Here is a 57,671-nt window from a genome sequence, read left to right as displayed (position 1 = left end):
TTCGTCACGTAATCATCAGCACCTAATTCCAGCCCTAATACCTTATCGATTTCAGAATCTTTTGCAGTCACCATAATGATCGGCATGTCGTAGGTTTTCCGTACTTCACGCGCGACTTCTAAGCCATCCATTTTTGGTAACATCAAATCTAGCAAGATCAAATCAGGTTCCACCTCAGTGACTTTTTCTAAGGCTTCTTCCCCGTCATATGCAGTATAAACATCATAGCCTTCCTTGGCTAAATTGAATTTGACGATATCCGAAATCGGCTTTTCGTCATCGACAACTAAAATCTTTTTCATTAAAGAGCCACCTCTTTTTTATTATTGTCATACTCTCCCATTATAACGTATTTTCCAAGATGTTTCATCTTTGTAAAAAAAGCCTTACAGAAAACATACACTTCTCACTTGAATCCTCATTTTGTTTATCCTTTATTTGTTTTTGGTGACAAAAAATAAACGAATCAAAAAATAGCATTTTTTTCGATTCGTTTTACTGATTGATAGGGCTATTTTATTTTTTATAGAAAACGACGGTATTCATCAGTTATCTACAACTTGTACCGCAATTAATTCTTTGACATCTTCAGGATTGCCAGTCGGGATCGAAACAATCGTTGCTTGATCAAGGATTTCTTGTTCCTGCTTTTTCACTGCTGCTTGATCTCTTGGATCACCTTGAAAATGACTCGGAACAGGATAACAAGTGATCGTACCGTTATGATTGCTTGAATAAACAACTAAACTTTGATAACCATATTCTCCTGAAAGAGTGACCGTTTCAGTTGGAAAAGTCAAACTCGTGCTATCATAAGGATTGACTGCTGCTCCAGCAGCTGAATGTGACACATGAAGTTTAAAATTCCCACTGGCTAAATCGGTTTTGTAATGTGTACCCATAACTGCTAACCAGACACGGGCATATTCAATTTGGTCGTTTGTATAGCCACTTAGCGGATCGGGAGTGACCATTGTTTCGGTGGTGCTGCTGATTGTCGTTGATGCGCTCGTTGTTTCATTTTGCGTAGTATTCGTATTTTTCGCGACAGACTGGGAGTTAGTCGTAGTAGATTGGGTTTGTGATGATGCTTGTTTGGCTGAACTTGAAGAGTTAGTCATTGTTTGAGTTTCACTGGATGAAGCAGCCTTTGATTCTTCTGCTTTATTTCCTTTTGTGCCACAACCAACAAGAAGAAAAGCTGAAATAACCATTACAAATCCTACTTTTTTCATTTATACCACCTCTTTTTATTAATAGTTCGTATTATAACATTTTACGCTGCCAAATACATCGCTACTTAAGCTATATAATATTTATCTTTTTTTGTTTAAGTTGTAAAATGTTGATTTTTATCTTTCCTATCGCTCAGAGTCATTCTTAGCTAAACGATCAAAAACGATCAAAAAGAGACTAAGGCAAAACTTGCCTCAGTCTCTTCTAGTATCTCTAAAAACGAATAAACGGTGAGACAAAAGCAGCATCTTCGGAAATAAGCCGAAATTTACCAAAAATTTGAGAATCAATTTTCGGAAATTCCTTCTTATTTCTTGATGCTAAACACTTTTGTCTCAACCTCTTCTAGTATCTAGAAAAACAAATAAATGGTGAAACCAACATCTTCGAAAAATAAGCCGAAATTAACCAAAAATTTGGGAAGCGCCAATTAGGTACCAATTAACAGCAACACTAGTATTTATACTTCTTTTCAATTTTCGAAAATCCCTTCTTATTTCTCGATGCTAAACACTTTTATTTCAACCTCTTCTTTGCTATTTTAAGCTGTTTGACTTTGTTGAATAGCTATTTTTCTGATTACTTTTCTAATACTTGAACCCCGACGCCTAACAAACCAGGACCTGTATGAACAACAAGTGCAGGGGATATTTGACCAAAATAGATTTGTTGCGCTTGTGGAAATTCTTCTTTCAATCTAGCCATCATCTCAGTTGCTTCTTCTTTGGCGTCTCCATGCGCAACGGCTAAGTTAAAGACTTTAGCTGTTCCAACTCGTTCTTTCACATAGGAAACAGTTCGATCTAGACTTTTTTTACGACCTCTTGCTTTGCCCACTGTATAGTAAATGCCTTCATCATTACAAGAAATGATTGGATTTAATTTTAAAGCCGTTCCTAATATAGAAGCAACTAACCCAATCCTTCCCCCTTTTTGTAAATATTCAAGGGTTGCCACGTTAAAGAATACTTTGGTCTGTTTGACTAATTCATTGAGTCTTTCAATCAATAATGACCATTCCATTCCTTCTTCTAACCATTTAGCTGCTTGAATTGCTGAAAAGCCTGCTCCGATCCCAATGTTCTTAGTATCTAGTACATACGCTTCCAATTCTTCTTGTTGTTGGGCAATCAACCGAACGATGTTATACGTACCACTTAATCCACTTGAGATTGTTACTGCTAAGATTTTTTCATAGCCGTCCTGTTTGATCTGTTCAAAAATTTTGGTAATTGTTTCGCCATCAGGTAAAGATGTTCCTGGAATCTCTTGAGGTAATCTTTGATAGATTTCCTCCGGAGTAATATCAACTTTATCAGTATATACTCGATCTTTATAAATAATCTTTAATGGAATCACATACATTTGATATTTTTCAATTAGCTCTTGTGGAACGTCTGTCCCAGAGTCTACTAAAATCGCCACTTTATTTTTCATTTTTTTTCTCCTCAATTAAATACTCAGTTTCTAGACTAATCGTTTTTTCTGCCAACAATTTCATCGCAAATGACAAGGTCGCCGATCGAACTGCGATATATTCTACGGGTATCTCTTGCTCCAATATCTGTGGATAGACTTCTCCTTGAGCCAATTGGCTAACCATTTTGATGGCTTTTTCTTGTTCGTGACAAAATAGATTGTAGGCTTCACGGATACCAACCGTTTTCCCTTGAAAGAGGATTCCTTCTTTAATTTCGGGAATTGTCAGGACTTGCTTCAATGATGTAATTGCAATTAAAAATGCAACATGCTCTTTGTTGTATCGTTTTTTGATGGGCGCTGGAACTAGCCCTAATTTCACATAATTATTTACCATTGAAGAGGTCAACAATGGATGTTTCTCACCTCGGATAACAGGAGAAAGATAGCGATCAACTAACGTTCTGACCTGATCCATATAAAGTTCTAAATCAGGAAGTTCATCCCACTGAGGTAAATGATAATTTTCCAGTTCTTTTCCCCATTCAATTAATTGTTGTCGCATTTTTTCCATTACTTGTTCTCCTTTGTTGTTTTCACAAACATCTTATTAGAGTTATTAAAAACATCCAATCTAGTTTTTTTAACTAGGTAATTCAATTATAATAAATTTCTCGAGAAAATAAAACAATTTTACTTGCGAATACCTAAAATAAAACAATCTTTCCCTCCTTAAATAGATACCTTGGTTCTTTGTTTGCTATTTTTTCTTACTTTTCTGATTCCTTAAGCCCTACGGATAGTAACTTGCTTACTTCTAAGCTTATTTGAAACCTTCAGTCCATTCGGCATGGTACACTGAATAAGAGTGAATGGAGGGAAATAAAGATGATTCCAACAGATAAATTTTTTCAAGGAGAAAACAAAACCCACCCTTTTTTTGAAGGATGGTATTTTAAACATCAAATCGGAAATAACGTTTATGCTTTCATTCCTGGCTATTCGATTGCGGAAAATGGCGAAAAGTCTCCCTTTATACAAGTAATCAGTCATGAACATTCCGAGATTTTTTATTTTGATAGTGCGCAACTCTTTATCGAAAAAGAACATTTTTTCATAAAAATTGGTGAAAATATCTTTAGTGAAAAGGGTATTTCTCTTTCGTTAACCAATGACAATCTGTCGATTCATGGAACGATTGATTATGGCGATTTTACACCTATCCATCGGACCTACTATGCCCCTAGTATCATGGGCCCTTTTTCTTATTTCGCTTTTATGGAATGTTACCATGGGATATTAAGCATGAAACATTCACTACAGGGAGAATTAGTCTGGAATGATCAACCCATTGATTTTGATCAGGGGATTGGTTATGTAGAAAAAGATTGGGGCTCTTCTTTTCCTGCAACTTATGTATGGGCCCAGTGTAATCAATTTGAGACGTCCGATGCACGTTTTTTCTTTTCTGCAGCAGAAATTCCATTTCTTGGTGGACGTTTTTTGGGAATCATCGCAGTGTTGCAGATCCAGAGCGAAGAATATCGCTTTGCTACTTACTACGGAGCTAAAATTTTATCGATCGTCCAAGAAAAAGACTATTTAGTTATCACGATCAAACAACAACAGCTTAAATTAACACTGGCAGTCCTGCAAAAAGACGGACATCCATTAATGGCGCCTCACAAAGGATTGATGAATCGAGTGATTCGTGAAAAAGCCAGTACAGAAATCTATGTAACGTTACAAAAAAATAATGAAACGCTTTTGGAACAAAAAGGGATCGCAGCAGGATTTGAGGAAGTGGATCATTTGCATGGTTTTACCTACTAAAATAGGAGACCCGCCATTAAAAATGGCGGGAAGGAGTAAAAATGAAAAAGTGTTAGGGTTAGTTCTTTTGCAAGAACTTTTGTTGGTTGGTATGGTTATATCATACTGAGCATTTGTGAATAAACTATGAATGAATTTCTATAAAGACGTAAAGTTTTTTATGATTTTTTTTAAGCTAGTCTTGCATTTTAAAATCTACAGTGCTACTATTATTAAGTAATATTCATTAAATATTTCATAAATTTATTGGGCCGTTAGCTCAGTTGGTAGAGCAGCTGACTCTTAATCAGCGGGTCGCGGGTTCGAGCCCCTCACGGCCCATTGGGTGCCAAACCCACGTCATCAGTACATTCTTGGCTACTTCGGTAGTTTCGAAAAGAGTGTACGTGATGACATTTTTTGTTTTTCGGATATATTTTTTTGATTGATCACTTAGTATTGTCCGGGGGAAAACTACGAATGAATGAACTCCGCCAAACCGTCAATTAATTAACCCACATTGCTTCCTCTAACAGATCTCTTCATCGCAACTAAATGATAGCGTTTACTTTATTAATAAAGCATTTATCGTTACAATCTAATTAAAGTTTCAATGAAACAAAGTAAGTCTAGCCCTTTGACGTATTACCAAAGAAGTTCGTACACCTTGGGATCCTATTTAGTTGATGAGACAGCCTTTTGCCAACCATTAACTAACTATTGGATCGTTTTATCAACTAGTGATTGGAGGAAAAAATTATGTGTGGACGTTATTTTTTTGATTTAGCATCCGATGAGCTGAAAAAATATTATGAACAAGTAAAGCCACAGGCAGAAAGTCGGCAAATCCACATTGGAAAAAATGAAATTTTTCCATCGAACCATGTAGTAACATTAGGTCTTAATCAAGAATCCGTTGTTGTGCCAGGTATCACTCGTTGGGGCTTTACCGGTTTTAAAAAAGGACAGCTAATGATCAATGCTCGAGCAGAAACTGTGGAAGAAAAAAAGACATTCTCTCACCCTTTCAAAGAGACTCGTTGTGTTTTTCCAATGTCGGGTTTTTATGAATGGGATTCTGACAAACACAAAGTAATGTTCACTGACAGTCAAACGTCCGTCCTTTATGTCGGTGGTTTTTATCGAATCCATAAAAATGAAGCTGGATTTGAAACCGAATCAATCATTTTGACCACTCAACCAAGTCAATCAGTGCTTCCCGTTCATGATCGCATGCCCTTAATCCTAGCAAAAGAACAGATTAAAGACTGGCTTAATGATTTAGATTTTGCAAGGAGTCAACTGACAGCGAAGATGCCTGAGTTAAGTCGACGAAATGTAGACGAAAACCATATATAACCAAAAACATACATGTACTGAAAAATACAATGAGCAAAATGCTTCTCAGATACTTCGGTTTGTTTTGAAGTGTTGAAGCATCATAACATTATTCAAATATTTACAAAAAATTGAACGAACACCTCAATACTAGCTGTCTTGCACAAAAACTTCTAATATATTGGTACAAAAAATGAAGCGTTCCAAAAATAGTAAAGACTATTTTCAGAACGCTTCATTATGATTTACTAGAGTTTGATCCAACTTTTCGTGATCAGTTACCTAAACATTATTCTTTCCAGCTATCGACTGTTTTTTGATTTTCTTTGATCCAGTCTTGTGCTGCTTGTTGTGGATCTTTTCCGTTATTGATTTCTAACATGACTTTTTCCATATCTTTTTCTGACCAGTGGAAATTATCTAAGACCTTATATGCTTCTGGTTGGTCTTCTTTTAATCCTTTGCGGACGATCGTATGGATTTCTTCAGCACTTCCCATAGCTTTTTTAGGATCTTCAAGATACTTCAAGTCATATTTAGCAAACATCCAATGTGGGGTCCAACCAGTAATAACGATTGGTTCTTTCTTTTTGATGGCTTGACCTAATGCCACTGTCATCGCACCTGAAGAAGAAGTTTCTACGGTCCAATCTTTTAAATTGTCATACTGCTTGATTGTATTTTCAGCAGCGTTTACGACTCCTGCACCAGGTTCAATACCTGTAATTTTCTTACCTGCTTGATTGGTTAATTCTTCAATCGAGTTGACATCCATATAGCTTGGAACAGCTAAGCCAACTTTAGCACCAGTTAAATTAGCACCTAGATCATTTATTTGGTCTTTGTACTGTGCATATTGAGAACCATGGGTTTTTGGTAACCACGCAGATACCATCCCATCTGATTCTCCCTTAGAAACAGATTCCCACATGATGGAATTATCTAATGGTGTGATCGACACATCATAGCCCATTCCTTTAAGTACTTCAGCAACTACATTCGTTGAAGCTACTTCAGTATCCCATTCTACATATGAAAGATTGATTTTTTTTGTTTCTTTGTTATTAGCTAAACTACCTAAGCCAATGGCACCTAAAATCACAACCACTACAGCTCCAATAATGATTCCTTGGCGTTTTTTACTTTTTTGTTTGTTCGCACCTGTCGCTTTTTTATTATTTGGTTGATTCAAATGTTGCGTAAAACGGTCAATGATGATCGCCAAGATAACTAAAGCTACCCCGTTAACAAATCCATTTCCGACTTGCGCACGTTGTAATGCTGACAAGACGCCACGACCTAATCCTGGCGCTCCGATCATTGAAGCAATCACGACCATTGAAAGTGACAACATGGTGGTTTGGTTGATCCCCGCCATGATCGTACTTTTAGCCAATGGTAATTCTAACTTGAACAGTTTTTGCCAACTGGTACTACCAAATGAATCAGATGCTTCCACCAATTCTTTTGGTACTTGGCGAATACCTAGATTTGTGAAACGAACAGTTGGTGGTAACGCAAAAATAACCGAAGCGAATACCCCTGGAACCATCCCGATCCCAAAGAATGCGACTGCTGGGATCAAGTAAACAAATCCTGGCATAGTTTGCATAAAGTCAAGGATCGGTTTGATGATACTTTGCGCTTTGCTGCTTTTTGCCATTAAGATTCCTAATGGTACACCAATAATGATGGAGATCATACTAGACAATAAGACAAGTGTCACAGTATTCATCAAATCAGACCATAACCCTTGATTGTAAATAAACCATAGACCGATCAACGTAAACAAGGTCAGTCCTGGACGTTTCTTAGAGATAAAGAATGCAACGACTGTTAATAAAAGGATGAACACTGGCGCTGGAATAACTAATAATAAATTAGTGATCCCAGACATCACTGCTTGCCCGATCGTTTGTAGAAAAGCAAATAGTCCTGCAAACGTAGTCGTAAACCATTCTGTCAATTTCTCAACCCAATCTGCTACGGGTAATTGATAGTTTAATAAATTATTCATGTTCATTCACCTCACCTGATTCTGCTAATGCTTCAATCACACTTCCTCGAATGACAACCCCTTTAAGTTTACCGTTGTCAACTACTGCTAGTGGCGTAGGTGAATCATAAATAATATTGAAGATATCACTGACAATCATGTCTTTCCCAATGACAGTGACATTTTCATCTAAGAAATCAATCAACGGCCGTTTTTGGCGTCTGGCTTCTAGCGCTTGATCAGCTGTAATGATTCCTTTTAAGTTTCGTTTTCTATCGACTGCCATCAACATACTTACTTCTTCGTTGCGCATTCGAGTCAATGCAACATTCGGACCATCTGATTCAATATTGGTAGTCAACGCTGGAACCATGATATTTTGAGCTGTTAAGACTTTGGAGCGGTCCACTTCCTCCACAAATTCTCGAACATAATCGTTAGCAGGATTTGTTAAGATTTCTTCTCCTGTGCCGATTTGCATGATTTCACCATCTTTCATCAATGCAATACGGTCACCGATTCGCAACGCTTCGTTTAGATCATGGGTGATGAAAATGATTGTTTTTTGGACATTTGATTGTAATTCGAGTAGTTCATCCTGCATTTCACGGCGAATCAACGGATCAAGAGCAGAAAAAGCTTCATCCATCAATAAAATCTCTGGATCGTTGGCTAATGCTCGAGCTAGCCCCACACGTTGTTGCATCCCACCAGATAATTGATTTGGATATTGATCTTTAAATGAAAGCAAACTTGAGTTTTCAAGTGCTTGTTCTGCTTTTTGTTGGCGTTCTTCTTTCGGAACTCCTCGAACTTCTAAACCATATTCCGTATTTTCTAAGATCGTACGATGTGGAAATAACCCAAAGTTTTGGAAAACCATATTGATCTTGTGACGACGAACTTCACGAAGTTCTTCTTTACTCAATTTTGAGATGTCTTCTCCATCGATATAGATGTTTCCTGCTGTTGGTTCGATCAAACGATTCAATAATCGAATCAAGGTTGATTTCCCACTACCGGAAAGACCCATGATAACGAATATTTCGCCTTCTTGAACATCAAAGCTAGCATCGTACACACCGACCGTTGCGCCGGTTTTTTTCAATATATCTGTCTTCGGTTGATGATTCTTCATCATTTCTAAAGCTACTTGTGTCTTTTTACCAAATATTTTTGTTAAATTTTTTACTTCTACCTTTACCAAACAAATTTCTCCTTTTTTATGTTTATGTAAATTCATTTTACTTTCTGAAAAAAGTGACCACACTATACTAACATCGTGTAGTCACTTTGTCAAAAAGGAGACTTTTTTGTTTGCTTCCAAAATAAAAAAAACTTGAATAAAGCCCTAGCGGTTAGGCTTATTCAAGATTAAAATTTGATGATAAAAAATAATTAAAGGACTAGTTTTCTGGATAGAAGAAATTAGTCATTCTTTGTAAGGTAAATTCGTTTCCAATGAAATGTACAGTGTCACCCGCTGTGAATTTGGCATACGGTCCAGGTGAAACGAGCAACTCTTCTTTATGGGAAATCGCAATCACTGTCGCTCCTGTTGCTTGCCAAATATTCAACTCGCTGATGGAGCGGTCAAGATGGGTCGCTTCTTTCGTCAACGTTAATTCAAATGGCAATAAAGGATTCATCTTATGTATCCGTTTCGTTTGACTGACTAATTGATCTAATAATTGTGAAAAATGATCCAATTCTTCTTGTTGCTTTTCTACACTTGCCATAATTTCGGCTTTTGTTTCTTGGATCGATTGAACATCTTGGTATTGCAATAAAAAATCTTTGGCTTTCTCTTTTGAGGCAACGAATGCCCCACTGCCATGGCGAACCTCCATGATCCCTAGATCAACTAGCACATTGATTGCTTTTCTTGTAGTTTCAGGAGAAGCATTATATGTACTTGCTAAAGTGGATCTCGCATGGATCTTCTCCCCCACCTGATAACGGTTTTCCACGATTCGTTCAGCCAGATCAACTGCGATTTGTTGGTATCTTGGACGAACAATTTTTTTCTTTCCTGCCATTTATTCTCCTCTTCCTTCTCTTTTTCAGTTACATCTTACTATGGGAAATCAAAATAAGCAAAAAATCTTAAAAAGGTTTTAAGTCTTTTCCTTGGAGAAAAATCAAAAGAAGCAGGATCAACCACAAAAAAAACAACGAACGATGAACTGTTTTTCGATCATCACTCGTTGTTTTTATCATCTCACATCCGTTAGATTTTCTTTACTGGGCAAGCACTTTTACAGTCATCACACGTTTTTCCTGATTTGATACGTGAAAACACGATATAACCAGCACTGCCAAAGATCAATACACTTAATAAAAAAGTCGCCATTTAATTTCCACCTTCTAATGATAACGTCAAAATTTCTTGTTTCTTCTGCTGTTTTTTCAATAAAGCGTAACCTAATCCAATCAGAACCATACCTGCTAAATAAGTCGAAAATACGATAGAGCCGCCTTCTAATAAATGAGCGAACTGATAAATCATGAAGCTTACCAAGTAAGCAAACCCACATTGATAGCCAACTGCGATCAGTGTCCATTTCCTTGAATTCATTTCACGATGGATCGCACCGATTGCTGCAAAACAGGGAGCACAAAGCAGATTGAAGGACAATAAGGAATAAGCAGCAGCGGAAGTATACGTCCCTTGCAATGCTTGCCAAATCTCTCGACCATTTTCCGCTACTTCTTTGTGCCCAAACAAAATACCAAAAGTCCCAATGACATTTTCTTTGGCCACTAATCCAGTGATCGTAGCTACTGTTCCTTGCCAATTCCCCCATCCTAGTGGTTGGAAAAGAGGAGCCACAATCCGTCCAACACTTGCTAGAATACTTTGATCTTCTGTAACAGGTTGACCAAAAAAGTTATACGAAGAAGTAAACCAAATCAAAATACTTGAAACAAAGATGATCGTTCCTGCTTTTTTGACGAATGATTTACTGCGGTCATAGGTTTGGCGTAAAATCGTTGTTCCTTGTGGAAAATGATACGCTGGTAGTTCCATAATAAATGGTGCGGTATCGCCAGCAAATAACTTCGTCTTCTTCAACATGATCCCTGATAAAACGATGGAAGACATACCTAGAAAATAAGCAGAGGGTGCTACCCAAGAAGTATGGGGGAAAAACGCTCCTGCTATCAAAGCAATGATTGGTAATTTAGCAGAACATGGCATAAACGTCGTGACCATGATCGTCAAGCGCCGATCTTGCTCATTTTCAATGGTTCGGCTAGCCATCACCCCTGGAACGCCACAACCTGTAGCAATCAACATAGGAATAAACGATTTCCCTGACAAACCAAATTTCCGAAATAAACGATCCATCACAAAAGCGATCCGTGACATGTAGCCACAATCTTCCAAGAAACTTAAACACAAGAACAAGACGATCAGCTGAGGTAGAAAGCCCAACACTGCGCCTACCCCTGCTATGATTCCATTGAGAATCAATTGTTGCATCCACTGTGCCACTTGCCAGTTGACCAGTACCTGTTCGACGTGTTGTGGCAACCAGCTGCCAAATAACGTGTCATTGATCCAATCAGTTCCCATTGTTCCGATTGTTTGAATCGCTAAATAATAGATCAGCCACATGACAAAAGCAAAAATTGGTAAAGCGAACCAGCGATTAGTAACGATTCGATCGATTTTATCACTGATGGACAAGCGAAATGAATCCGTAGACACGACACAAAGTGCAGTAAGTTGCGTTAGCCATTCATATCGTTCATTAATAACTATCGTTTCGCTATCTTCATCAAATAGTCTCTCTGTCAGACGAATCAGCTGCTCAATTTCTTTTTCTTGTTTTGTCGTTATTGTTTGTTTTTCCCATAACTGTGGATCACGCTCAAAATATTTGATGGCAGACCAGCGTTGAAAAGGCTGATCTTTTCCTAATATCTCTTCGATTTCATGGATTGCAGCTTCTAGTCGATCGTCATAATTAGTTAGTAAGGATACCTTCTGTTCTTTTGGCTGCTTGGAGGCATCAATGATTTTCTTCGTGAGTTTATCCAACCCTTCTTTTTTCAATACACTGATAGGAACCACAGGTATGCCTAAACCATAACTTAATTTTTCGACATTGATTTTTTTGCCATTTTTTTTAATGATATCCATCATATTCAGTCCGATAATGATGGGGATGCCTAGATCTAATAATTGTGCAGTCAGATAAAGATTTCTTTCTAAATTTGTGGCATCGACAATATTGATGATCAGATCAGGACATTCGTTGGTCAGATAATCTCTCGCAATTACTTCTTCAGGTGTATAAGGTGACAGGGAATAGATTCCAGGTAAATCTTGAATCTTGATTATCGGATTCTTCTTCATTTTTCCTTCTTTTTTTTCCACCGTTACCCCTGGCCAATTCCCTACGTATTGTTTAGCACCAGTTAAGGCATTGAATAAACTACTCTTTCCACTATTAGGGTTACCGACTAAAGCTACCTTCATTTTTTACACCTCTTTTTGCACAAGGATCAACATTGCTTCTTCTTTACGAAGCGTTAACTCATACCCTCGCAAGGTAATTTCTAGCGGATCTCCTAGTGGTGCTAATTTTCTTACGGTCAAAGGAACATTTTTCGTTACACCCATATCCATCAAACGCCGTTTAACAGCGCCTTTTCCATGTATTCCTACAACGATTCCTCGTTCTCCAACAGTCAGTTGATCTAATGAAGTCCAGTTATCCTTAGAAAGTTCGTTCTTTTTCACTAAAATTTGTTTAAACAACTCTCGATCGATCGCGATCCGATTATTTTTTAGCAGGACGATTCCATTACTTCCTGATCGATTGATAACAACGAGTTTACTTCCAACGATTATACCGAGATTTTGCAAATGTTTTTTGACTGCTTCACTCGTTTGCAATTTTTCAATTTGGTAAACAAGATTTAGCTTCGCTTCTTCTAAAGGGACAGTGGCATCTAAAGATAAAGTAGCATTCAAATTCATAAATCGATTTTCATCTCCTTCTTGTGAAAAACATCATGATAGTTCTTTCTATTTATTTTCCCTATTATTTACTTCATTTATCAACATACATTGAGAATCATTCTCAATAAGAATACTCTCGTTACTTCATAAAGTCAACGAACGTTGTGATTTTATGAGCGAACTTTCATTTAACCACTTAATAAGGAGATAAAAAAATCTTTTCGGGGATTTTTCCACAACCTTCACTGTACTAAAACAAGTATTTTTTCCCCTGTTACTTGTTTTCAGCTGTTTTTCAAAAACCACAAAACATAGTATTCCACAGTTTCCACAACACAAGATGTAGTGTTTGTTGTTTGACTTTTTTACTAATAGTTTTATACTATTCATTATAGATAAACAAGAGCTGTGGAGGAGGCAATACACATGAATGTCAAAATATTTTCTAAAAATAATTGTATGCAATGCAAGATGGTCAAACGCTTTTTAACTGACAACCAAATCGATTTTGAAGAAGTTAATATCGACGAACAACCAGATGCAATTGAATGGTTAAAAGCTCAAGGATTCCAAAGTGTTCCTGTCATTACGTCAGATGCACAAACGGTGATCGGGTTTCGACCAGATCAACTTCGCAAACTTGCTAGTTAGTCACCAGTCAATCGAAATGGAAAAGAACGTAGAATTGGATTTGATGGAATTGAGGCACTTGTTTTTGCCGTAAACTCCCCAAATCCTTTTTTACAGCACGAAACAATATTCACTATCAAAATATGGAATGAAGGTTGGGCGTACTTATGAGTCTTAAGCAGTTAAAAGATGTTAGTTACTTTAAATTAAACAATGAAATCAATCGACCAGTAAATGGTCAGATCCCGCTAAATAAAGATAAAGAAGCGCTAACCGCTTTTTTTGAAGAAAATGTCAAACCAAACACGATGACGTTTGCAACAGCAATGGATAAAATCAATTATTTGATTGAAAACGACTATTTAGAGTCAGAATTTATCCAACTGTACTCTGCTGAATTTATTGAATCACTTTATCAATTTTTAGCAGAACAACACTTTACCTTTAAATCATTTATGGCTGCCTACAAATTTTATTCACAATATGCGTTAAAAACGAATGACGGGACTGCTTATCTTGAATCTTATGAAGATCGAGTAGCTTTCAACGCACTTTATTTTGCTAATGGTGATGAACAATTGGCGCTGTCTTTAGCAGATGAAATGATCCACCAACGTTACCAACCTGCTACCCCTTCTTTCTTGAATGCCGGTCGGAAACGTCGTGGGGAACTCGTTTCTTGTTTCTTGACACAAGTAACTGATGATATGAACTCTATCGGTCGTTCGATCAACTCTGCTTTACAACTATCACGTATCGGTGGTGGTGTTGGGATCACTCTTTCAAACCTACGTGAAGCGGGGGCACCGATCAAAGGTTATGAAGGAGCAGCAAGTGGTGTTGTCCCTGTTATGAAATTATTTGAAGATAGTTTTAGCTATTCAAACCAATTAGGTCAACGTCAAGGTGCTGGTGTCGTTTATTTGAACGTCTTCCACCCAGATATCATTGCTTTTCTTTCTGCCAAGAAAGAAAATGCAGATGAAAAGATCCGAGTAAAGACACTTTCACTTGGTGTAATCGTTCCTGATAAATTTTACGAGTTAGCTCGTAAAAATGAAGAAATGTATCTTTTCAGTCCTTATAGTGTGGAAAAAGAATATGGCGTGCCATTTTCTTATGTCGACATCACTGCTGAGTATGATCATTTAGTAGCGAATCCTAATATTCGGAAACAAAAAATCAAAGCACGTGAACTTGAAAATGAAATTTCGAAATTACAACAAGAATCCGGTTATCCTTATATCATCAATATTGATACAGCTAATCGTGAAAATCCAGTTGACGGAAAGATCATCATGAGTAACTTGTGTTCGGAAATCCTACAAGTTCAAACACCTTCTGTTATCAATGGAAAACAAGAATATGAAGTATTAGGAACGGACATCTCATGTAATCTCGGTTCGACTAACATCGTTAACTTGATGGACAGCCCTGATTTTGGTCAGTCTGTGCGTACGATGACACGGGCATTGACTTACATCACAGATGCTTCCGATATCGATGTTGTCCCTCCAATCCAAAATGGAAACAAATTGAATCATACGATCGGACTAGGAGCAATGGGCTTACACACTTTCTTTGCGAAGGAACAAATGGCGTATGGCTCTGAAGAATCCTTAGATTTCACAAATATTTACTTTATGCTTTTAAATTACTGGACATTAGTTGAAAGTAATACGATTGCTCGTGAAAGAAAACAAGTCTTCCATAACTTTGAAAAATCTGCTTATGCAGATGGAAGCTATTTTGATAAATATGTTACTGGAGAATTCCAACCAAAATCTGATAAAGTAAAAGCTTTATTTGAAGGAATCTTTATTCCAACTGCTGAAGATTGGGAAAACTTAAAACAAGCGATCATGACCGATGGTTTATACCATCAAAATCGTCTAGCTGTAGCACCGAATGGTTCGATTTCTTATATCAATGACACTAGTGCAAGTATTCATCCGATTACACGCATGATCGAAGAGCGTCAAGAAAAGAAAATCGGGAAAATCTATTACCCAGCGCCTTATCTGTCAAATGAAACAATTCCTTACTATACTTCAGCTTATGACATGGACATGCGAAAAGTCATTGACATTTACGCAACTGCTCAACAACATGTAGATCAAGGAATGAGTTTAACCCTATTTATGCGTTCTGAAATCCCAGAAGGTCTATATGAATGGAAAACAACGACTAAACAAACAACACGTGATTTGAATATCTTACGTCACTACGCTTTCCATAAAGGAATCAAATCAATTTATTACGTTCGGACGTTTACTGATGATGCAGAAGAAATCGGCAGCAATCAATGTGAAAGTTGTGTCATCTAAAACAAGTAAGCAAAAAATGAACAGACAGGTAATTTAAATAAAGGAGCATTTCTCATGTCAGAAACTTACTATGAAGCAATAAACTGGAATGAAATTGAAGATATCATTGATAAATCTACGTGGGAGAAACTAACTGAACAATTTTGGTTAGATACCCGTATTCCTTTGTCTAATGATTTAGATGACTGGCGGACACTGTCACAGTTAGAAAAAGATACGGTTGGCCATGTCTTCGGTGGACTGACTTTACTCGATACTGTCCAATCAGAAAGCGGAATGGATCAGCTGCGTAAGGATGTCCGTACGCCGCATGAAGAGGCTGTATTGAACAATATCCAATTTATGGAATCGGTCCATGCAAAAAGTTATTCTTCCATTTTTAGTACATTGAATACAAAAAAAGAAATCGAAGAAATCTTTGAATGGACGAATACAAATCCTTATTTACAAAAAAAAGCGGAACGTATCAATGAAATCTACAAAAATGGCACAGCTTTAGAAAAGAAAATCGCTAGTGTGTTCTTAGAAACATTCTTATTTTATTCCGGCTTTTATACTCCTCTTTATTATTTAGGAAATAATAAGTTAGCGAATGTAGCAGAAATCATCAAATTGATTATTCGAGATGAATCTGTTCATGGGACTTACATTGGCTACAAATTCCAATTAGGTTACAATGAACTATCAGAAGAAGCACAAGAGCAGCTAAAAGACTGGATGTATAATTTATTATATGAATTGTACGAAAATGAAGAACGTTATACCGAGGAACTGTATGATCCAATCGGTTGGACGGAAGAAGTAAAAACATTCTTGCGCTACAATGCCAATAAAGCATTGATGAACCTGGGAATGGATCCACTTTTTCCAGATACAGCGAATGATGTCAATCCAATCGTGATGAACGGTATCTCTACCGGTACCAGCAACCATGATTTCTTCTCACAAGTGGGAAATGGCTACCTCTTAGGGCATGTGGAAGCAATGCAAGATGACGATTATTTGATTGGTTTAGATGACTAAATAGGAAAAGAACGTTTAAGCGTTGGGTTGTCCCCACCTTAAACGTTCTTTTTTATGTGCTTTTTTATGTGCTTTTTCTCAGTCAATCATTTGATATGTTCATGAAACTAAATATGGAAAATTCTCTCTGCATACTGGTCTTCGATTTTTAGATTTCGTTCGTGTCCCCCATCGATATTCGCACTTAAATAAACTGGCGGTTCAAAACCTTGAGCAACCATTCGCTCAATGGCTTCTAACATCGTTTGTTGGAGTAACAATGTAGCCGCATATGTCGAAGTCCCGCATACTTTGGTCTCTAATCCATCAACAGGTAATACCGCATCGCCATAAACAGAGTGGTTATCTAAAACAACATCCGCAAATTCATATAATAACTTTCCACTTTCATGTCGTGAAGTGGATGCTTTAGAGGCAGCCAATGCCGTGACCACGATCAATTTATTTCCACGCTTTTTGATTTCCTCAGCCATTTCAATTGCCATGGGGTTTCTCCCAGAATTAGAAATCAGGAAAAAGACATCATTGGGATGGATGGATACTTTGTGCATGAGCGTTCGTCCGACACCAGCATGTTGTTCGTACATGCCCCCCGCAGGATCTAAAATCAGTTTTGACGGTATCAATCCACCTGCACGCCCACTGATTTCTAGCGCTGCTGCATGGGAATGTCCGCTACCAAAAGCCTGCGTAATCCCACCGTTCATAATTCCATCGGCTACGATTTGGGCTGCTTTCGTTATATTTTCTGTTTCATACTTCTCTAATGTTTCAGTTAATTTTTTACATTCTTCAAAAAATGCGAGTGTCATAAGGCTCTCTCCTTTTTATGATTATTCCTCATTTAGTTAGAAAATCACATGATTCCGAATACTCTTAATAAGATCGATAACACCATGATCGCTAAAATCGCTCTTGTTGAATTAAAGTATTTTTTGCCTAACAACCAATAAATGACACCCACTAAAAGGGCTGGAATCATCATCGGCATGATCTGATCTAGTGTTTCTTGAAGGTTAAGTTCGACATCTCCCGTTTTAAAGGTCCAAGTAATTTGGGCATTGATCACCGATGGAATCATGGCACCAATCACCGTGACCCCTAATAAAGTAGCAGCATTGGTCAACGCATTCAAATGTCCGGACATACTAGTCACTAATTTCACGCCTTGAGTATAACCTATTCTTACAGAGAAAAATCGAAAGACTAAAATCGCCAGATTTACTAATACCCAAACAGCAACTCCGATCGCGTTTCCTTGTAGAGCTAAATAGGAAGCCACTGAACCAAAAACAGTTGGGAACAATACTCCAAAAATCGTATCCCCGACACCGGCAAAGGAACCCATTAATCCAGTTTTCAAACTAGACACCGTATCTTTTGATTGTTTGCCTTCCGCTTCTTCAGTAGCGATATCGATTCCCAAAATAAAACCGCCCATATGTGGTGTGGTATTAAAAAATTGACTTTGCATGTTCATCATGGCAATCTTGGTTTCTTCATCGTCGCCGTAGAGTTTTTCGATGATCGGTAACATGGAGTACAAATAGCCCCCACCCATCATTCGCTCATAGTTCCAAGACAATTGGCTACCATACAACCAATTGATACTTACTTTATCTAGGTCTTTTTGATTAATCTTCGTACTCATCAGCACTTAATCCTCCTTTTCCATTTGCATCAGCTTGAGCCACTTGTGTCAGATTGTTTTGCTTTCCAATCAAATTCTTAAATTGTAAAATGGCTAAAGCCAATCCTAATAAAGCCACGCCAAACATAGGCATCTTTAAGTAAGCAACTGCCAAAAACCCAATCATCAAGTACGTAATGAAATTTTTAACTGGTAAAAATCTTAATAAAATGGCGATACCGACTGCTGGTAACATGCCTCCTGCAACCGCCAACCCACCAGTCAACCATTCTGGAATTACATCTGAAACAATTTGAATCACTCGGTCACCAAAACTAAAGACGATAAAAATAGGTACTCCTCGTGATAATCCCCAACTCATTGCTCCCAACAAGTGATAAATTCTTATTTTTTTAGTATCAGCTAAACGAATATTTTTATCGATTCTCTTTTGAAAGAACACATTGCAAAATCGAGCAAAAATATCTAACTGGATCATCAACAATGCTACTGGAACAGCTAATCCGATACCAAATTCCACACCTCTTCCACTCGTAATCGCAAAAACAGTTCCCACGATCGAAGCGGTCATATAATCTGGGACACTTGCTCCTCCATAAGCTTGAATCCCCAATCCCATTAATTGCAATGTCGCACCTACTGCCAATCCAGTGGTCAGATCCCCCATTACTAAACCTGTAATGGTACCTACGATCAGTGCTTGGTTAGCAATCACATTGATCCCTAAATTTTCGATGATGACATAAAATCCTAACAGTGATAATACGATGATTTGCCAAATTTCTATATTCATTCGTTCCCCCTACTTTCCGTAAAATTGTGAAAATCGTTTTTCTTCTTCCATTGGTACCATTTGTGCCGTCACAACGACTCCTGCTTTTTCCAACTCTAAAATCTTCGCAATTTCTGCTTCGGTTAAAAAGACGGATTTTTTGATTTGAAGGGTTCCTTCTCTCGAACTGGCATTGCCTAAATTAAATGATTCAATTGGTACACCCGCATCGATCAAATCAAAGATCGTTTGAATCTTTTTGGTAAGCAACATGATTTTTTGATCTTGATAAATCCCTTCTTTTAACCGTTTTGCAGCGGTAACCGTTTTCAATATACTCAATTTGATACCACCAGGAACAGCAGCTTTTAAAGAGGCCTTAGCAATTGGATCATTGACCACTCCATCATCAACGATCATAACTCTTGTTGTTCCCATTTTCCCTAACCAAAGTGTCGCTACTTGACCATGGATCAACCGTTCATCCAATCGGACATGGCTGATCCCCAATTCACTCATTTTGTTGGAAACGGAAGCCACAACTGATGGCTCAGTCTCTGCTGTGTTCGATGGTAAATCCGCTGCGGTGCTTCCAAGGGACATTTTAATCCCTTGAACACCGACGGTCGAAATAGTCTGAACGATTTCATTCAGCGAAGCCTTAGGATTAAAGCGTTCGCTATAAGCTTGAAGCAGCATCGGAATATTCAAACCAGAAACAATTTCGATTTTTCTGCTTCCTTCTTCTTTCAGCTGGTTCAGCTGATTAAAAGGTGTCCCACTCCATAGATCAACTAAACACAACAGTTCATCATCAACGGAATACTTCGCTAACACCTGTTCCACTTGGTGGCGAAACTCTTCTGGACTATTTTCAGGCATCAATACACACACATCTACCTGTTCTTGTTCTCCAAAGATCATGTCTCCCGTTTGCTTTACGCCTAAAGCGAACTCGCCATGGCTTGCAAGAATAATGCCGATACTCATTTTTCTTCCTCCTTTAGTGTCAATTCAATCACTGGGATCAATTCATTTGGTTCTTTAATCGGAATGTTTAGCATCAACATGCTCGGGTCAAGCGCCTCCTTCACATGAACTTCAGTAATCTCTTTGTATAAATTAGTTGTCGCTTTTCTTTCTCCTCCTAAATGCTTCGTATCGACAAAACGAATCTCGGAACCATCATTGAGCAGTTTCGCAAACTTCACTTTCCCACCTAATTCTGGTAATAAAATCGTTCGATAAGGCCAACTAAAAATGTGAAGATATAATTTATTTCCTTTTTGAGTGTATCGACAATCTTGAGGTGGTGTAAAACTAGATAACCCCGCACCGTAAATCGCTTTTCCATGTTTTCGTAGCCATTGACCAACAGAACTTAAAATGCTATCGCTATTGTCATCCCACTCTCCTCGTGCGTTTGGTCCAATATTCATCGTGAAATTCCCACCTTTGGAGACAGTATCCACTAGTTGTTTCGCTACCATTTCACTCGTTTTGAAATTAAGGTTGTCCCGATCGTAACCCCAACTATTATTTAAGGTTTGAACGGTTTCCCATACCTCTTCTTCATTGTCCATTGCCTTACTTCTAGCAAATTGTTCTGGGGTAAGTACACCACGATGTAAGTCTAACCGGTCATTGATCAAAATATTGGGTTGAATCTTATGGATCATTTTTTCTAATTCAACACTTCCCCAATCTTGCGCCCCTTTACCGACCGAAGTCCCCCAATCTCTGCTTTTATAAGAAAAATCAAACCATAGATAGTCGATCGTACCGTAACTTGTCAATAATTCTCTGACTTGATTTGCCATAAATTGGCGATAATTTTCCACGTTGCCAGGATGTTGTTCGATATAGGTTGGATTATTTCTCATTGGATGATAGCCATCTACTAAGAAATCTGGATGATGCCAGTCTAATAGAGAATAATAAAGACCGATCTTGATTCCAACTTGACGAAATGCTTCAATCAATTCTCCTAACAAATCTCTCTGATATGGTGTTTTTCCTATGTGATATTCTGTTTCTTTCGTATGCCATAAACAAAAGCCATCATGATGTTTTGCTGTAATGATGACATACTTAAAACCTGCTTCTTTGGCTTTTTGAGCCCATTCATGTGGATCTAATAAATCAGGATCGAATTGATCCAGATATTTTTGGTAATCTGCTACACTGATTTCTTCTAAAGTCTGGACCCATTCATGTCTTCCTGCCACTGAATACAATCCGAAATGAATAAATAAACCATATCGACTCTCAGAAAACCATTTTCGTTCACTATTTACACTCATTTTTTTCCTCCGTTAACATTTCTATTTGATTTAACCAAAGTATAACGAGCAATTTAAAACGTTTCCATACTTGAATAATTTGTTGACATTTATTCAAAAAATGATTCACGCGAAAATATGTAAGCGTTCTATTGTATGATTATAACCGAAGCAGATTTGCTATCCACTTAGAAAAGGAGGAAAAATCTATGAGTACGATCTTAGCCTTTGATTTAGGTGCTACCAGTGCGCGAGGTATCGTTTTTTCCTTAATGAATGGTCAAATCAAGGAAGAAAAAGTTTATCGTTTCACTGATTACCAAGTGATTGATCCCAACAAAGATGAAATCCATTGGAATATTGAGAAAATCATGACGAATATCAAGGAAATCATTACTTTAGCAACTACAGAATATGTCATTGAAAGTATCGGTATCGATACATGGGGCTGTGATTTTGGTTTGATAGATAAAAAAGGACAGCTAGTGCTACCACCACTTTGCTATCAAACTATGCTGAAAGAACCTAATTTACATTATGGTGGGGATTTACCAACTCACTTTCACGAACGTACAGGGATTCCAAATGCATCGATCAATACCAGTTCCCAACTACTCTACTTGAAAGAACATTATCCTGAGCAGCTAAATAAAGCAAGTACTCTTTTGATGATGCCTGATCTGATCCATTTTTTATTAACAGGTACGATCTTAACAGAATCTTCGATCGCCTCAACGAGTCAATTATTCGATATCGATAAACATCAATGGGCATCCGACCTTATTGAACAATTAGGGATTTCCCCTTCCTTGTTCTCAACGATCGTTCTTCCATATACAAAAATCGGTTTGATAAATCTAGCCGAAAAACAACTTCCGATTCATTCGGTGATGTCCCATGATACTGCTAGTGCGATCTTTGCTTTACCAACCAACGATCACTCTTGTTTCTTTTTATCCTCTGGCACCTGGTCTGTTCTAGGAGAAAAATCAGAAAGAGGAATTTTGGTCAATCACCCATTAGATACGAACTATTCTTATGAACAAGCCGGTGATGGAAAAATATTAAAACTCAAAAACATGTTAGGAATGTGGTTCATTGAGGAAGCTTTAGCGTTCAGCAATCAAACCCAGTCAATCACGATCCAACAGATCCAAGACATGCTACTTACTGCTGAGCCGATTCATTTTTTCTTTGATAACGAACATCCTGAATTTTTGAGTAAAGGTCAATTTGTAAAAAAATTGCAGCAATACGGAAACCAACATCATTTTTCATCAATTGAAGAGCCACAACAATTGTTTTTAGCCATCTATCAAAATCTAGCATTTAAATACGCTGAAACGTTCGATAAATTAGCAGGTTCCGCTCCTTTCACTAATCTATATTTATTTGGTGGTGGGAGTAAATCACACTTTTTGACTCAACTAACAGCCAATTTAACGCAAACAACGATAGAGGTCTGCTATTCTGAAAATTCAGCTTTAGGTAATGCGTTAGCCCAATTTTTAGCGATCAAAGCAATCAAAAATAGAGACGAATTAGTTACGCTCGTTACAGAAAATTATCCACCAATTTCTTTTTTTCCAGAAACTTCGACACCCTTTAACCAAACTTATATCAACTATAAACAATTTATGAGGAGGAACATCAATGAATTATCCTAAAATCGGCATTAGACCCACGATCGATGGCAGACAAGGAGGCGTCCGTGAATCATTAGAACAACAAACGCTGGACATGGCGCGTCGAGCAAAAGAATTGATCGAATCATCCCTTTATTACATGGACGGCACTCCAGTACAGTGCGTTTTACCAGAACAAACGATTGGCGGTTACGCCGATGCCAGCTTTGTTGACGATGATTTTGCCCGTCAAGATGTGGTCGCTACCTTAACGGTGACACCTTGCTGGTGCTATGGCACAGAAACGATCGATTTACGACCAGATACCTTTAAGGCGATTTGGGGATTTAATGGTACAGAACGACCAGGAGCTGTTTACTTAGCTGCCGCTATGAGTGGCTATGCGCAAAAAGGAATCCCTGCCTATAAGATCTATGGTGAACAAGTCCAAGATAGTGACGACAAGTCGATTCCAGCTGACGTCCAAGAAAAAATCTTACTCTTTGCACGTGCGAGTGTGGCTGCCGGGGAAATGAAAAACAAATCTTATGTGAATATCGGTGCTTCTTCAATGGGAATTGCCGGTAGTCAAATCAATCAAACCTTTTTTGAAAAATATCTAGGAATGCAAGTTGAATATGTGGATATGACTGAAGTCTTACGTCGAATCGAACTAAATATCTTTGATCCGAAAGAATATGACACCATTAGAACTTGGATCAAACAATATTGTCAGGAAGGAATCGATATCAATGCAGGCAAGTCATTCCCTGAAGTCATTACAAAATCACGCTATATCGCTGAAGAAGATCAGTGGGACTTTATTGCCAAACAAACCCTAATCGTTCGTGATCTTTTATTTGGCAACCCTGAACTAGCAAAATTGGGTTGGATGGAAGAAGCAAAAGGCAGAAATGCCATTGCTGGAGGGTTCCAAGGACAACGACAATGGACCGACTGGCTACCCAATGGCGATTTTATGGAATCTATTTTAACAAGTACTTTTGACTGGAACGGCCCTAAACAACCCGTCTCATTCGCTACTGAAAATGATACCTGTAACGCTGCTGCTATGTTATTTGGCTCTTTATTGACTAATAAAGCACCGATTTTTTCCGATGTCAGAACCTATTGGAGTGCGGAGTCAGTGGAAAGAATCACTGGGCACAAATTAACGGGTAAAGCACAACATGGCTTAATCCATCTACTGAATTCAGGTGCGAGTGCTTTAGATGGCAGTGGTGGAAGTATCGATCACGAAGGTAATCCAACGATGAAAGAATTTTGGAATATGACAAAAACCGATATCCAAGCTTGCTTAGAAAAAACAAAATGGTGTCGTGCTAATTATGAATACTTTAGAGGCGGTGGCTTCTCCAGTCAATACCATCTACAAGCAGAATTACCTTTAACGCTCATTCGTTTGAATATCGTTGAGGGTGTGGGACCAACTTTACAAGTAGCAGAGGGTTATTCCTGTTCATTACCTGATGAAGTCCATGACATCTTAAACGAACGAACCGATCAAACATGGCCAACACTCTGGTTTGCACCAAACTTAGGTGAGAAAGGTTTTGAAGATGTGTATACGATGATGAACCACTGGGGAAGCAACCATGGCGCTAGTGTACACGGTCACGTAGGCGCAGAACTACTGACATTAGCCAGTATGTTGCGCATTCCCGTTTCACTTCACAACGTACCTAGTGAAAAAATCTTTAGACCCCACGCCTTTTCTGGTTTCGGAACAAAAGATTTAGAAGCAGCTGATTTCAATGCTTGCCAATCATTTGGCCCCTTTTATAAATAAGATGATGGAAGAAGGATTATGATGTATTCAATACAAAAACAAGAATTGATCGATTATGGAAATAAATTAATAGCAGATGGCTATACCTTAGGAACAGGCGGAAATTTAAGTACGTATATCCGACAAGATGAAGTGATGCTCATCACGCCTTCTGGAATCCCATTTGATAAAATCGAATTACCTGACATCGTGACTATGCGATTAGATGGCACGATCGTTCAAGGTCATCGTCGTCCTTCCAGTGAATGGCGAATGCACGGAATCATGTATGAAAAGCGGGAAGATCTGGACTATATCATCCATGGTCACACGATTTATTCCACTGCCCTAGCGGTCCTCAGACAACCATTGCCTGCATCACATTACATGATTGCTGTTGCCGGTAAAGATGTTCGTTGTGCAGACTATGCTTCATTTGGCACGGAAGAATTATCTCTAAATGCCTATGAAGCCATGAAAGATCGAAAAGCCGTTTTATTAGCAAATCATGGCGTTTTGACTGGTGGAAAGACAATGACTGAAGCCTTTGCCGTTTTAGAAGAATTAGAATATTGTTCAAAAGTCCATATCATAGCTTCAAGTGTTGGCAAACCAACCTTGATGTCCGAAGAAGAAATGGCAAATATGGCGATTCGTTTTAAAACATACGGACAAAAATAAGTTTCTTGTGGTACACTTTAGTCATGTTAGACCAGTGGTTAAGGAGGGATAGCCATGACTGAGTCACGAAAAGAACAAATCTTAACTTTGCTAAAAAAATATAAAAAATTAGATAACTCAGAACTGCAAAAACAGTTGTTTTGCTCTCCTTCGACTTTAAGGCGTGAATTAGTCGCACTTGAAAAAGATGGGATCATCCGTCGTTACCGTGGTGGTGTCGTTTTAGAAGTCGAACGAAATCACGTCATCTCAACAAATTATCGTGAAAATGTCATGGTTCAAGAAAAAGAAAAAATTGCGGAGATCGCTAGCACATTTATCGGACCAGGAATGAGTCTTTTTATTGACTCAAGTTCAACTGTGAAACAGCTGCTCCCCTATTTAGTTAAACTGTCAAATCTCGTTGTCATAACCAATGGCTTGAAAATCGCCTATGAGCTTTCTCAAGCTTGTACGGAAGATTCCAAAGTTTTTATGCTGGCGGGTGAAGTAATCAAGGATGCCGAGAGCGTTGTTGGGGACTATGGGAATTCTTTCTTAGACCTTTTTCAAATCGATTTATGTATTTTTAGTTCGACAGGAATTGATTTATCAGGGATCTATGAAGCTAATTTTGCTCAAGCCTTAGTGAAAAAGAAGGTAATGTCTAGAGGAGATAAAAGTTTGTTATTAGTCGACTATACAAAATTTGATAAAAAACATGCGTATAAATTTTCTGATTGGACCTCTTTTGAATACATCGTCACGGATCAACAACCAGCAGATGATTACTTACAACTTGCATTGAAACACGATACCGAATTTCTCTATTGATCGATCATTTTTGAGAGATCGTGACAGAGGTACCTAAACCTAAGTACGCAAAATAAACCAAAGAATCCAAAAAATAGATTTCCCTATTTTTGAAGTTCTTTGGTTTATTTTTTGTTTATATTCTCAGCATTTCTTACACGGGTATTGCAAGAAAAGCGTATTTATTCCCTAAAAGTAATTTTTGATTCTTGTATAGCTATAGACTGTACGCATTTATACTATTTGATTCGACTGTTTTTCCAGTCATCTCTTCAAAATCTTTTTTCATGATCTCCCAAGAAGTTTTGATATCCTCATCTAAGCCGAATAATCCGCTACGCCCAATAATATAAATATCTGGATTGGCTTGATCAATTCGCTTAAATGATTGACGGTTAGACGAACCATCCATTTCGATCAAATAATGATATCCTTTTTCTTGCCGTAATTGTCGTAATGCGGTGATTTTATCTAATGTACTTTCGATAAATCGTTGACCAGCAAATCCTGGATCAACTGTCATGATCGTTACTTTATCAACTAATTCGATATAAGGAAAAATCGTTTCAATTGGTGTTTCAGGGTTTAAGACTACTCCAGCTTTTAAGCCAGCATCATGGATTTGATCAATTAAACGAAAAGCTAAACCATCAAGTAATTCAGCATGCATACAAATCCACTCACATTTTTGTTGGATTAGTTGATTTACCCAAAAACTTTGATCGCTGACCATTAAATGAGCAGACATAGGTAATTGACTGATTTTACGTACTTCATCGATGAACCATGGCGATAATGTAATGTTCGGAACGTAATGGCCGTCCATGATATCGATATGGTAAGAATCAACATGTTCATTCAAAAATTCGATTTGTTCTTTGAATTTATCTAAATCCATCGTCATTAAGGATGGTGAAAAAGCTACTTTGCTCATTGAAAAAACTCCTTTATTCTATAATTTATCTACACTATAGCGACACCTTTTAACTAATTTGCTTTATCGCTTAAAAGATTTGAATGTCATCTAAACGAATGTCTTCCTCTTCTTTTTCTGGGACTGTTGTGACTTCCTCACCAACATCTTTCTTAATGATGGCTAAAACAACCGCTGTCACGATCACATTGACTAAAATGGCGATAACGCCTGCCCAAGGACGTGACATCGTTGGGATCATTAAAACGCCTCCAAAAGGAACCGTTGCATCTGCACCTAAGATCATAGTAGTCGCACCACCAGCAAAGCCCCCGATTGCAGTTGCTACAACCCCACGAACAATATCATTCATCACTAGCGGGATGACCCCTTCAACGATATTGATCACACCCATAGGAACTGCTGACTTTAAGGTTTCCACTTCAACCTTTGTATAAATGTTTTTGCGGAAAAGTTTAGCTATGAAATAAGCCAAGCCAAAACCGATTGGTGTAGCGGTATTCACAAGTTGTAAAGCTGTAATAGGACCGTTCACGCCTTCTGCTTGCATCGTTAACACAAAAGCAAAAACTGTCTTGTTGATTGGTCCACCATAGTCAACACCACTTAGTAAACCGATCACTCCCCCAAAGATCAACAAGGAAGAGTTTCCTAATCCATCCAAGAAGTTCGTTAGTAAAGAAGTGAATGCTGCGACTGGAGCTCCAATCACATAGACCATCACTAATCCACCAATAAATGAAGCAACAAAAGGAATAATCAATGTTGGCATCAAGCCTTTTGCCCAATTTGGCACTTTGAAATATTTTAAAATTGCTAAAACAAGATAACCAGCTAGATAACCACCTAATATTCCACCAATAAACCCTGCACCGATCGCATTAGCTGTTAAACCAATAATAAAGCCAGGAGCAATACCAGGTTTTCCAGCAATCGAGTAAGAAATCCCCGTAGCAATCACGACTGGTAATAAGCCTAAACCAGCACCACCCATCGTTGCTAAGGCATCAAAAAATGAAAATTCGCCTTGCACCAAAGTTCCTTGGCTCGTTCCACCAAATGCCATCCCAATCGCAATCAGAAATCCCGCACCACACACAATGGGAATTAAATAAGAGATGGCAGTTAACAAATGCCCTTTCAGATTCAGCTTCTTTATCTTTTCCATCAGTCTTCCTCCTTATTTTTATGAAATACTTTGCTGTACTAACACTTCTTGCGCTTTTTCAATCAATTTATTGGGTGATTTCACCGCAATCTCAGTTGGTACTTGGATGATTCTTTTCCCTTCAAAGCGTTCTCGACCACTGATTTTCACGTCAACTGCTAAGATTACCAAATCTGCTTCCTTGATTTGTTCGGGCGTTAATTCATTTTCGATCCCGATGGTTCCTTGAGTTTCTACGTGCATCTCATGTCCTGCTTTTTTTGCCGCATTTTCTAGTTTCTCTTGGGCAATATAGGTGTGGGCAATCCCCACGGTACAAGCTGCTACTCCAACGATTTTCATCTTTTTATCCTCCTTTGATTTTTAGCTGAATGCTGCGACCACTTCATCTGCATCTTTTGCTTGGATCAATTGCTCGATTACTTCATCATTACCTAGTTTCCTAGCAAATAGTGAAAGTAACTTCAAGTGTTCTTGTGCCCCTTCGTTATCATCCCCCACTGCAAATAAAATAATTCCTTTGACTCCCTTACCATCTAATGATTCCCAAGGGATTTCATTTTCTGTAACACCGATTGCTACACCAATTCTATCTACATAAGGACTTTTCCCATGAGGAATGGCAATATAATTGCCGATCCCAGTTTGTCCTTCTTCTTCTCGTGCATAGATATCTGCCATGAAGCCATCTACATCTGTAATATAATGATTTTGCAATAACATCGTTGCCAATTCTTTGAGTACTTCATCTTTCGTTTCCCCCACTAAATTGGTCTTAATATTATTTGGATCAATGATTTTTGCTACTTCTACCATCAAATTTCACTCCTATTCTTTACTGTTTTACGACTTCCATGGCTTTCTCAATCAACTTATTTGGTGATTTGATCGCAATTTCAGTCGGTACTTGGATGATCCGCTTTCCTTCAAACCGTTCTCGACCACTGATTTTTACATCTACTGCTAAGATCACCAAATCTGCTTCTTTGATTTGTGCAGGCGTTAGTTCATTCTCGATCCCGATGGTTCCTTGGGTTTCTACGTGTATCTCATGCCCTGCTTTTTTAGCTGCATTTTCTAATTTTTCTTGAGCAATGTAGGTGTGGGCAATCCCCACGGTACAAGCTGCTACTCCAATGATTTTCATTTGTCATTTCTCCTTTCGTTTCCATCGATTGTTTCCAGTCTTTTTCCTTCTTTTAAAGTTTCGATTACTTGTTCATCTGCTAGTAGGCGCATGAAGTTTGCTATTTGACGCTTGGTTTCGATTTTTTCTTGCGGTGCCAGAAATACCGCAAGAATCAACTCGACTTGTTGGATTGCTGGGTTCCAGTGCGCAATTCTTTGTTCTAATGGCAAAATAATGACTTTTGTTGCTTTGACTAATTGATTTTCAATATGAGGTAGAAGTACCCCTTCATCAATTTGAATATCTCCAGTTTCCTCGCGTTCCAACAACGCTTGTACGATTTGTTCTTTTTTTATTCCCATTTCTGAATCGACTTGCTGTGCTAGCCATTCATAGACTTCATTTCGTGAATGGAATACTGTGGGAGGAACATATTCGAGCCAATCATCTTTCATTGTATATTTCCTCAATCTTTCGTTGGATTCTTAACTGATCATCTGCTGTTAACATGCCGCTAACAAGTAATGTACGTGCAGGCAGCGGATCTTTGATTCCAATGGTTGTTAAAATCAATTCAATTCCGGGATTTTTTTCTAATGCTGATTGGTAATTCTTGGTGGCAATCACATCAACGACCGCCAGTTCAGGAAACTTCTTATTGATTTTTGCTCTTAATAATTCTGAAGTACCGATCCCTGTAGTACACATGATCAGTGTTTGAATCGGTAGTTGCTGTGTTTCCAACATTCGTGCAAAATATAATGTGATAAAACCGATTTCATCTTGATTGATCAAAGGTAGCTGATACTTTTTGCTAACATCTTTAGAAACGACTGATACATTTTTATAAATCTCTTCATAGGTCAATTGAATTTGTTCTAACAATCCGTTTTTGACATGGATATGATTTTTTAACCGATTGAGCATTGGTTTGATGTGATTGGCTAGATCAACAAAAATCGCTTCATTCGCCACCTTGAGATTGATTTTGTCGCCCACCTCTTTCAGGTAATAAGAGGTAATTTCTGATACTTTATCTGGAAAAACCTGTTTCTTTTGCGTTGTTTTTTCCATCCGTGAGGATACTAGATATTGATACAAATAATAGACTTCGTTCATCGGTAAGCGAGTAACGAGATAACGTTCCACGTTTTGGATCACGATCATCGCCATCTCATAAATTGGACTTTCGTGGTCTAACGATTGAAGTTGCTCGGTAGATAACTCGATTTCTTTGATTTGGTAATTCGTCTTTCTGGAACGGCTGATCATGATGTACAGATGTGAAAAAATATTGACGTTATAAGGATAAGGGATTCCACCGCCTAATGTTTTTTCAATCAATTTCAATTGTTCTGATACAAACAACACATCGTAACGATTAAAATTCAGCTCTTTTGTGCGATTGATTTCATCAATATCAAGAATATTCATCCGCCAGATGACTTCGGCGATCCCTCGCCGAATATTTGTTTCTGATCCTTGGATCGCAAGCGTGCGATTTTTACGGATCAGTTCAAGATCAAACTTTTTTATTTTCTTAGCAATCTGCTTTTCATCATTGGCAATAGCAGAATCACCAACATAATAATCTCTGAACAGCTCAGTGATTTTAAGTGCTTTAGGTGAAACCATTAGCAATTCTTCCATTACTCGATCTTGACGTTCAGCAGGCGATAGCTCTACAGAGGGTTTATTCAGTTCATTGGTTTGTTCGATAAACTTCCCATAATCTAATTTGTACCCCCGACCTTTTTCGGCTAGGATCAAGTGACCGTTAGGAAATTCAAGATTGATTTTCTTTATCAAACGGTAAATTGTTTTGGTCGAAGTTTCTAATAGAATGGCTAGTTCTTCTGAAGTCATATAATCTTTTTGTTTTGATAACAAAAGGATCAACTTATTTTCTCGATTCATCTGACTAGTCATGTTTCATCCCCCCTGTGTATCTTTATCATAAGACACATTATTTATTTTGTTTCACTGGACTTTGTCCATTGCAACAGACATTTTTGTATGCGTTTTCTTTAAATTCATTATCCGTTACTTACTTTTTACGAAAGCGTAAGAAAGATTTTGTTTATTATAGTCTTTTTTAACTTATTATGGGAAAAAATTACTCATTTTCAAACAATCCCAGGAACTCATAAGAATTTTAACAAAAAAAGAGAGTCTAGGACGTTTTCCTAGACTCTCTAATAAATAATGAATGGTGTACAAAATTACTTAGTGACTACTGTTGTGCTACCTTCTACTTCTTTATAGTACCTTTAATTTTCACGTCCATTCGTTTTTATCTCTTGGATCGTTGGTTCCACACCAGAATCAAACTTTCGCAATAAGTAAATTTTTCTGATATTCAAGACTAATGTTTTAATGACAGCATACACCGGAATACAAATCAACATTCCTAGAATCCCTGCGACACTGCCAGCACCGATCAACACTAAGATAATCGTTAATGGATGCATATTCATGTTTTTTCCAAATAACAACGGTTTGATTACATTTCCATCTAATTGTTGGATAACAAGGATCGAAAGCGCCATGTATAATGCTTGGAATGGCGAAACAAATAGACCAACGATCACTGCCGGGACAGCACCAATAAAAGGTCCCACATATGGAATAATATTGGTGATACCACAAAATACAGCTAACAATAAACTATATGGTTGTTTAAAGATGGTCATAGCAATAAAACTCATGATACCAATGATAACCGCATCAACGATCGTACTACTGATATATGCCGATAACGTCTCATTTAGTTCTTTGACCGTTTGACGTACTTCACCTCGAATCCCTTGTGGAAAGAATTTTGCTAAAGCATCGATAAATTTGTGTCCGTCTTTAAACATGAATAATAGAATAAAAGGCACGGTAAACAGTAAAACAAAAAACTGCATCATAAATGAAAAAACTTTAGAGACACTGCTGGATAAGCTTACCAATACAATATTGAACAAATTACTCAACGAAAGATTAGCCGAAGCTAATTGTTCTTCAATATTGAAATTTTTGATTTCCTCACGCTGTGCCAATTCATTGAGCCATTTACTTGTCTCTTCCGCATACATCGGCAAACTTTTAGTCAACTGGATCGTCTGTTCTGCCAATTGAGGAATTACATTCATTATCGCTAAAACCGCTAGTACGACTAGAACAACTAGCGTTAATATGTATCCATAAACCCTTGGGATTTTTCGTTTTTCCAAAAAAACAACGACCGGATCAAACATATAATAGAAAAATCCAGCAACCAACAATGGCAATAAAATCGCTGATAACATTTTTAACACTGGACTAAAGACATTTGGCATCTGTAAAATAAAATATACCCCAATGATCGTTAGTACCAACTCGACAGTCCAAAATAATAATTTTGAATTTTTAAACTTTGCTTGCATACCTCTCCTCCAACTCTTGATACTTTCATTTTATCATTTTATTAGAATTAAAGCGCTCTTTTCTGATAAACAGCTACAAAAATATTCTTTCTTTTTCTAATTACTAGTAGCTAATTTTCAAATTTAAGAAACTTCTAAGCTTAATGACTGAAATCAATATCTAAACAAATGCAAATAAATCAAAAAAAGACACCAAAAAACGCTCATTGGCTAAAATAGGAAATACTCTCTTAGCGAATGAGCGTTTTTTCTTTTGTAACCGACTCTTCATAAAACCAATGTGTGAAAAGCCTTATATTACCAACTGAAAGGAATTGTTTCATTGTGCCACACTAACTAAATGAAGCTTCATGATATTTTTATGGACAGATAACTCTTCAATGACATCTGCATACGTCATGTCCTTTGGTAAGTCAATTGTATAAATATTTTTATATACCCGATAATCCTCCACGAAATCCACGTCAAAATTTACGTCTTCAATGATAATTCCTCGTTGTTCAAAATACTCGGTCAAGAAATCTTTGGTTTCTTTCCGATGAATATATTGGATTTCTAGTTTTTTGGTCGTTGGTACGTGGATAATTTTTTTGACAACCGTTAATGCAATCACGATCCCGATAAAACTAATGATCGCAATCCAATAAAATCCCATACCAATGGCGATTCCTAGTCCAGCAATCGCCCACAGGGAAGCAGCTGTGGTTAGCCCGGTGACTGATTGTTTCGTCACAATGATCGTGCCAGCTCCTAAAAACCCAACGCCACTAACGACTTGTGCAATCAAACGTGCTTCATCTGAGCGAATCGTACCAACTAGTTCTGGGTATTCTAACGCATCACGTAACGCTTTACTTGCAATTTCCACTTGGATCAACGCAATGATACAAGCACCCATACATACTAAAATATGCGTCCGCATCCCTGCTGGACGATTTTTATATTGCCGTTCAAATCCAATCGCCCCGCCAAAGATCAATGCAATCCCTAGTCGTAAGATGATTTCTGGGACCGATAAGATCATCTCATCCATATAAATCCCCTCCAAACCAATATAGCATGTTTCGCAACTTCAAACAAAGCAAATCCCCCCATTGCTTTGTGCGACAGATTAAAAATCTTATTCGATCAAAAAAGGGAGCTGAAAACGAGCAGCCCCCCAAAATTTTTATTTATTCTTATAGTTTGCTTCCTGCTGCATCATCAATAATCACGATCACGTTGTCGTGTTCTTGTAAAGCACTTGCTGGCAAATCAGTGGTCATTGGTCCTTGAATCATTCCTTTGATTGCATCTGCTTTGTTTTCACCATAAGCAAGTAAGACAATCTCTTTTCCTTTTAAGATCGAACCAATCCCCATTGAGACAGCTTTTGTTGGAACATCTTCTGCCTTTTCAAAGAATCGTTTATTCGCATTAATCGTTGATTCTGTTAAGTCCACTACTGAAGTTGTGCCATCAAATGGTGCACCAGGTTCATTAAATCCGATATGTCCATTTTGACCAATTCCTAGAATTTGGATATCGATTGGATGTTGTTCAAGGATTTCATCGTATTCTTGACAAGCCGCTTCAAGATCAGCAGCTTTTCCATCTGGTACATATGATTCTTTAAATGGTTTTTTATCAAACAATTGGCTATTCATAAAATGACGGTAACTTTGATCATCTGAACCGCCTAGTCCAACGTACTCGTCTAAGTTTACAGAAGTCATGTCACTGAAATCCAGATCGCTTGAAGTCATTTCTTTGTATAAAGTAATTGGCGTACTACCTGTTGCAAGACCTAATACTTTTGCCCCATTTTCCATGCCTTTTTTAATAATTTCAAAAGCTTTTTTTCCGCCCTCTTCAGCATTTTTCACTCGAATGATTTCCATAACGACTACTCCTTTGTTTTTGGTATAGCCCAATTATAGCACGACTTGTCTTTTTTTACAATATTAGTATAGACCAAAACCGACGATTTTCGTTTTCTTGACAATCTTGTCCCTCGCATGTTAGGTTGCATAAGATAACCTATCGCATGTCCTTTAAACTGATACTTTTAGTATACGTTTTTTATAATTAAAACATTAAAGACCAAGAAATTTAGAAAACAATTGCTACTTCTCATTAACTGAGAAACGATTTTCTAAAAGACGAGCAACTTATTTAAAAATTTTAACTGACATGTTCTCCTAGATTCGTTCGATCATGTCGAATGATCCTATAGTATGTTGAACAACTTCAGATCAGCTTTTTTATTTGTTTTGCTTTCTTCTATTAGTCTTCTTAACATGCATAACATTATTAGAAAGGAACAGAACATGAGTCTTTTAACATTAACAAATATCACGCAACAATTTGGAGATAAAATCTTATATGAAAATGTACAACTCCAAGTCAATGCTGGAGAACATCTAGGATTGATCGGACAAAATGGAGCTGGCAAAAGTACGTTGATCAAGATCATCACAGGAGAAATTCTACCAGACGATGGACAAGTCCATTGGCAAAAAAATATCCATAGAGGCTATTTAGATCAATATGTAGCGGTGGATGAAACATTAACCATCGAAGAATTTTTAAAAACAGCCTATTCTGATGAATTTAAAAAAGAAGCATTGATTACCCAACTTTATCAAGAATATAGCGAAACAATGGAAGAGGCATTACTCGAAAAAGCGGGAAAGCTTCAAACAGAATTAGACCAAGGAGTATTCTATCAAATTGATACCTTAGTCGCTGAGATGAGTAGTGGTCTAGGCATTGATGTTTTAGGATTGTCCACTCCTCTAAAAAAACTGAGTGGCGGACAGCGTTCTAAAGTGATTTTGGCAAAATTACTCTTAGAAAATCCCGATGTTCTGATCTTAGATGAACCAACCAATCACTTAGATGACCAACATATCCAATGGCTTACTCAATTTTTACAATCATTCGAGGGCGCTTATATCGTGATTTCTCATGACCAAGAATTTTTAGATAAAATCACAACCCATATCGCTGACATAGAATTTGGTAAAATCACCAAATATACGGGGCACTTAAAACAAGCATTACGACAAAAAGAACAAAACCGTGAAAGTTATCTACGCCAATTCCATGCCCAACAAAAGCACATCGAAAAAACCGAAGCTTATATCCGAAAATATAAAGCTGGTTCTCGCTCTACCATGGCAAAAAGTCGCCAAAAACAATTAGATAAAATTGAGCGATTGACTCCGCCTGCCTCAACAGCTAAGCCAATCTTTGATTTTCCTTATTCTCCGATCGTAACGACATTGGCTGTTGAAACGACCGATTTAGTTATTGGGTATGACCGACCTTTGCTTTCGCCGATCAACCTAACCATCCGCTTTGGTGAAAAAGTGGCGATTCGTGGATTTAATGGTATTGGTAAATCCACACTTTTGAAAACCTTGATTGGTGAAATCGAACAACTAGCCGGCGAATATCACTTTCCCGACAACACAGCGATCAATTATTTCTCACAAGATCTCATTTGGGAAAAACCTTTAGAAACACCCTTACAATATCTAGGCGCACAGTTTCCTAAAGCAACCGTTAAAGAATTAAGAAGACAACTAGCCAAATCTGGTTTAGTCAATCAACTAGCTAGTGAACCACTTTCTACTCTTAGCGGTGGTGAACAAACCAAAGTAAAATTGGCACAACTCACGATGAACCAAGGAAACTTATTAATTCTTGATGAACCAACGAATCATATCGATCATGAAACAAAAGATAGCTTACAAACCGGTATCAAGCATTTTCCTGGGACGGTAATCATCGTCTCTCATGAACAAGAATTTTACCAGGATTTAGTCGATCGAGTCATTGAAATCGAGGGATAAAATTGACTAAATTCTCTAAAAATAGATTATGTACAGCCTTTAACACCAGCCTGTCTCCTCTACACAAGAACCCTTGTGTGGATGGGGCTATTGCTGTTTCGCTCATCGTTTTTTACAATCTTTTCTTTTTTCTTAAGTGTTCAGGTAAACATCGCCCCAATTTAGAACCGTAAAAAAAAACGGTAGTCTTATTAAGTGTCTATTGTATCTTCATTCGCCAAAGTTCGAAGATGGTTACTTTTTTCTACATGGTCAATTATTAGCAAAACCAACGTCGTAAAAGCGGTGAGTAATCTAACTTTCTCTAAAATGGAAATTACTACTTTGCCCGTTATCTCCTACTAAATAAACATCCCTATCACTTCCACCACTTCAATCCATGTCAACAAATCGCATTGTTCAATTTTTTCAATATTTCTTGTGGTGTAATCAACCGATCTTAATTTGTGTGTAGCTACTTCACCCACTATTTTCTGCGAGTCTTTTATTTCAATATATGTTGCAAAGTTCCTCTTTGTAGAAGTGATAGGACAAACTAAGCAAAAACCTGTACGCTCATTAAACTCGTCTCTACTAACTACTAACGCAGGTCTACGCTTTCTTATCTCTTTACCTTTAGAAGGGTCAAAGTCGATCCAAATAATATCCTTTTGTTTTGGATATTTCCTCTAGTATTCCTCGCCTTCAAGTTTCATGCTATCCCATTCGGATTCTTCGGCTGTAATCGATTCTTTAAAACCTTCCCAAGCCTTTTCGTTTTTAAAAATATCTTCTTTCTTAGGTTTCAATATATACGCTTCTCCTACTTTCAAAATAGTAAATATTTCTCCCACTTTTGGAGATATATCCTTCGGGAAAATTGTTCCCACAGAATTACCTATTTTTCTTGCTACTGTTTCCATATCTTTCATCTCCAATCCTTTTGCTAAATTAAGTTAAACTCAGTTTAACGAAATTATCAAAACATATCTTTTAAGTGAATAGATTTTTATGGAAACAACTCATTTTCATATGAAAATGTTATACAAATTAAATATAAAAATTTCTAAGTAGTCTACTGAATATTTTTTTGGATCTTTCATAATATAACTGGTACTAAACAAAGTGATTTTATACTATTGAACGTATCCATATTATTTTTTCGTTGGAAGTTGCACGAAATTTTCTAATAACTGCGGTTGATCACGAAATCAGTTATAGAAACTCCCAAATAAAATAGGATAGAAGTATATTAAAAAAGTAAGCGAAGGAATCGAAAAACGACTTTCGAATCCTTCAGCTTACTTTTCAAGTTGGACACTTCTATCATGACCGCTTTTGAAAAATGATGTATTGACAAATATAGGCACATAATTGAAAGGCTAAACCAGTAAGTGTCACACCGAGCCAACCAAATTGTTGCCACATCGTTGTGCCTAGTAATGAACCAGTAGCACCACCAATAAAATACATAAACATAAACACTGTATTATTCCGATTACTTGCTGCTTCGCCTAGTCCTTGTACTCGTGTCTGATTTGCCACTTGCCCAAATTGATTCCCGACATCTAACAGAATAATTGCCACTAACAAAACGACTAAATGACTCCCTGCAACTAATAAAGCAACAAAACTGAGCGTTTGCATCGCAAGTCCCATTCCGACAATCTTTCTCTCGGAATAAGAATCAGACAACCGGCCAACAATCGGTGCAGCTACTGCTCCTGATAGTCCAAAAATCGCCAAAATTCCTGCTTCAAATGTTCCCCAATGGTACACCGGACTACTGATATAAAAAATCAATGTTGACCAAAAAATCGAAAAAGTTCCAAACATAAAAAAGCCACTAATAGACGCTTCTCTCAATAAGCGTTGTGTTTTCACTAAATAAGGTAAACTTTTTAAGGAATCAAGATACGATACAGATGAAGTTGTTTTTATTTGCGTTCTTGGCATTTTCCAATACAATAATCCGGTCAAGATAGCCACTAACACTAAAGCAAAAAGATAAATCATCCGCCAAGAAAAGAGGCTTGCTACAATGCCCGAAACCGTCCGTGAAAGTAAGATCCCCACTAATAAACCGCTTAACAAGGTCCCCATCACTTTTCCTCTAGCCTTGGGCCCTGCCAATACTGCTCCATAGGGAATAATGATTTGGGGCACGATCGATAATAAGCCGATCAAAAAAGAAGCACACGCAAATAACGTAAATGACGGTGCAAAAAAGGCCGCTAATAATGAAATCGCAGAGAGTGCAGCCATTCGGATAATCAGCTTCGGACGATCGACTACATCCCCTAATGGCACCAAAAACAACAAACCTAACGCATAACCAAGTTGAGTCAACATCGTCAAAATACCAATTGCACTTGTGCTAACCGATAAACTGGCTGCCACTTTCGTACCAATCGGTTGGATATAATACATATTCGCTACTACCACGCCACAAGTAATTGATAAGAGCAAAATCAGTGAAGAAGTTAACGTCGTTTTTTCATTTTTATCCATTTATTTCCCTCATTTCCTTTATTAGTTTACAACTTCTTAGAAAGATTGGGAATAGGAAAGTTCAGTGTTTTACTACTTTATGAAACATAAGTTATCGTGAAATTAAAATAAAAATGAATCTTAAAAGTATAGAACGAAATCAAAGGGATATTTCTTTTAATCATTGATAATATCAATTATTTTACATGTCGTTTTCTACGATCCTTGTAAATAATTACCACTAGAAGTGTCAAAATAAGGACACTAGCTACTAACAACAAAGCCATCTTACTATAGCCATGAAATAACGCTTCGCCTCCACAAGCATAAAGAATCGAGGAAGGAATCACGCCAATCACGATTGATAAAATGATGTCACGAATTTGTAGATTTAACGTCATCGCTGCAAAGTTGATAACGGAAGAAGGGATCACAGGAACCATGTACCCCACCATTACGCCAATTTTGGGATGTTTCATATTGCGGATCGCAGTTACCCAGCGATTGGATTTTTTTGAATGATCAAACAGCTTTAAATGTTGCATTAAAAAAATCGATAACATATTCCCAAAAGCATTACCAGAGACATTGATTAAAGTTCCTAGCAACGGACCATAGCTTAAACCTACCAATACACCGATGACAGAAGTAGGGATACCTGGAACAGCACACATCACGCTGATCAGTAATATCAAAAAGAGCGCTGTCCGAAAGCCATGTGATCGAATCTGATCCAGTAATGCTTGTCGACTGGTCTTGGGATCCAAAAACATTTGGATATCCGTCTGATACTCCAAATATAAACGATAACCAATAAATAGAATCAAAAGGAGTCCAATAATGATTAAGAAAACACGTAGTTTTTTTGTTTTCATTTTTTCACCTGCCTAAAATAATCCATCTTCTATTAGAGTATCACAAAAATAACTATGAGTCTTTTTTATTCATTTTACGCTTTTTATCACATTGGTAATTATTCAGAAGTATGAGAAAAAGAGTCTGGGGAATCACTTTAAAAACGGGTAAACGGTATTCAAAGAGCTGACCTTAGGCGATAAGTCAAAAAATCTCAAAACATGGGCAGCTGTTTCAAAAAATTCTTTCTTATTATCATTGGAGCTACCCGATGCTTTCACAACTTCATTTTCGCGGTATTCCAAATTCTATCAGAAAATAAGCCGAAGAACACCAAAAATAGGGGATGCTATTTTTGGATTCTCCGGCTTATTTCTCAGAGCTAGACACTTCTGTCACAGTCTCTTCTGTTCATTTATTTTCCTTTTTTATGTGTTTGAAAAAGTCTTTTTTTTATCGTTAATCTGGCAAAGAAAATAGCCAAAAGGATTCCTAAGATAATTAGATAGGGTATGAATGTAAGTGTTATTTCTTCTAACCCAAAATGATCGAATATTTTTTTTAATAAATAATCACTCAAAAAAACGAGGAAAAGCACACGAAACGTTCCCCAAGCTTTAGCATTTGGTAGCATCTCAACCATACCGACAACAACAATAGGTACTCTAAAATAAATTTCATTGAGAGTAAATGAGTGATGCCCTTTCAAAATGAATTCTACACTTCCTATTAAAATAAACAATACAAGAAATACACCTATTATATATCTGGAATCGAACTTTTTCATCATTACACCTTACTTACATTGTTTTATATTCTGTTCCAATAAAAACAGTCTGCGAATCATTCCACATTTCCCGAACGTATAATCCAATCCAACCGTTCCCATTTGTATCTAGTGCTGCTCTCCAGTTCTTAATCTATCATGATATCTGGCGGGCTATGAGTTGGCAATATGCTGAAAAATAAACGACAATGGTCTTTCTCGGCTTCAATTACAATGATAACATACGCAAAAGAACGAAATAATAGATATTTAAGACTTCGAGACCGCTAAAACAACCTCTCATTCCTGCCTCACTATCATCCCACTCCTAAAAAATGAGCTTTTTCTTTCGGAAAATCTTTAATGTTGGAATAAAAAATAACACCTAATCATTAGCTGATTAAGTACTATTACCAAATATCTAAGTACAAAATATCTAATGCGTGTTTACCGTCTTCTGAAAGATTATAGTTCTCATCAAAGGATTGAAGGATATGAAAATCTTCAATTTTATCGTAAATCTGCACAACTTCATCATCCGTATAATTACGATCTTGAATAATGACGTTTAATTTAGTTTTCAAAAACTGGATGTCTGCAGGGCTTAGCATTTTATAAAGTTCCATCTTTTACTCCTTATTTCTTTTTTAGAGACATTGGATAGACTGTCATCCTTCAAACATTATCAATCACATAAATTATAGAGCCAAAATAAAAAAGCATTGAAACCCTATTGTATCAAGGGTCTCAATGCCTACTAATTTCGAAAAATTATTTAACAGTTACAGATGCGCCAACTTCTTCAAGTTTAGCTTTTAATTCTTCAGCTTCTTCTTTAGATACGCCTTCTTTAACTGGTGCAGGAGCTCCGTCAACTACAGCTTTAGCTTCTTTCAAGCCTAAGCCAGTTGCTTCACGAACTGCTTTGATAACTTTAACTTTTTGGTCTCCAGCTGCAGTTAATTCTACAGTGAATTCTGTTTGTTCTTCAGCAGCAGCAGCGCCACCAGCAGCAACTGCAGCTACAGGAGCAGCAGCAGATACGCCAAATTCTTCTTCAATAGCTTTAACTAAGTCGTTAAGTTCTAGGATAGTTGCTTCTTTTAACTCAGCAACAATGTTTTCAATGTTCATTGCCATTATAATTTCCTCCGTTTTAGATGTTCGTATTTTTATTTATGCTATGCGGCTATTAAGCTGCATCTCCATCTTCTTTGTCTGCCACTGCTTTGACAGCGTAAGCCACGTTGCGGACTGGCGCTTGTAGTACAGATAGCAACATAGATAGAAGTCCTTCGCGGTTTGGCAATTTTGCCAATGCTGTGATTTCTTCCAATGAAGATACTTTACCTTCGATGATACCGCCTTTGATTTCTAATGCTTTTGCTTCTTTAGCAAATTCGTCCATGATTTTCGCTGGTGCTACAACGTCTTCGTTACTAAATGCAACGGCTGTAGGTCCAGTGAATACTTCGTCTAAGCCTTCTAATCCAGCTTTTTTAGCGGCACGTGAAAGGATTGAGTTTTTGATAACTTTCATTTCTACGTTTGCATCACGAAGTTGTTTACGTAAACGAGTCACTTCATCAACAGTTAAACCACGGTAGTCAACTACGACTACAGAAGCTGCTGCTGTAAATTTTTCGCTCACTTCATCAACGATTGCTGCTTTTTTTGCGATAATTGCTTCACTCATTTTTGAGTTTCACCTCCTGAATTTTGATGGAAGAGTTTTTACACTTGATCATTGACCAAGTATTGTTCATCATCTACTCACTTCGTTCTTAGTGATTCACAATAAAAAAACTCTATGCCACCGTAGACATAGAGGGACTATTGAAAGTATTCAATAAACGTCCTCGGTAGGAAATTAAGGCTACGCCACCTACTGTCTTCGGTACAAGTTAATTATTAACCTCAACTAGCTTAGCATGCTAAACTAGTTGAGTCAAGAATTATTTTTCAGTTGGATCAATCAACGTTCTAATTCAAGAATTAGAAAGAAGCTTGGTCTACATGGATACCAGGTCCAAATGTTGTTGTAACTGTGATATTTTTCATGTATTGACCTTTAGCTGCTGATGGTTTAGCTTTCACTAATACATCATGGATTGTTGCAAAGTTTTCAACTAATTTTTCATTGTCGAATGATACTTTACCGATTGGTACATGGATGTTTCCAGCTTTGTCTACGCGGTAAGTAACTTTACCAGCTTTTACTTCGTTAACAGCTTTTGTTACGTCCATTGTTACAGTACCTGTTTTAGGGTTTGGCATTAAGCCTTTAGGTCCTAAAACACGTCCTAGACGACCAACAGTTGCCATCATATCAGGTGTAGCAACAACTACGTCAAAGTCAAACCATCCGTTTTGGATTTTTTGAACCATGTCGTCGTCACCAACGAAATCTGCACCAGCTGCTTCAGCTTCTTTTGCTTTGTCTCCTTTAGCAAAAACTAAAACAGTTTGTGTTTTACCAGTTCCGTTTGGTAATACTACAGCACCACGAATTTGTTGGTCTGCTTTTTTAGGGTCTACGTTCAAACGGTATGCAACTTCAACAGTCGCGTCAAATTTTGCAATGTTTGTTTCTTTTGCTAAAGCTACAGCCTCGGCAACAGGATAAACTTTACTTGAATCAACTTTTTTTAATGCGTCTTGCATTTTTTTGCTCTTTTTAGCCATTTTGGTTCCTCCTTGATTGTGGTTATAACGGTTGTACCTCCCACGTGTTCTATATCTTTCAATACAGAGCCAACTGAGAAGCTACTTTCTTAGGGTGTAGCGATTATTCTACAGTGATCCCCATGCTTCGTGCAGTTCCTTCAACCATGCGCATAGCTGCTTCGATATCAGCTGCGTTTAGGTCTTCCATTTTTAATTCAGCGATTTCTTTTACTTGATCGCTAGAAACTTTAGCAACTTTAGTTTTGTTTGGTTCGCCTGAACCTTTATCGATTTTTGCAGCTTTTTTCAATAATACTGCAGCTGGTGGTGTTTTTGTAACGAATGTGAATGAACGGTCTTCGTATACAGAAATAACAACCGGAATGATTAAACCTGCTTGATCAGCTGTACGAGCGTTGAATTCTTTAGTGAATCCCATGATATTGATACCCGCTTGACCTAGTGCAGGACCTACTGGTGGAGCTGGAGTTGCTTTACCTGCAGGAATTTGCAATTTAACGATTTTTTCTACTTTCTTTGCCACGAGACATACCTCCTTAAGTCCGTGATGTGGTTAATTGGAGATGCATATTTCTCCTCCCACGTTTTCACTCATAATCCTTCGATTATCAGTCAAAATAATGCATATGACAATGCACACTGATACAGTATAGCAAATATATTCTTTTTTTCAAGATTTTTTTCTGATAAATGTTTAATTTATTGCTTGAACCTCTAAAAAAAAACTAAAAATCAACAGGAAGTCCACCTCATCTTCCTTCTTTTGTGATACACTTACGCTGAAAAGAAAACAAGCGAAAATACATAAGGTATCACTACCGCTCACTCATTAGTAATTTAGAAATTTCTGCTTTCTTCTATTTAAAAATATAAAAATATTGTTCGATATATTTTCATAGCTATCATTGATGCGTTTCCTAGATTAATGCACGCTTGTGAAATATTTATTTAATTTAACTAATGTAGTTTATGGTTCAAAAATGATGAGGAAACGAGTAAGTGAGCTATACACAGTTCACTTACTTTTGCTGGGGTGTTTATCTATTTTAAAGAGGTGGAAAAATGAAAGAATTAAGATATCGTAGTGTTTTTGACATTATTGGTCCAGTCATGATCGGTCCAAGCAGCTCTCACACTGCTGGAGCTGCTCGAATCGGCAAAATCGTCCGTAGTATTTTTGGGGAACAACCAGATTCTGTGGATATCTATCTTTATGAATCATTTGCAAAAACCTATCGGGGACACGGAACAGACATCGCCTTAGTTGGTGGTTTGTTAGGCATGGAACCAGATGATGAGCGTCTGGCAGATTCACTGCAGTTAGCTTATGAAGCAGGAATGGAAGTTCTCTTTGTGCCTAAGGGTGAAAAAGCAGAGCATCCTAACTCCGTTAAACTATTGTTGAAAAAAGGAAAACGGAAACTTTCAGTCACTGGTATCTCGATTGGTGGCGGAAATATCCAAATCTCGGAATTAAACGGCTTCAAAATCTCATTAAGCATGGGAACACCGACCTTTATCATCGTTCATCAAGATGTACCTGGGATGATTGCTAAAGTAACGAATATCCTTTCAGAAACAAATACAAATATCGGTACAATGACTGTTACACGAGAATCAAAGGGTGAAAATGCCATTATGATTATCGAAGTAGATGATCCACAAGTAGATGACACTATAAGTAAACTAACGCAATTACCGAAGATCGACAGCGTTAATTATTTTGATTAAAGGAGGAAGAAAGATGTTTTTCTCTATTGAAGAGTTGGTTCGCCAAGCAGAAAATTATCCTAGTGTCGCAGAATTAATGATTGCTGTTGAAATGGAAATGAGTGGTCGTCCACGGGAACAAATCATTGCAATCATGGAAAAAAACCTCAGTGTCATGGAACAATCCATCACTGAAGGAAACGAAGGTGTAACGTCTGTGACTGGAATCACTGGCGGTGATGCCCAAAAACTAGCTCGTTACTTAAAAGAAGCCGACTTTTTAAGTGGTGAAACCATTTTGTCAGCAGTCCGCAACGCTATCGCTGTCAACGAAGTAAATGCAAAAATGGGGTTGATTTGTGCCACCCCTACAGCAGGAAGCGCTGGTGTTGTACCTGGTGTCCTCATGGCTGTCCGTGACCGATTGTCTTTGACCCACGAACAACAGATTGAGTTTCTTTTTACCGCTGGTGCCTTTGGATTAGTCATTGCCAATAACGCCTCCATCAGTGGTGCAGAAGGCGGATGCCAGGCAGAAGTTGGTTCAGCAAGTGCAATGGCCGCTGCCGCCCTAGTCTGTGCAAAAAATGGCACGCCCCATCAAGCAGCCCAAGCTATCGCAATTACGCTGAAAAACATGATGGGTCTGATTTGTGATCCTGTCGCAGGCCTCGTTGAAGTCCCTTGTGTTAAAAGAAACGCCCTCGGCTCTTCTCAGGCATTCATCTCGGCAGATATGGCCCTAGCAGGAATCGAAAGTGTCATCCCACCAGATGAAGTCGTCGCAGCGATGTATCAAGTAGGTCGTCAGATGCCAGCCATCTTTAAAGAAACGGCTGAAGGTGGTTTGGCGGTTACACCGACAGCAAAACGTTTAACAGCCGAACTCTTGAATCACTAACAATAGTTTCCTTATAAAAAATGAATAGTTATTTGTTTCATGTGAGGGTGTGTTGATTTCCCTCATCTTGAGCAATAAAAAGAGGCTCTTTTAAAATCGTTTTTCGCATTTTAAAAGAGCCTTTTTTTATTGTCAAAGAGTATTTCTATTTATAAGCCATCGTAAAAACACATGATTTACACCACCTTGCTCATGTTTGCTCATTATAGAAGAACTTTTTTTCTTTTTTTTGGAAAAATAAGGTGTTAGAGAACATTCATTTTCAAATAAAACGCTTTCTTTATTTTGTACACTTGTGGTATCAAACTAAAGGAGTGATAAAAAATGAAAAACAAAAAATTAACTTGGGGCTGTTGGTGGCTTGTCCTCTCTCTTTTGTTTACCACGATACTTCCGCCTAGCATCACGGCTTTTGCTACAGAACAAACACTTCAAGCCGCACGTAAAGAAGCGACAGTGCCTTTCACGTTGCCTAATACGCTTTCGCCACTCGAAGAACCACAAAAAATAGCAGAAATAGAAAAACTTACCTTTCAAAAAGGCTTCTCTTCGTTAACGAGTCAGCGAAACGTATTTGATAATTTGATCTTAAATGACTACTTAGATTTAATGTATGGCCCAGCGTTCCTACCGTTAAGTACTCGTTTCAATCTCGCACCGATCGCACCAATTATTCAAGCGGTCACCTTAGCAGAGTTTACTACCCCGTATCTCAAACCCGGTGCACAAGAAACCGCCCTTAGTCAAGCTTATCGTCTCACACAAAAGAAGTTGTTACGACATACCCTTGCTGTTTTTGACGAAATCATTGATCATCCAGAAAATCCTACCGATTTAGACGAATTTAGCAAAATGGAAATGGCTAGCTGGATTGCTTTACAAAACCAATTTATCGATTACTTAAATGTCAGTCCCGATCTGTCAGGCTATCAACTCATCAAAACCAAAGAAAAATTGACTTTTCGACCAAAAACAACTGATGGACAAAGTTTATTAGTTTATCTAGAGAATTCGATCAATAATTACTACCCCGGGAACATCAAAATTCCACCTAGGATCGGCTCATTACAAGAAATCACGTTTGTTCCTTCGATGTGGACCGATAAGCAAGTGAATGCTACTTTTGCATTTACTGCCTATGATCATGAGAAACAAACCTACAATAACTACAGTTCTAATACGATCAATATTGCCATCGAAACAGATTTTGATACCTTCCTTAACCAAATGGACACACCTGAGACCGTACTACAGTTCTTTTTGAATCATGCAACCGTTCAAATAGGTGCGATCCCACCAACCGATGTCGATACCGTCAATCGGACAGGAAAAGACATCACTGGAGCAATGATCAAGGAACGTGACCAGCTGATCAGCCAATTTCCAGAAACATTTTATACTAATTTCTTCCGAATCGTTGCACAAGCCAATGGGCAGGATTTAGTACTCAATCGAGAGGGCGCATTTGTTTATCGCGGGACACAAACCGTTGTGCCGATGGAACAAATTACCATCGGCTATAACCAACAAGTCATCTATTCTTTACGGAAAGTCCAGAAATTTTTTGGTATTTACGCTACATACTACGCATTAGCTGATGGTCTTTATGACGAGGAACGAACCGACGCCTTACCTAAAACCTTAAATGACGACACGGTAAATGTCTTAGAAGAAATTGGTGGCAACGTCTTAAAGAACCTACCGAATTACGAAAATACCGAATTGCGCATCAAGCAATCTGAGATGAAAATTGAACCACTGGATGTGCTTTTAGTGGCCATGTGTTTGCCGTGGAGTGAGATGCGTTCCTTATTGACCACGGTCGAACGAGGAGAACTCATCGGTGCTGTTGAAGTCGAAGAAGCACAAGCCAAAACCATTTTAGCAGCAGAAGAAGAAATCCTTCTCAAAGGGTGCCCAAATAAAGGCATCGTAGAAAAGATCCAACCGACGAAATATTTTAAACGAAAAACTCTCAATCATCTAGCGGGTGAGGTCAAACCAGGCAAAGATGGTGTTCCTAATCTGTCAGGTGCGCATTCAAGACACCCAGATTTTTATAGAAAAGAAAGCGGCATTATCTACGAACCAATCGGAGAAGTAAAAAAAGGTATGCCTTATGAAGCGAAAGTAAAATACGCAGGAAAATATAAAGAAGCTAATTCTACTGTCTTTCCCGATGATTGGGATGCAGAAAAAATCATGAAAGAAGTCGAACAAATCATTTCCGAAACGACCTTTAATGGCACCGGAAATAAACCATTCAGCGGAAAAGCAAGCAACGGTCTTTTTGAGATCCAAGGTCATGTTAACATCAAAGAAAATGGAAAAATAACGATTTCCACCGTCTATCCTCTTGTAAAAAAATAGAAAAAAGTTGGGACTTTGCTTACTCTAAGTCCCAACTTTTTTGATAGCGCCTTATTTCTGTTTGAAATTCTGCAGGAGTATATAGATGTCGCCAATAATACTTATTATAAATTTTAAACGTATGAAGGATTTTTAGGATTTCTGCCGTCAATTCTTGAGATAGTCCTAAGTATTCCGTGCTAGGGATTCCTCCTCGAAAATAGTCCCCATGGTACCCATAACCTAAGGAATAAGGGGTTGAAGCATATAAGATCGTATCCTCATAATAGACGGTATACTCTGTATCTGCTAGCCCCGCTCGTGGATCATCAGAATCATCCTCTTCTGGATCAAAAGGACACTCGGATAAAAACAGCCCATCTTCTGGGCCAAAATCAATAAAGTCCTCATGGTAGACCACGGACAAGTGCGGATCAAGCTCAGCTAATTCTTGAGCCATTTGTTCTGTGGTTCGTCGGACAAATTCAGGGTCTCGTTGTTTTGGATCAATAAAAAGGAGTGTGCGCGCCTCGTTATTTGTTTTTTCGGGGATCAAGGATACTCTACTATTGATTTTATTGATTTCTGCTTGAAATTGGGTTACTGAATAAAGATCCCGCCAGTAATGAAGATTTTGGATCTGATAATCATGGATGAGCGATAAAATCTCAGGATCAATACGTCTCATCAAAGACCAAAAGGGATCTTTATCTCTCCCTTTTCTCGTATAAGTTTTATCTATGACCTCACTATACGGTGTGATCACATAAATAGGAAACCCATTTAATCTCAAAACATATTCATAGTAAACAAAGTGTTCCATTGGATGATTCGGCACTCGTGGATCCCAATAAAGTGGAGCTAATTGGGGAAACACTTCTGGGCCATAATCAACAAAATCATCAAAATGTTCTAGTGTTAATCGTTCATCAATTGCTTGGAATTGCTTGGTTAATTTAGCAGTCATTTCTTGAATATCTTTTTGTGGTCTTCGTTGAGGATCAGGGAAAAAAACTCTCATGCTCATTTACTCCTTTCGCTAGCTTCTATCTTTTATTATTTCATAGAAAATGCTGAAACACGGGTACATTTTTCCTTATTTTTCGAAAAAAAAGTTTCTTAGAGGCTGAGCTAAAAACATTTATTATCCAAAGATTAGAAGGAAATTCTCGAAGGCGCTACTTTTGCATCTCTGTTTATTCGTTTTTATACATGCTAAAGAGCTCGGGACGACCTTTTTGTCCCAAGCTCAGCGACTATCGAATAATTAGAGGTTACTGGACTGATCTTCGTAATAAGCGCTACTTTTCTAAAAAATAGAAGGCGACTGAAAATCCAACATGCCATTCCTGCCGATTGTCATAGTTTTTTTTATGTTATATCGATAGTTAAAAAATATATTTATAGATATTTATATACTTTAACAACCTATTTTTTTCATTAGTCGATGTTCCAAAGAAACTGGCGCGTCAGGGCATCAACTTCTTTATTCTCATGAAGCATACTATGCGTTACGTTCTCCCCTGTGATCACTTTTTCTTCCACTTGATTTCCATGTTGCTTCAATAACGCATACACTGCTAAAGCGCTGCTTAATGGCACCGTCCCATCACTTAAATCCGTCTCACTCACTTGTCCTGCAATCAGCAGGATTTGTGTAGTGGTTGGCACATTGCCAATAAGTCGTTGGTAGTCTTGATAACGACTAGAAGCTATCGCTGGGCCATTAGCTAATTCATCGCTGATACTTTGCCCATTATTTTCTTCAAAGTCATTGAATGGTGCGGCAATTGCCACAAATTTATCCACCTTAGGCAACGTTTGATCTTGTCCATAAGTAGCTAGATATCGAAGACCACTGACTCCCCCCATCGAATGTCCTACCAGATTCACTTGATTGATTCCATACGTCTGTTGCAAATAAATCAAGCAGTCTTTGATCCATTCTGTTTGGTTCCATTCATTATTTTTATTATCTACAAATAGAACTTGGATCATTGGATTATCTGCTTCTTTTGAAAGTTCTCCTTCTGCCTGTACATTGCCATTGACATCAACCGTCAATGTTAATTCTTTTTTCCCACTCTCTGATGATTCCAGGCGCTGGATCATTCCTTTGAATGAATTAACTGTCCCACTATATCCATGGAAAAACAAAGTAGGGGTAGTCGATTGCGTTTCCTTTTCTTTCGTTGCTTGCGTTGTTTCAACTGTTTTAGCAGCTTCAGACGACTGACTTGTTTCTTTTGTCTGACAGCCACTTATAAAAAGAACACTGACCATCAATAAAAAGCCGACGATTCCAGACTTTCTCCAATTTTTCATTGTTTCTCCTTTCTAATTTGATCGATCCTCTGACTAGCATTCTCAATTTTCCACTGACAAATCGGCTCAAATTCCCAACCTATATTAGTGGTTATTCGTGAACAACTTGAAAAAATAAACCGAAATATTGCAAAAATAGGTTAAACAATTTTTGCAAATCTCGGTTTCAATCTTTTAGTCGTGATGCTATCTGATCGTCGCATGGATTTCTATTTAAAAATCCATCCTCAGATAGTTGAATACTTAGTCGATTTTATCTACTTGTTCAAAATCAAGTTCAGTACTTGTTTCACGACCAAACATATCAATATTAACTTTTAGTTTTTCTTTTTCTTCATCTACTTCAGTTACTTGACCTTCTAAGCCTGCAAAAGCACCTTCGATGATCTTGATTACTTCGCCAACTTCGATCTCTAGATCTGTTTGACGAAGACTCATACCGATTGAACGTAAGATGTGACTTACTTCTTCTGGCAATAATGGAGCTGGCTTACTACCTGCACCATGTGACCCTACAAATCCTGTTACACCAGGTGTATTACGTACAACATACCAAGAAGCATCTGTCATAATCATTTCTACTAAGACATAACCAGGAAATGTTTTATGAACGATTTCTTTTTCTTTTCCGTTCTTTACTTCTTTCTCAGTTTCTTCAGGAACAACTACACGAAAAATAAAGTCAGCCATTTTCATACTTTGCGCACGTGATTCGATATTTGCTTTTACTTTGTTTTCATAACCAGAGTATGTATGTAGTACATACCAATTTTTTTCAAAAGATTCCATTAAAGGCTCCTCATTTCGTTGTAAAATAAAAAAACCCCAGTTTCCCGAAGTTTTTCTTCACGTTGATTATAGCACGATATCCTTGCTTTTACTAGCGACTTATTTTAGTAAGTAAGCAAATAAGCTTTGGATCGCTGTGTCCATTACGAAAAACATCACACCAAAGATAATTGATGTTTCAATGACAACTAGTGTGTCTTTGCGTAATTGTTTGCCACTAGGCCAAGTCACTTGTTTCATTTCATCTTTTACACTTTTAATGAATTTCATTGCGGGCCCTCCTGTCCTCTATTTTGTTTCTTTATGTAATGTGTATTGATTACAATATTTACAAAATTTATTGATTTCCAAACGTTCGCCACTTTTTCCTTCACTAACCGATTTGGTATAGTTTCTAGAACCACAAACGGAACAAGCTAATGCTGCTTTCTTCTTTGCCATCCGCTCCTACCTCCTCACTGAAAATCAAAATTATACTCATTTACAGTATCATGGAAAAGATTTTCTGTCAATTCGAGATTGAATAACCTATTGTTTTATAATTAATTATGATATGATTAATTTGAAATTAAGTAAAAATGAGATACATGGAGGTAACTTTATGCTACTAAAAACACTCGTATATAAGAAAAAAGATTTAACAACTGTCACAGAAACTAGTACCTTGGAAGAAGCCTTAGCGATTCTAGAATCCTCTGGTTATCGTTGTGTGCCAATTTTAGATGCTTCAGGAAATATTTTCCGTGGAAATATTTACAAAATGCACATTTATCGTCACAAAGCGAATGGTGGAGATATGACTTTACCCGTCACCCACCTCTTGAAAAATGCAACAAAATTCATTTATTTAGATACTTCATTCTTTAAAATATTTTTTACGATCAAAGAGTTGCCTTATATCGCTGTTCTTGACAATGACAATCATTTCTACGGTATTTTGACCCACAGTACATTGCTAAACATGCTTTCACAATCTTGGAGCGTAGAACAAGGCAGCTATGTTTTAACGATTGCTTCTACTGGAAAACAAGGAGATTTAGCTACGATCGCTAAAATCATCGCAAAACATAGTAGTATCGCAAGTTGCATCACGTTAGATATTGAAAAAGAAGAATACATCCGTCGTACACTGATCACGTTACCTGCACATACAGATCAAAAAGTTTGCGACACGATCGTGAACCATCTTGAAAAGAAAAATTACAAAGTGATCGAAATCGAAAATTTACAAAACCCTGAATAAATGTGTAAAGGATCAGTCAACTTTACGACTTTACGACTTTACGATAGAAAAAAACATACTAAGATTAGCGGATAGAATCAATAACGGTTGGTTCAATCCGCTAATTTTTCAGAAATAAAAACAGTAGCTAAAGATGAATTTCTTTTAACTACTGTTATCCCTTTTTATAAATATATTTTAACTGATTAACAGGTTTTCCTCTATCTACCTATTGATCGCTATACTCTTTTTTCAAAGTCTAGGGAACGATCCAAGTAATACATCAATGGTGCAGAAATAGCCATAATGATGAACTCACTCAAAGCTAGCGTACCGTAAGTTGTCCAAAATGCTTGTCCACCAGTTGGTACCAACATGTACGCAATCAATCCCATACTAATTGTAAAGAAAAGCGTATTTAATGCTAATCTTATTTTGACATTCTTTACTTTATTTTGTAGCAAAGCAGTCAACCCCAATGAAATCAAGGTTTGTCCCCCACCATAGACCACATCTAATATACCAAAACCAAAAAATGCGTTATAGACAATGACGCCACCTAACACGCCCCAAAGTAATTTCCGGTTGAAGACTACTAAGTGATTCAAGCTTTCAGAAATACGAAATTGAATAGGTCCAGAAGAGACTGGTGCCACTAAAATCGTAAGTGCCAAATACAAAGCCATAATGATTCCATTTACTACAACGACCATCAATCGTTGGCGTTCCACCGTTTTTTGCATAAAATATTCCTCATTTCTCCTAGTTTTTTTAATGCGGGATGGTTGATGAACCGCAGCTGTCATAAGCAAGGATTCATTATAGCAGATATCCCCGCGATTTGAAACTGCTCCTACAAAAAACGTTCTCTAAATATAAGTCTTTTGCTTCCATGCTATTTATTCAAATCAGGGTGAACTTTACCTCTTATTTATGCACGGTGCTTTTTCAAAATTCCTCTTCTCTGCTATAATAGCCAAGGATAAAAAATAATGTTTGTTTTCTTAGTTTCGCTAAGACACAAACCATGTAAAATTAACGATAGAAGTTTCAGTTGCTTGTTCACTAAATGACTAAGCAAAAAATAGTTTGATCATTTTTTCTATTTTAATGAATGAGTGGAATGAGTGAGATTTACTCATCTTCTGAATCAGATGCAGGAGGTAAAAATGAATTTCCATTATTACTTATTGATCAATCCAGCTGCTGGAAGTGGTGCTGGTAAAAAAGTAGCAGAAAAAATGATTCCGCTATTTGCCGAAAAAAAGCTTCACTATTCGATCCAATACAGTGAGTATCCAGGGCATGATGCTAAAATTGCCGAAGAGTTAGCGAAAGAAACATTAGTTGAATGGACAGACGAACCACAAGAAAGCGAGTCTGAATTTCCCTTACTCGTGATCATCGGTGGTGATGGCACACTGCATCAAGTGTTAAATACCTTTTATCAACTAGATGTGGCATTTCCAGTAGCCTATATTCCCGCAGGCTCTGGCAATGATTTCGCTCGAGGGATTGGGTTACCTAGAAATGCCGAGAAAGCATTAGAAAATATCCTAAAGACGAACAAACCTCAAGAAATCAACCTCTTAACTTACGAGGAAAAAGTGAGTGACAAACAAGGTGTAGTAGTAAACAATTTTGGCATTGGCTTAGATGCGGCAATCGTCCATGCTACAAACCACTCTACTTCAAAAACAAAATTAAATAAATATAATTTAGGTTCTTTTGCTTACCTATTTTCTATCCTACGTGTCTTTTTTTGGCAAAAAGGGTTTCCAATCTTAGTGGACATTGGCGGAAAACAAATCAGTTTTGACAAAGCCTTTTTATGTACTGCAACGAACCATCCTTATTTTGGTGGCGGTGTAGCGATTGCGCCGACAGCAGAAATTGCCAAACCAACGATCGATCTAGTTGTTGTTGAACGAGTGAATTTATTCAAAATCTTGGGAATCATCTTCTTATTACTACAGAAAAAGCAAATGAAATCAAAAAATTTCCATCATTTTACTACTAGCAAATTGCGCATACTATCAACTGTTCCTCAGTATGGTCAAGAAGATGGTGAAGATAGCCAAAAACAACCTTTTGATTTGCAATTAGCTACCAAAAAGCAACTGTTTTGGTGTAACGTGTCACATTGATTTTGCCTATTTTATATACATTTTCTTCCATGGGTAAGATAACCCCATAAAAAGAGCTGTAGATATTGAAGAGACCGCAAAAGTCAGACTTGTTGGGCTAACTTTTGCGGTCTTTATCTATCTCTTGGCTCTTAAAAAATAAGTAACATTCTAATTAGGAGCGATTCAAGTGAGCCTGAGCCAAAACTTGCCTCAGGCTCTTCTAGTATCTCTAAAAACGAATAAACGGTTTTCAAACATCAGCTCCTTGAAATAAGCCTGAATTTTTCAAAACATGAGAAGCTGTTTCAAAAAATTCTTTCTTATTGTCATCAGAGCTACCCGATGTTTTCACGACCTCTGATTCACGGCGTTCAAGAAACAACTCCTCAACAATTAGCGATGATTTTCTAAAATATGAGGAGCTATTTAAAAAAATCCTCTCTTATTCGGAGCTAAACGCTTCTTTCACAGCCTCTTGCTCCATCCCAATCATTGGATCAATCCACTGTTTTTCAATCGCTTCGGTTGTTAAAATATATGTTTTTGGTAGTTGCTCTGTTGGTGCTTCTTCCATCACTTTTGATTCGACAGCCGTTTCGGTTGTGTCTTGTTCTACTGATAAAGTAAAGAGATCATCGCCAACATTTCCCTCCGTTGAATCTACGGCATTTTCTTGAGTGGCTTGTTGACTTGTCTCTGCTTTTACGGGATGAGCAGTTTCTCCCGCCTTGGTATAATTTCCTTCTTCAAAAGGATCATTACCTACAAGGGAATCTTCATAAGCGACAAGTTTCGTTCGTGTAACAAGACTCATACTGTCATTTTCTTCGATCCGTTTCTTCAATGTCGTCATTCGACTAGCCGATTCATTCGCAACGCAAGTAACGTACGCTTGTTCTTCTCCAAGTAGAATCAATAGTTCTTTACTTCTTGTGACAGCCGTGTAGAGAAGATTTCGTTGCAACATCCGTTGGTACTGATGAACCATCGGCAAAATGACCATCTTAAATTCGCTTCCTTGAGATTTATGGATCGAGCAACAATAAGAAAGGGTGATTTTATTCCATTCATTGCGTTTGTAAGTCACTTCATTCGCATCAAATTGAATCACTAATTCATCCACTTTATCTTCTGAATCTTTCGCTAACACGATCCCCGTGATCTCACCCATATCACCATTAAACACATTGAGTTCAGGTGTGTTCACTAATTGTAATACTTTATCACCGATTCGATAAACAGTCTCATTCCAGTGGACTTCTTTCCGCCCTGCACCTCCAGGGTTAAAAATCGACTGCATCATTTTGTTTAACGCATCGATTCCAGCTGGTCCACGGTACATTGGCGCCAAGACTTGGATATCTTGTGCAGTGAAGCCTTTATTTTTGGCTTTTTCAACAATCTTTGCGATTAAAGGTTCGATACTATAGGCATCGCTTCGAAAGAAAGAACGATCTTTTTGATTTTGCAAAAAATCACTTGGTAAATGACCTTCTTTGATTTCATGAGCAAGGGGGATAATACTTGATCCGTCTCCCTGCCGATAAATTTGATTCAATTCCACTTTCGGGATTTGGTCAATTCCTAATAAATCATGCAAGACTTGTCCCGGTCCGACAGAAGGTAATTGATCTTTATCTCCTACTAAAATCACTTGCATGTTGGTAGGGATGGCTTTAAATAGCGTATTAGCTAGCCATGTATCGACCATCGACATTTCATCGATGATCAACAACCCACCTTCTAATTCTTTCGTACTTACTGAAGGAGATTTTTCTCGACCATTCAAACCTAGTAGTCGATGGATCGTGCTGGCAGGTAATCCTGTCGTCTCATTCATTCGTTTGGCTGCTCGACCAGTTGGTGCAGCCAGTAGGATCGGAAAAATTTCTTGGGTATATTTGTTTGGATCTAATTCTAAGCCATTTAATTCTGCAAACAAGTTGACGATCCCATTGATAACTGTTGTTTTCCCTGTACCGGGACCCCCAGTTAAAATAAATAAAGGTGATCGGATTGCTTCCGAAATTGCTTTTTCTTGCGATTCTCCATATTGGATACCAAATATTTTTTCAATTCGCCGAATGTTTTTCTGCACTTCTTTTTCGTCATAGTTGATTTCTTTTTTCCGACTAAGTAACCGTTGGATCGAGTTACCGATCCCCCATTCTGAGAAATACAGACTATTTTCATAGAGATTGGTTTCTTCTTGTTGGATCTTACCTTCTTCCACAAGTTGAATAATGACCGTCGCCACTTGATCAGGTTGGATCTCAATTGGTCGACTGGTTTCCAGAATTTTGATTGTTTGATGAAGAAGCGTTTCAGCTGGTACATATGTATCGCCAGTTTGAACAGCATGTTGAAAAATCTGATGTAAAACTGCAGCTCGAATCCGTCTTGGTGAATCAGCCGCGATCCCTAATTGTTCTGCAAGATTATCTGCTCTTTTAAAGCCGATTCCTTCCACATCTTCGACTAACTGATAGGGGTTTTCCTGGATGATATCTAAAGCTTCATTTTTATATGCTTGATAGATACTAAAAGCTAACTGACTACCAAAGCCATAACGATTCAAGCCCATGATCACTTGATCCATCCCATGGTTCAAACGAATCGTCTCAACGATCATGTCTCTTT

At 37.7% G+C, this 57,671-nt stretch carries 57 protein-coding genes, 1 tRNA gene and 1 other annotated feature (2 of these 59 only partly in view); of the genes, 16 read left to right on the top strand and 42 right to left on the bottom strand.

Going from position 1 to position 57,671, the window contains the following annotated elements; all coding sequences use genetic code 11:
• From yycF to IGJ23_RS02095, 4 genes are all read right to left on the bottom strand, one after another.
• A protein-coding gene (yycF, locus tag IGJ23_RS02110) for a response regulator YycF (RefSeq protein ID WP_010720053.1) crosses the window boundary here: on the bottom strand, positions 1-302 show its 5' end (the start). The gene continues 403 nt to the left of window position 1, outside the view; 302 of the gene's 705 nt are visible here — the first part of the coding sequence; its start codon is at positions 300-302; its stop codon lies off the left edge, out of view.
• 243 nt (positions 303-545) lie between these two features.
• Positions 546-1,235, bottom strand: coding sequence for a hypothetical protein (locus tag IGJ23_RS02105; protein WP_053765760.1), 690 nt, complete (start codon positions 1,233-1,235; stop codon positions 546-548).
• Positions 1,236-1,815: 580 nt separating this feature from the next.
• Entirely contained in the window at positions 1,816-2,673 is an 858-nt protein-coding gene (locus tag IGJ23_RS02100; RefSeq protein ID WP_010738442.1) for a DegV family protein, read from the bottom strand.
• Entirely contained in the window at positions 2,663-3,229 is a 567-nt protein-coding gene (locus IGJ23_RS02095; RefSeq protein WP_010720056.1) for a DUF1836 domain-containing protein, read from the bottom strand. The genes IGJ23_RS02100 and IGJ23_RS02095 overlap by 11 nt, the downstream gene beginning before the upstream one ends.
• Before the next feature lie 314 nt (positions 3,230-3,543).
• On the opposite strand from IGJ23_RS02095, the gene IGJ23_RS02090 reads away from it, so the two are divergent.
• From IGJ23_RS02090 to IGJ23_RS02080, 3 genes are all read left to right on the top strand, one after another.
• Complete coding sequence (locus IGJ23_RS02090; protein WP_081127709.1) at positions 3,544-4,488, top strand: tocopherol cyclase family protein; 945 nt, start codon at positions 3,544-3,546, stop codon at positions 4,486-4,488.
• A 248-nt stretch (positions 4,489-4,736) separates the two neighbouring features.
• Positions 4,737-4,809 (top strand) — tRNA-Lys (locus tag IGJ23_RS02085).
• A 417-nt stretch (positions 4,810-5,226) separates the two neighbouring features.
• The gene (locus IGJ23_RS02080; RefSeq protein ID WP_010738444.1) at positions 5,227-5,826 is read left to right on the top strand and encodes an SOS response-associated peptidase; all 600 of its coding nucleotides are present in this window, start codon (positions 5,227-5,229) and stop codon (positions 5,824-5,826) included.
• Between the two features lie 268 nt (positions 5,827-6,094).
• Here IGJ23_RS02080 and IGJ23_RS02075 read toward each other — a convergent pair whose 3' ends face one another.
• From IGJ23_RS02075 to IGJ23_RS02050, 6 genes are all read right to left on the bottom strand, one after another.
• The gene (locus IGJ23_RS02075) at positions 6,095-7,822 is read right to left on the bottom strand and encodes an ABC transporter permease/substrate binding protein (RefSeq protein ID WP_063626546.1); all 1,728 of its coding nucleotides are present in this window, start codon (positions 7,820-7,822) and stop codon (positions 6,095-6,097) included.
• Positions 7,815-9,008: a quaternary amine ABC transporter ATP-binding protein gene (locus IGJ23_RS02070; RefSeq protein WP_010720061.1), complete on the bottom strand. Its 1,194-nt coding sequence runs from the start codon at positions 9,006-9,008 to the stop codon at positions 7,815-7,817. Before IGJ23_RS02070 ends, IGJ23_RS02075 begins: the two co-directional genes overlap by 8 nt.
• A 199-nt stretch (positions 9,009-9,207) precedes the next feature.
• Positions 9,208-9,840, bottom strand: coding sequence for a GntR family transcriptional regulator (locus IGJ23_RS02065; RefSeq protein WP_010720062.1), 633 nt, complete (start codon positions 9,838-9,840; stop codon positions 9,208-9,210).
• A gap of 191 nt (positions 9,841-10,031) precedes the next feature.
• Positions 10,032-10,154 carry a FeoB-associated Cys-rich membrane protein gene (locus IGJ23_RS02060; RefSeq protein ID WP_207432769.1) on the bottom strand — a complete coding sequence of 41 codons (123 nt, stop codon included), beginning with the start codon at positions 10,152-10,154 and terminating at the stop codon, positions 10,032-10,034.
• Positions 10,155-12,290 carry a ferrous iron transport protein B gene (feoB, locus tag IGJ23_RS02055; RefSeq protein WP_053765767.1) on the bottom strand — a complete coding sequence of 712 codons (2,136 nt, stop codon included), beginning with the start codon at positions 12,288-12,290 and terminating at the stop codon, positions 10,155-10,157.
• Between the two features lie 3 nt (positions 12,291-12,293).
• Positions 12,294-12,794: a FeoA family protein gene (locus IGJ23_RS02050; RefSeq protein ID WP_010720065.1), complete on the bottom strand. Its 501-nt coding sequence runs from the start codon at positions 12,792-12,794 to the stop codon at positions 12,294-12,296.
• Positions 12,795-13,202: 408 nt separating this feature from the next.
• Here IGJ23_RS02050 and nrdH point away from each other — a divergent pair, with 408 nt between their 5' ends.
• The 3 genes from nrdH to nrdF all read left to right on the top strand — a co-directional run bounded on the left by nrdH (position 13,203) and on the right by nrdF (position 16,756).
• The gene (gene nrdH, locus IGJ23_RS02045) at positions 13,203-13,427 is read left to right on the top strand and encodes a glutaredoxin-like protein NrdH (protein WP_010738447.1); all 225 of its coding nucleotides are present in this window, start codon (positions 13,203-13,205) and stop codon (positions 13,425-13,427) included.
• A 146-nt stretch (positions 13,428-13,573) separates the two neighbouring features.
• Positions 13,574-15,733 carry a class 1b ribonucleoside-diphosphate reductase subunit alpha gene (nrdE, locus tag IGJ23_RS02040; protein WP_010720067.1) on the top strand — a complete coding sequence of 720 codons (2,160 nt, stop codon included), beginning with the start codon at positions 13,574-13,576 and terminating at the stop codon, positions 15,731-15,733.
• A gap of 54 nt (positions 15,734-15,787) precedes the next feature.
• Positions 15,788-16,756 (top strand): class 1b ribonucleoside-diphosphate reductase subunit beta, encoded by a 969-nt coding sequence (gene nrdF / locus IGJ23_RS02035; RefSeq protein ID WP_010738448.1) that lies wholly within the window; start codon positions 15,788-15,790, stop codon positions 16,754-16,756.
• A 107-nt stretch (positions 16,757-16,863) separates the two neighbouring features.
• Here the strand turns inward: nrdF and IGJ23_RS02030 are convergent, their stop codons facing one another.
• From IGJ23_RS02030 to IGJ23_RS02010, 5 genes are read right to left on the bottom strand one after another with little or no spacing between them, the layout of a single operon-like run.
• Positions 16,864-17,568 (bottom strand): SIS domain-containing protein, encoded by a 705-nt coding sequence (locus IGJ23_RS02030; RefSeq protein ID WP_010720069.1) that lies wholly within the window; start codon positions 17,566-17,568, stop codon positions 16,864-16,866.
• 44 nt (positions 17,569-17,612) lie between these two features.
• Entirely contained in the window at positions 17,613-18,407 is a 795-nt protein-coding gene (locus IGJ23_RS02025) for a PTS system mannose/fructose/sorbose family transporter subunit IID (protein ID WP_010720070.1), read from the bottom strand.
• On the bottom strand, positions 18,391-19,200 hold the full coding sequence (locus tag IGJ23_RS02020) for a PTS mannose/fructose/sorbose/N-acetylgalactosamine transporter subunit IIC (RefSeq protein WP_010720071.1): 810 nt from the start codon (positions 19,198-19,200) through the stop codon (positions 18,391-18,393). The genes IGJ23_RS02025 and IGJ23_RS02020 overlap by 17 nt, the downstream gene beginning before the upstream one ends.
• A gap of 9 nt (positions 19,201-19,209) precedes the next feature.
• Entirely contained in the window at positions 19,210-20,169 is a 960-nt protein-coding gene (locus IGJ23_RS02015) for a PTS mannose/fructose/sorbose transporter subunit IIAB (protein WP_063626542.1), read from the bottom strand.
• Positions 20,166-21,482: an alpha-L-fucosidase gene (locus IGJ23_RS02010; RefSeq protein WP_438774558.1), complete on the bottom strand. Its 1,317-nt coding sequence runs from the start codon at positions 21,480-21,482 to the stop codon at positions 20,166-20,168. The genes IGJ23_RS02015 and IGJ23_RS02010 overlap by 4 nt, the downstream gene beginning before the upstream one ends.
• 188 nt (positions 21,483-21,670) lie before the next feature.
• Here IGJ23_RS02010 and IGJ23_RS02005 point away from each other — a divergent pair, with 188 nt between their 5' ends.
• From IGJ23_RS02005 to IGJ23_RS01990, 4 genes are read left to right on the top strand one after another with little or no spacing between them, the layout of a single operon-like run.
• The gene (locus IGJ23_RS02005; RefSeq protein ID WP_207432767.1) at positions 21,671-23,128 is read left to right on the top strand and encodes a rhamnulokinase; all 1,458 of its coding nucleotides are present in this window, start codon (positions 21,671-21,673) and stop codon (positions 23,126-23,128) included.
• Complete coding sequence (locus IGJ23_RS02000; RefSeq protein ID WP_207432764.1) at positions 23,115-24,896, top strand: L-fucose isomerase; 1,782 nt, start codon at positions 23,115-23,117, stop codon at positions 24,894-24,896. The genes IGJ23_RS02005 and IGJ23_RS02000 overlap by 14 nt, the downstream gene beginning before the upstream one ends.
• 21 nt (positions 24,897-24,917) lie before the next feature.
• Positions 24,918-25,556: an L-fuculose-phosphate aldolase gene (locus tag IGJ23_RS01995; RefSeq protein ID WP_010738454.1), complete on the top strand. Its 639-nt coding sequence runs from the start codon at positions 24,918-24,920 to the stop codon at positions 25,554-25,556.
• 54 nt (positions 25,557-25,610) lie between these two features.
• Entirely contained in the window at positions 25,611-26,369 is a 759-nt protein-coding gene (locus IGJ23_RS01990) for a DeoR/GlpR family DNA-binding transcription regulator (protein WP_010720077.1), read from the top strand.
• Between the two features lie 196 nt (positions 26,370-26,565).
• Here IGJ23_RS01990 and alsE read toward each other — a convergent pair whose 3' ends face one another.
• From alsE to IGJ23_RS01940, 10 genes are all read right to left on the bottom strand, one after another.
• Positions 26,566-27,282, bottom strand: a complete 717-nt coding sequence (alsE, locus tag IGJ23_RS01985; RefSeq protein ID WP_010720078.1) for a D-allulose 6-phosphate 3-epimerase — start codon at positions 27,280-27,282, stop codon at positions 26,566-26,568.
• A 70-nt stretch (positions 27,283-27,352) separates the two neighbouring features.
• Positions 27,353-28,450 (bottom strand): PTS fructose transporter subunit IIC, encoded by a 1,098-nt coding sequence (locus tag IGJ23_RS01980; RefSeq protein WP_010720079.1) that lies wholly within the window; start codon positions 28,448-28,450, stop codon positions 27,353-27,355.
• 18 nt (positions 28,451-28,468) lie between these two features.
• A complete protein-coding gene (locus tag IGJ23_RS01975; protein WP_010720080.1) occupies positions 28,469-28,792 on the bottom strand; it encodes a PTS fructose transporter subunit IIB in 324 nt (107 codons plus the stop codon).
• Positions 28,793-28,813: 21 nt separating this feature from the next.
• Entirely contained in the window at positions 28,814-29,266 is a 453-nt protein-coding gene (locus IGJ23_RS01970; RefSeq protein ID WP_207432760.1) for a PTS sugar transporter subunit IIA, read from the bottom strand.
• Positions 29,267-29,285: 19 nt separating this feature from the next.
• Complete coding sequence (locus IGJ23_RS01965) at positions 29,286-29,597, bottom strand: PTS fructose transporter subunit IIB (protein ID WP_010720082.1); 312 nt, start codon at positions 29,595-29,597, stop codon at positions 29,286-29,288.
• Complete coding sequence (locus tag IGJ23_RS01960) at positions 29,594-30,034, bottom strand: PTS sugar transporter subunit IIA (RefSeq protein ID WP_178286838.1); 441 nt, start codon at positions 30,032-30,034, stop codon at positions 29,594-29,596. Before IGJ23_RS01960 ends, IGJ23_RS01965 begins: the two co-directional genes overlap by 4 nt.
• Positions 30,024-31,508, bottom strand: coding sequence for a BglG family transcription antiterminator (locus IGJ23_RS01955; RefSeq protein WP_010720084.1), 1,485 nt, complete (start codon positions 31,506-31,508; stop codon positions 30,024-30,026). The genes IGJ23_RS01960 and IGJ23_RS01955 overlap by 11 nt, the downstream gene beginning before the upstream one ends.
• Before the next feature lie 341 nt (positions 31,509-31,849).
• Positions 31,850-32,989: an AI-2E family transporter gene (locus IGJ23_RS01950; RefSeq protein ID WP_010738456.1), complete on the bottom strand. Its 1,140-nt coding sequence runs from the start codon at positions 32,987-32,989 to the stop codon at positions 31,850-31,852.
• A 319-nt stretch (positions 32,990-33,308) separates the two neighbouring features.
• Entirely contained in the window at positions 33,309-34,022 is a 714-nt protein-coding gene (locus IGJ23_RS01945) for an MgtC/SapB family protein (RefSeq protein ID WP_010720086.1), read from the bottom strand.
• Positions 34,023-34,167: 145 nt separating this feature from the next.
• Complete coding sequence (locus IGJ23_RS01940) at positions 34,168-34,869, bottom strand: glucosamine-6-phosphate deaminase (RefSeq protein ID WP_010720087.1); 702 nt, start codon at positions 34,867-34,869, stop codon at positions 34,168-34,170.
• 429 nt (positions 34,870-35,298) lie between these two features.
• Between IGJ23_RS01940 and IGJ23_RS01935 the strand changes: the two genes are divergently transcribed.
• Complete coding sequence (locus IGJ23_RS01935; RefSeq protein WP_053765776.1) at positions 35,299-36,828, top strand: ABC-F family ATP-binding cassette domain-containing protein; 1,530 nt, start codon at positions 35,299-35,301, stop codon at positions 36,826-36,828.
• A 341-nt stretch (positions 36,829-37,169) separates the two neighbouring features.
• On the opposite strand, the gene IGJ23_RS01930 is transcribed toward IGJ23_RS01935, so the two are convergent.
• From IGJ23_RS01930 to rplK, 10 genes are all read right to left on the bottom strand, one after another.
• Entirely contained in the window at positions 37,170-37,472 is a 303-nt protein-coding gene (locus IGJ23_RS01930; RefSeq protein ID WP_207433142.1) for a type II toxin-antitoxin system PemK/MazF family toxin, read from the bottom strand.
• A gap of 24 nt (positions 37,473-37,496) precedes the next feature.
• Positions 37,497-37,730: an AbrB/MazE/SpoVT family DNA-binding domain-containing protein gene (locus IGJ23_RS01925; protein WP_207432757.1), complete on the bottom strand. Its 234-nt coding sequence runs from the start codon at positions 37,728-37,730 to the stop codon at positions 37,497-37,499.
• 403 nt (positions 37,731-38,133) lie between these two features.
• Positions 38,134-39,318, bottom strand: a complete 1,185-nt coding sequence (locus tag IGJ23_RS01920) for an MFS transporter (RefSeq protein ID WP_053765777.1) — start codon at positions 39,316-39,318, stop codon at positions 38,134-38,136.
• 176 nt (positions 39,319-39,494) lie between these two features.
• Positions 39,495-40,172: a TVP38/TMEM64 family protein gene (locus IGJ23_RS01915; protein ID WP_207432753.1), complete on the bottom strand. Its 678-nt coding sequence runs from the start codon at positions 40,170-40,172 to the stop codon at positions 39,495-39,497.
• A 395-nt stretch (positions 40,173-40,567) separates the two neighbouring features.
• Positions 40,568-40,939, bottom strand: coding sequence for a hypothetical protein (locus tag IGJ23_RS01910; RefSeq protein WP_242697192.1), 372 nt, complete (start codon positions 40,937-40,939; stop codon positions 40,568-40,570).
• 389 nt (positions 40,940-41,328) lie between these two features.
• On the bottom strand, positions 41,329-41,544 hold the full coding sequence (locus IGJ23_RS01905) for a Spo0E family sporulation regulatory protein-aspartic acid phosphatase (RefSeq protein ID WP_081127692.1): 216 nt from the start codon (positions 41,542-41,544) through the stop codon (positions 41,329-41,331).
• 145 nt (positions 41,545-41,689) lie between these two features.
• Complete coding sequence (rplL, locus tag IGJ23_RS01900; protein WP_010720148.1) at positions 41,690-42,058, bottom strand: 50S ribosomal protein L7/L12; 369 nt, start codon at positions 42,056-42,058, stop codon at positions 41,690-41,692.
• 52 nt (positions 42,059-42,110) lie between these two features.
• Positions 42,111-42,614: a 50S ribosomal protein L10 gene (gene rplJ / locus IGJ23_RS01895; RefSeq protein WP_010720149.1), complete on the bottom strand. Its 504-nt coding sequence runs from the start codon at positions 42,612-42,614 to the stop codon at positions 42,111-42,113.
• A 94-nt stretch (positions 42,615-42,708) separates the two neighbouring features.
• Positions 42,709-42,834: a sequence feature (ribosomal protein L10 leader region), on the bottom strand.
• 79 nt (positions 42,835-42,913) lie between these two features.
• Positions 42,914-43,603, bottom strand: coding sequence for a 50S ribosomal protein L1 (gene rplA / locus IGJ23_RS01890; RefSeq protein ID WP_010720150.1), 690 nt, complete (start codon positions 43,601-43,603; stop codon positions 42,914-42,916).
• A 103-nt stretch (positions 43,604-43,706) separates the two neighbouring features.
• Positions 43,707-44,129: a 50S ribosomal protein L11 gene (rplK, locus tag IGJ23_RS01885; RefSeq protein WP_010720151.1), complete on the bottom strand. Its 423-nt coding sequence runs from the start codon at positions 44,127-44,129 to the stop codon at positions 43,707-43,709.
• Between the two features lie 539 nt (positions 44,130-44,668).
• Between rplK and sdaAB the strand changes: the two genes are divergently transcribed.
• The 3 genes from sdaAB (at position 44,669) to IGJ23_RS01870 (ending at position 48,587) form a co-directional block, all read left to right on the top strand.
• A complete protein-coding gene (sdaAB, locus tag IGJ23_RS01880; protein ID WP_010720152.1) occupies positions 44,669-45,337 on the top strand; it encodes an L-serine ammonia-lyase, iron-sulfur-dependent subunit beta in 669 nt (222 codons plus the stop codon).
• Positions 45,338-45,350: 13 nt separating this feature from the next.
• Complete coding sequence (gene sdaAA / locus IGJ23_RS01875; RefSeq protein ID WP_063626532.1) at positions 45,351-46,217, top strand: L-serine ammonia-lyase, iron-sulfur-dependent, subunit alpha; 867 nt, start codon at positions 45,351-45,353, stop codon at positions 46,215-46,217.
• Positions 46,218-46,541: 324 nt separating this feature from the next.
• Complete coding sequence (locus IGJ23_RS01870; RefSeq protein ID WP_207432749.1) at positions 46,542-48,587, top strand: EndoU domain-containing protein; 2,046 nt, start codon at positions 46,542-46,544, stop codon at positions 48,585-48,587.
• A gap of 19 nt (positions 48,588-48,606) precedes the next feature.
• Here IGJ23_RS01870 and IGJ23_RS01865 read toward each other — a convergent pair whose 3' ends face one another.
• The 5 genes from IGJ23_RS01865 to rpmG form a co-directional block, all read right to left on the bottom strand.
• Positions 48,607-49,587, bottom strand: a complete 981-nt coding sequence (locus IGJ23_RS01865) for a hypothetical protein (protein WP_207432747.1) — start codon at positions 49,585-49,587, stop codon at positions 48,607-48,609.
• A gap of 419 nt (positions 49,588-50,006) precedes the next feature.
• Positions 50,007-50,891, bottom strand: a complete 885-nt coding sequence (locus IGJ23_RS01860; protein WP_438774557.1) for an alpha/beta fold hydrolase — start codon at positions 50,889-50,891, stop codon at positions 50,007-50,009.
• 243 nt (positions 50,892-51,134) lie between these two features.
• Positions 51,135-51,680, bottom strand: a complete 546-nt coding sequence (gene nusG / locus IGJ23_RS01855; protein WP_010720157.1) for a transcription termination/antitermination protein NusG — start codon at positions 51,678-51,680, stop codon at positions 51,135-51,137.
• Positions 51,681-51,779: 99 nt separating this feature from the next.
• A complete protein-coding gene (gene secE / locus IGJ23_RS01850; protein ID WP_010720158.1) occupies positions 51,780-51,950 on the bottom strand; it encodes a preprotein translocase subunit SecE in 171 nt (56 codons plus the stop codon).
• An 18-nt stretch (positions 51,951-51,968) separates the two neighbouring features.
• Positions 51,969-52,121: a 50S ribosomal protein L33 gene (rpmG, locus tag IGJ23_RS01845; RefSeq protein ID WP_002294578.1), complete on the bottom strand. Its 153-nt coding sequence runs from the start codon at positions 52,119-52,121 to the stop codon at positions 51,969-51,971.
• 160 nt (positions 52,122-52,281) lie between these two features.
• On the opposite strand from rpmG, the gene cbpA reads away from it, so the two are divergent.
• Positions 52,282-52,923 carry a cyclic di-AMP binding protein CbpA gene (gene cbpA / locus IGJ23_RS01840; protein ID WP_010738510.1) on the top strand — a complete coding sequence of 214 codons (642 nt, stop codon included), beginning with the start codon at positions 52,282-52,284 and terminating at the stop codon, positions 52,921-52,923.
• A gap of 218 nt (positions 52,924-53,141) precedes the next feature.
• Here cbpA and IGJ23_RS01835 read toward each other — a convergent pair whose 3' ends face one another.
• Complete coding sequence (locus tag IGJ23_RS01835; RefSeq protein WP_010720160.1) at positions 53,142-53,645, bottom strand: QueT transporter family protein; 504 nt, start codon at positions 53,643-53,645, stop codon at positions 53,142-53,144.
• A 426-nt stretch (positions 53,646-54,071) separates the two neighbouring features.
• On the opposite strand from IGJ23_RS01835, the gene IGJ23_RS01830 reads away from it, so the two are divergent.
• On the top strand, positions 54,072-55,049 hold the full coding sequence (locus IGJ23_RS01830) for a diacylglycerol/lipid kinase family protein (RefSeq protein ID WP_160231781.1): 978 nt from the start codon (positions 54,072-54,074) through the stop codon (positions 55,047-55,049).
• Between the two features lie 424 nt (positions 55,050-55,473).
• Here IGJ23_RS01830 and recD2 read toward each other — a convergent pair whose 3' ends face one another.
• Positions 55,474-57,671: the 3' portion of an SF1B family DNA helicase RecD2 gene (gene recD2 / locus IGJ23_RS01825; protein WP_438774556.1), read on the bottom strand. Its footprint extends 418 nt past the window's final position; 2,198 of the gene's 2,616 nt are visible here — the last part of the coding sequence; its start codon lies beyond the right edge, outside the window; it ends in the stop codon at positions 55,474-55,476.

Source organism: Enterococcus sp. DIV1682a (assembly GCF_051711005.1).
Lineage (GTDB): Bacteria > Bacillota > Bacilli > Lactobacillales > Enterococcaceae > Enterococcus_B > Enterococcus_B hirae.
Note: the sequence above shows the minus strand (reverse complement) of the source record. Positions and strands in the feature narration are given on the sequence as shown.

What these genes read in the sequence shown, in the direction of transcription:
- IGJ23_RS01940 (WP_010720087.1), bottom strand. Translation starts at nt 34,869, where the DNA reads ATGGAAATCATTCGAGTGAAAAATGCTGAAGAGGGCGGAAAAAAAGCT.
- IGJ23_RS02000 (WP_207432764.1), top strand. Translation starts at nt 23,115, where the DNA reads ATGAATTATCCTAAAATCGGCATTAGACCCACGATCGATGGCAGACAA.
- IGJ23_RS01980 (WP_010720079.1), bottom strand. Translation starts at nt 28,450, where the DNA reads ATGGAAAAGATAAAGAAGCTGAATCTGAAAGGGCATTTGTTAACTGCC.
- IGJ23_RS01910 (WP_242697192.1), bottom strand. Translation starts at nt 40,939, where the DNA reads ATGAAAAAGTTCGATTCCAGATATATAATAGGTGTATTTCTTGTATTG.
- IGJ23_RS01865 (WP_207432747.1), bottom strand. Translation starts at nt 49,587, where the DNA reads ATGAGAGTTTTTTTCCCTGATCCTCAACGAAGACCACAAAAAGATATT.
- rplL (WP_010720148.1), bottom strand. Translation starts at nt 42,058, where the DNA reads ATGGCAATGAACATTGAAAACATTGTTGCTGAGTTAAAAGAAGCAACT.
- IGJ23_RS01950 (WP_010738456.1), bottom strand. Translation starts at nt 32,989, where the DNA reads ATGCAAGCAAAGTTTAAAAATTCAAAATTATTATTTTGGACTGTCGAG.
- IGJ23_RS01830 (WP_160231781.1), top strand. Translation starts at nt 54,072, where the DNA reads ATGAATTTCCATTATTACTTATTGATCAATCCAGCTGCTGGAAGTGGT.
- IGJ23_RS02025 (WP_010720070.1), bottom strand. Translation starts at nt 18,407, where the DNA reads ATGAGTACGAAGATTAATCAAAAAGACCTAGATAAAGTAAGTATCAAT.
- sdaAA (WP_063626532.1), top strand. Translation starts at nt 45,351, where the DNA reads ATGTTTTTCTCTATTGAAGAGTTGGTTCGCCAAGCAGAAAATTATCCT.
- IGJ23_RS02080 (WP_010738444.1), top strand. Translation starts at nt 5,227, where the DNA reads ATGTGTGGACGTTATTTTTTTGATTTAGCATCCGATGAGCTGAAAAAA.
- IGJ23_RS01835 (WP_010720160.1), bottom strand. Translation starts at nt 53,645, where the DNA reads ATGCAAAAAACGGTGGAACGCCAACGATTGATGGTCGTTGTAGTAAAT.
- IGJ23_RS02020 (WP_010720071.1), bottom strand. Translation starts at nt 19,200, where the DNA reads ATGAATATAGAAATTTGGCAAATCATCGTATTATCACTGTTAGGATTT.
- nusG (WP_010720157.1), bottom strand. Translation starts at nt 51,680, where the DNA reads ATGGAATCTTTTGAAAAAAATTGGTATGTACTACATACATACTCTGGT.
- sdaAB (WP_010720152.1), top strand. Translation starts at nt 44,669, where the DNA reads ATGAAAGAATTAAGATATCGTAGTGTTTTTGACATTATTGGTCCAGTC.
- IGJ23_RS01975 (WP_010720080.1), bottom strand. Translation starts at nt 28,792, where the DNA reads ATGAAAATCGTTGGAGTAGCAGCTTGTACCGTGGGGATTGCCCACACC.
- IGJ23_RS01960 (WP_178286838.1), bottom strand. Translation starts at nt 30,034, where the DNA reads ATGAAAGATGATTGGCTCGAATATGTTCCTCCCACAGTATTCCATTCA.
- IGJ23_RS02060 (WP_207432769.1), bottom strand. Translation starts at nt 10,154, where the DNA reads ATGGCGACTTTTTTATTAAGTGTATTGATCTTTGGCAGTGCTGGTTAT.
- IGJ23_RS02095 (WP_010720056.1), bottom strand. Translation starts at nt 3,229, where the DNA reads ATGGAAAAAATGCGACAACAATTAATTGAATGGGGAAAAGAACTGGAA.
- IGJ23_RS02050 (WP_010720065.1), bottom strand. Translation starts at nt 12,794, where the DNA reads ATGAATTTGAATGCTACTTTATCTTTAGATGCCACTGTCCCTTTAGAA.
- IGJ23_RS02100 (WP_010738442.1), bottom strand. Translation starts at nt 2,673, where the DNA reads ATGAAAAATAAAGTGGCGATTTTAGTAGACTCTGGGACAGACGTTCCA.
- IGJ23_RS01990 (WP_010720077.1), top strand. Translation starts at nt 25,611, where the DNA reads ATGACTGAGTCACGAAAAGAACAAATCTTAACTTTGCTAAAAAAATAT.
- IGJ23_RS02075 (WP_063626546.1), bottom strand. Translation starts at nt 7,822, where the DNA reads ATGAATAATTTATTAAACTATCAATTACCCGTAGCAGATTGGGTTGAG.
- IGJ23_RS02065 (WP_010720062.1), bottom strand. Translation starts at nt 9,840, where the DNA reads ATGGCAGGAAAGAAAAAAATTGTTCGTCCAAGATACCAACAAATCGCA.
- nrdH (WP_010738447.1), top strand. Translation starts at nt 13,203, where the DNA reads ATGAATGTCAAAATATTTTCTAAAAATAATTGTATGCAATGCAAGATG.
- IGJ23_RS01925 (WP_207432757.1), bottom strand. Translation starts at nt 37,730, where the DNA reads ATGGAAACAGTAGCAAGAAAAATAGGTAATTCTGTGGGAACAATTTTC.
- IGJ23_RS02005 (WP_207432767.1), top strand. Translation starts at nt 21,671, where the DNA reads ATGAGTACGATCTTAGCCTTTGATTTAGGTGCTACCAGTGCGCGAGGT.
- IGJ23_RS02015 (WP_063626542.1), bottom strand. Translation starts at nt 20,169, where the DNA reads ATGAGTATCGGCATTATTCTTGCAAGCCATGGCGAGTTCGCTTTAGGC.
- rplJ (WP_010720149.1), bottom strand. Translation starts at nt 42,614, where the DNA reads ATGAGTGAAGCAATTATCGCAAAAAAAGCAGCAATCGTTGATGAAGTG.
- IGJ23_RS01995 (WP_010738454.1), top strand. Translation starts at nt 24,918, where the DNA reads ATGTATTCAATACAAAAACAAGAATTGATCGATTATGGAAATAAATTA.
- IGJ23_RS02030 (WP_010720069.1), bottom strand. Translation starts at nt 17,568, where the DNA reads ATGACACTCGCATTTTTTGAAGAATGTAAAAAATTAACTGAAACATTA.
- IGJ23_RS01860 (WP_438774557.1), bottom strand. Translation starts at nt 50,891, where the DNA reads ATGAAAAATTGGAGAAAGTCTGGAATCGTCGGCTTTTTATTGATGGTC.
- cbpA (WP_010738510.1), top strand. Translation starts at nt 52,282, where the DNA reads ATGCTACTAAAAACACTCGTATATAAGAAAAAAGATTTAACAACTGTC.
- IGJ23_RS01935 (WP_053765776.1), top strand. Translation starts at nt 35,299, where the DNA reads ATGAGTCTTTTAACATTAACAAATATCACGCAACAATTTGGAGATAAA.
- IGJ23_RS01920 (WP_053765777.1), bottom strand. Translation starts at nt 39,318, where the DNA reads ATGGATAAAAATGAAAAAACGACGTTAACTTCTTCACTGATTTTGCTC.
- feoB (WP_053765767.1), bottom strand. Translation starts at nt 12,290, where the DNA reads ATGAAGGTAGCTTTAGTCGGTAACCCTAATAGTGGAAAGAGTAGTTTA.
- rpmG (WP_002294578.1), bottom strand. Translation starts at nt 52,121, where the DNA reads ATGGCAAAGAAGAAAGCAGCATTAGCTTGTTCCGTTTGTGGTTCTAGA.
- IGJ23_RS02090 (WP_081127709.1), top strand. Translation starts at nt 3,544, where the DNA reads ATGATTCCAACAGATAAATTTTTTCAAGGAGAAAACAAAACCCACCCT.
- IGJ23_RS01955 (WP_010720084.1), bottom strand. Translation starts at nt 31,508, where the DNA reads ATGACTAGTCAGATGAATCGAGAAAATAAGTTGATCCTTTTGTTATCA.
- IGJ23_RS01870 (WP_207432749.1), top strand. Translation starts at nt 46,542, where the DNA reads ATGAAAAACAAAAAATTAACTTGGGGCTGTTGGTGGCTTGTCCTCTCT.
- nrdE (WP_010720067.1), top strand. Translation starts at nt 13,574, where the DNA reads ATGAGTCTTAAGCAGTTAAAAGATGTTAGTTACTTTAAATTAAACAAT.
- secE (WP_010720158.1), bottom strand. Translation starts at nt 51,950, where the DNA reads ATGAAATTCATTAAAAGTGTAAAAGATGAAATGAAACAAGTGACTTGG.
- IGJ23_RS01945 (WP_010720086.1), bottom strand. Translation starts at nt 34,022, where the DNA reads ATGGATGAGATGATCTTATCGGTCCCAGAAATCATCTTACGACTAGGG.
- nrdF (WP_010738448.1), top strand. Translation starts at nt 15,788, where the DNA reads ATGTCAGAAACTTACTATGAAGCAATAAACTGGAATGAAATTGAAGAT.
- IGJ23_RS01915 (WP_207432753.1), bottom strand. Translation starts at nt 40,172, where the DNA reads ATGAAAACAAAAAAACTACGTGTTTTCTTAATCATTATTGGACTCCTT.
- alsE (WP_010720078.1), bottom strand. Translation starts at nt 27,282, where the DNA reads ATGAGCAAAGTAGCTTTTTCACCATCCTTAATGACGATGGATTTAGAT.
- IGJ23_RS01905 (WP_081127692.1), bottom strand. Translation starts at nt 41,544, where the DNA reads ATGGAACTTTATAAAATGCTAAGCCCTGCAGACATCCAGTTTTTGAAA.
- IGJ23_RS02105 (WP_053765760.1), bottom strand. Translation starts at nt 1,235, where the DNA reads ATGAAAAAAGTAGGATTTGTAATGGTTATTTCAGCTTTTCTTCTTGTT.
- IGJ23_RS02010 (WP_438774558.1), bottom strand. Translation starts at nt 21,482, where the DNA reads ATGAGTGTAAATAGTGAACGAAAATGGTTTTCTGAGAGTCGATATGGT.
- IGJ23_RS01970 (WP_207432760.1), bottom strand. Translation starts at nt 29,266, where the DNA reads ATGGTAGAAGTAGCAAAAATCATTGATCCAAATAATATTAAGACCAAT.
- IGJ23_RS01965 (WP_010720082.1), bottom strand. Translation starts at nt 29,597, where the DNA reads ATGAAAATCATTGGAGTAGCAGCTTGTACCGTGGGGATTGCCCACACC.
- rplA (WP_010720150.1), bottom strand. Translation starts at nt 43,603, where the DNA reads ATGGCTAAAAAGAGCAAAAAAATGCAAGACGCATTAAAAAAAGTTGAT.